The organism is Streptomyces sp. NPDC001941, assembly GCF_040296945.1.
Taxonomy (GTDB): Bacteria; Actinomycetota; Actinomycetes; order Streptomycetales; family Streptomycetaceae; genus Streptomyces.
The window spans coordinates 55,457-105,828 of the sequence record NZ_JBEOYE010000026.1 but is presented as its reverse complement, the minus strand read 5'-3'; the positions used below and the strand labels follow the sequence as shown (position 1 = coordinate 105,828).

Genomic DNA, 50,372 nt, shown 5'->3' with positions numbered 1-50,372 from the left:
CGTGTTTCCAGCTTAGCAGATCCGATTTCCGTTTCTGCCACCCGCTGGAGCGGGCTGCCGGGCCGTTCTTCGCTTTCGCGTTTCCCTTTCCGGCGGTTCCGACTCTATCAGATCCTTTCGGGCCTGATTCCCAGTCAGAGGGGGTTGTCTTCGCGGCTGTTGGGCCGTTCCGACGTTTCAAACTCTAGCCGATTTCCCGGGCGACTCATAATCGGGTCTTTCGAATGAATTTCGGCATGCCGAAATTCTCTCCGGTGGGAGATCGTGCTGAGTTTGGTTGCCGCTGTCGCGGCGGGATGGCTGTCCGCAGAACCGTTCCGGCTCCGTGACAACTCGAAGAACTCTACGCATCGGGGTGGGGCGTGTCAACCCCACCCCGGTGACCTGCTCAGTCCAGGTCGGAGAGCCTGCCGCCCGCGTCCGGCTGGGCCTGCTCCACCCGGCGCAGCACCCGGATCAGCAGCTCGCCCAGGACGCCCCGCTCCTCGCTGGAGAGGTCCTGGAGGAGGTCCTCCTCGAAGTCGGAGGCCATGCGCATCGCCTCCAGCCACTTCGTACGGCCCTCGTCCGTGAGCTCGACGATGACGCGCACCCGGTTGTTCTCGTCCCGGTCCCTGGTGACCAGGCCCTCGCCGGCCATGCGGTCGATGCGGTGGGTCATGGCGGCGGGGGTGAGGCCGAGGCGCTTGGCCAGCTCGCCGGGGCCGAGCCGGTAGGGCTCGCCCGCGAGCAGGAGGGTCTTGAGGACCTCCCACTCGGCGTTGCTGATGCCGAGCTCGGCGACCTGGCGGCCGTACGCGACGTTCATGCGGCGGTTCAGCCGGCCCAGGGCCGAGACCACCTTCTCCACCTGGGGGTCCAGGTCGCGGTACTCCCGCTGGTAGGCGGCGATCTGCTCGTCGAGGCTCGGCTCCTGCGGGCCCTGGGGGTCCGCGCTGCCTGGCTTCGCTGGGGTGTCGTCGGACATGCGGGGAGTATCCCACGGTCCCCGTTGGCTTTGAAGTCCTTCGATGTGTATTGTTAAGGCTCTAACTTTAGTGCTAAAGTCTTCAGGCTTCAGTACTTCGCGATCTAGACCTCGAGGCAGGTGAGTGTGACCAGGGAGATGGGCGCGGCGATGCGCCGGATCCAGGCAGGGAACGCGCTGAGCGCGTTCGGACTCGGATTCACCGTTCCGTATCTGTACATCTACGTGGCGTCGGTGCGCGGGCTCGGCTCCTTCTGGGCCGGCATCGTGCTCGGCGTCTTCGCGCTCGCCGCCCTCGTCGCCCTGCTCTTCACCGGCCGGATCATCGACCGGCGCGGGCCGCTGCCCGTGCTGGTCGGTGCCGCGGTCGTGGCCGCCGTCGGCGCGCTGTCCCTGGGACTCGCCACGAGCCTGGTCGCCGTCGTGGCGTCCGCCGCGCTGCTCGGTGCCGGTACGGCCGTGATGCAGCCCGCGCTCGCCACGATGATCGTCTGGTGCTCGGGCGCCACCTCCCGTACCCGTGCCTTCGCCATGCAGTTCTTCCTGCAGAACCTGGGCCTGGGCATCGGCGGCCTGCTCGGCGGGCAGATCGTGGACGAGAGCCGTCCGGGCTCCTTCACCCTGCTGTTCGCCATCGAGGCCGTGATGTTCCTCGTCCTCGTCGGCATCGGTCTTTCGGTGAAGCTGCCGCGCGACGCCTCGCTGGCCGAGTCCCGGCCCGGCGACGAGTCGTCCAAGGGCTTCCGCGCGGTGCTCGGGCACCGGGCCATGGTGCAGCTGTGCGTGCTGGGCTTCGTGCTGTTCTTCGCCTGCTACGGCCAGTTCGAGTCGGGCCTGGCGGCGTACGGCACGGAGGCCGCCGGGATCGAGCCCGCCACGCTCGGCATCGCCCTGGCCGCGAACACCGCGGTCATCGTGGTCGCCCAGTTCCTGGTGCTGCGCTTCGTGGAGCGCCGCCGGCGCACCCGCGTGATCGCCTCCGTCGGCCTGATCTGGACCGTGGCGTGGCTCTTCGCCGGGTACGCGGGCCTGGGGCACGGCAGCCAGGCGATGGCGACCGCCGCGTTCATCTCCACGTACGCCCTGTTCGGGCTCGGCGAGGCGATGCTGTCGCCGACCGTGGCCCCGCTGGTGGCCGACCTGGCGCCCGAGTCGATGATCGGGCAGTACAACTCGGCCTTCGCGCTGGTCAAGCAGATGGCCCTGGCGCTCGGCCCGTTCGTCGGCGGTCCGATGGGTGCCACGCTGCACGGCCCGTACATCGTGACGTTCGTCCTCTTCTCCCTCGGCATCTCCGTCCTGGCGCTGCGGCTCGGCAAGAAGCTGACCGTGACGCAGGACCACCCGGCGCTCGCGGCGCAGTCCCGCGTCGTCGCCGTGCACAAGCCGCAGGAGCAGGTCTCGGCCTGATCCGGACGGCTGTCCCTAGTCGGGCAGCGCGAACTCGCACCAGACCGCCTTGCCGCCCCCGGGCGTGCGGCGGCTGCCCCAGGACGAGGCGATCGTGGCGATGATCGAGATGCCGCGACCCGCCTCGTCCTCCGTTTCCGCCCGGCGTCTGCGCGGCAGGTGGTCGTCCCCGTCGGTCACCTCGATGATCAGGCGGCGGTCCGTGCGGCGCAGCCGCAGCCGCATCGGGGGCGTCCCGTGCTTCAGGGAGTTCGCCACCAGCTCGCTGGTGGCCAGCACCCCCAGGTCGCGCAGCTCCACCGGGAAACGCCAGCTGGCGAGCACCCCGGAGGCGAAGGCACGCGCGCGTGGCGCCGCCTCCACTCCGCCGAGCAGTTCCAGCGCCGCGTTGTGGAAGAGCTCCGCGTCCGGTCCCGTACGGCTGGGGTGCTGGACCACCAGGACGGCCACGTCGTCGTCGTGCTCGGCGGTCACGCCCTGGGAGCGGATCAGCCGGTCGCACACGATCTGCGGAGTGCCCGTCGCCCCGGACAGGGCGCGCTCCAGGGAGGCCACGCCCTCGTCGATGTCCTCTCCCCTCCGCTCGACCAGGCCGTCGGTGTAGAGGACGGCCGTGGAGCCGGGGGGCAGCGCGATCGTGCCGGAGGTGTGCAGCCAGCCGCCGGTGCCCAGTGGCGGTCCGGTCGGGTCGGCGGCCCGCTCGACCGAGCCGTCCTCGTCGCGCACCAGGATCGGCAGGTGCCCGGCCGACGCGTACACCAGACGGCCCTCGTTGGGGTCGTGGACGGCGTAGACGCAGGTGGCGATCTGACTCGGGTCGATCTCCGCGGCCAGTCCGTCCAGCAGTTGCAGTACTTCGTGCGGCGGCAGGTCCAGGCGCGCGTACGCGCGCACGGCGGTGCGCAGCTGCCCCATCACGGCCGCCGCGCGCACGCCCCGGCCCATCACGTCCCCGATGACGAGCGCGGTGCGCCCCGCGCCGAGCGTGATCACGTCGTACCAGTCGCCGCCGACCGCCGCGTCGGTGCCGCCCGGGCGGTAGTCGGCGGCGATGCGCAGGTCGTCGGGCTGCTCCAGCTCCTGCGGGAGCAGCGAGCGCTGGAGGGTGACGGCGGTCTCGCGGTGGCGGCGCTCGCTGGCGCGCAGCCGCTCGGCCGCCTCGGCGTGCGCGGTGACGTCCGCCGCGTGCACCAGGACCCCGCCGTGCTCGCGTCCCGGGGTGTCCACGGGCAGGCAGGTGACGGTGTACGAGCCTCCGGTGCGGGTGCGCCGGGACTTCACCGTGCGGGGCTTGCCGCTGCGCAGCACCTGGTCCATCAGCGGGAGCAGGCCGAGTTCGGACAGTTCGGGGCAGCAGTCGGCGACGGCCGTGCCGGGGCGGCGGGGGCCGAAGGCGGCGGCGTACGCGTCGTTCACGTAGGCCACGCGGTGCTCCGGTCCGTACGCCAGGGCGACCAGGCCGGGCAGGCTGCCGAGGATCTCCCGTACGGAGAAGTCCTCCAGGGCCGGCAGGTCGGCGACGCCGTCGGGCAGGGGCTCCTCCTGCTGGTCGTACTCGCCGCGGGCCGCGGGCACGGAGCCGCGGTCGGTCCGCGCTGCGGCGCGACGCTGCGTACCGGGGAGCCGGGCGCTCCAACGCGTGAAGTTCACGGTTCTGCAAGCCTCGTTGTGTCGTTGCCGTGCGGAGTCACTCTGTGCAGGTGTGAGCCCACCTATGGTCACACGTCCAGTGTGACCGAGCGCACTGACAGTGGTGTCAGGCCCGGGGTGCCTGGCCGTCCTCGGGGGGCTTCGGGGGCGCGGCGGCCAGTTCGAACTCCGCGCGCGGGTTCTCCAGCGAACCGAGCGAGACGATCTCCCGCTTGAACAGGCCGGAGAGCGTCCACTCGGTCATCACGCGCGCCTTCCGGTTGAAGGTGGGCACGCGGCTGAGGTGGTACACGCGGTGCATGAACCAGGCAGGGTAGCCCTTGAGCTTGCGTCCGTAGACGTGGGCGACGCCCTTGTGCAGTCCGAGGGAGGCCACGGACCCGACGTACTTGTGGGCGTACCGCTTCACCGGCTGTCCGCGCAGGGACGCGGCGATGTTCTCGGCGAGCACCTTGGCCTGGCGCACGGCGTGCTGGGCGTTGGGGGCGCACTCCTTGCCGGGTTCGCCGGCGGTGACGTCGGGGACGGCGGCGGCGTCGCCGGCCGCCCACGCGTGCGCGACGCCGTCGACGGCGAGTTCGGCGGTGCACTTGAGGCGTCCGCGCTCGTTGAGCGGCAGGTCGGTGGCGGCGAGCACCGGCGCGGGCTTGACGCCCGCGGTCCACACGACGGTGCGGGTGGGCAGGCGCGTGCCGTCGCTGAGGACGGCGACGCGGTCCTCGCAGGACTCCAGACGGGTCTCCAGGCGTACGTCGATGTTGCGCGAACGCAGCTCGCGGATGGCGTACTTGCCCATCTCCTCGCCGACCTCGGGCAGGATCCGGCCGCTGGCCTCGACGAGGACCCACTTCAGGTCCTCGGCGCGGATGTTGTGGTAGTAGCCCGCGGTGTAGCGGGCCATGTCCTCCAGCTCGCCGAGCGCCTCCACGCCCGCGTAGCCGCCGCCGACGAAGACGAAGGTCAGGGCCGCGTCGCGGATGGCGGGGTCGCGGGTGGAGGAGGCGATGTCGAGCTGTTCGATGACGTGGTTGCGCAGCCCGATGGCCTCCTCGACGGTCTTGAAGCCGATGCCGTAGTCGGCGAGGCCGGGGACGGGCAGGGTGCGGGAGACGGATCCGGGCGCGACGACCAGTTCCCCGTACGTCATCTCGACGGCGCCCGTCCCCTCCTCCTCCGTGGCCAGAGTGGTCAGGGTGGCGGTGCGCTTGGCGTGGTCGACGGACCTGACCTCGCCCACGACGACCCGGCACCGGTCCAGGACGCGGCGCAGCGGGACCACGACGTGGCGTGGCGAGATCGAGCCGGCGGCCGCCTCGGGCAGGAAGGGCTGGTACGTCATGTACGGGTCGGGCGTCACCACGACGATCTCGACCGCACCGCTTCTGAGCTCGGGCTTGAGCAGTTTCTGCAGCCGCAGCGCGGTGTACATCCCGACGTAGCCACCACCGACAACGAGAATGCGCACAGGTTCCGTCACCTTCCCATGAGGCAACGGGCTCCGGGGTTTGTCCACAGCCCCGACGAATCGTGTGACCGGAAGTCGCCTGTGACGGACGGGGTCACGGGTGCTCGTGGGGACCTGAGGTGCGCAGGTCAGACAAGGAAAGAGGGGGGTCGGGAGTGGGCAGAATCGGGAGTGTTCCGGTCCTTGCGCCGATCGGGGGGCGCACCGTACGGAACTGCCCCTTCTGAATTGACCCCGACTCAACTATGTTCGTACCTCGTCGGGGTGTCGGACCCAGCGCTACGGACCGCAGCGCACGGGGGCCGGGAGTCCCCGGCTGTCAGGGCGGGGAGTCTCCGGGGGGAGACATCATTACCGGGGGAACGCTTATGCACATTCAGGATTCGCATTGGCAGGCCGTCGTGACCGCGGACGGCAACGGCCGCGTGGGCGGAATGGGCCGCTCGGCCCCGCTGCGCGTGGACGCGCAGCGCAATCTGGAGCACGTGCTGCGGGCCGCTCGCGAGGTCTTCGGCGAGCTGGGGTACGGGGCTCCGATGGAGGACGTGGCGCGCCGCGCCCGGGTCGGCGTCGGCACGGTCTACCGGCGCTTCCCGAGCAAGGACGTGCTGGTGCGCCGGATAGCCGAGGAGGAGACCTCCCGGCTGACCGAGCAGGCGCGTACGGCGCTGGGGCAGGAGGACGAGCCGTGGTCGGCGCTCTCCCGCTTCCTGCGCACGTCGGTGGCGTCGGGCGCCGGGCGGCTGCTGCCGCCGCAGGTGCTGCGGGTCGGCGTCGACGTGGACGAGTCGACGGTCGTCGCGCCGGAGCCGGACGGGGCGCGGGTGCCGCAGCAGCGGCAGGCCGCCCCCTCCCAGCCCGACCTGCGCGTGGTGGGTCCGCGGGCGGTCCCGGCCGAGGAGCAGGACGACGCGGGCGCGTCGGAGCTGCTGGAGGTCGTGGGCCAGCTGGTGGACCGGGCCCGGGAGGCGGGCGAGCTGCGGCGTGACGTGACGGTGGCCGACGTCCTGCTGGTCATCGCGACGGCGGCGCCCTCGCTGCCGGACGCGGCGCAGCAGGCGGCGGCCTCGGCCCGGCTGCTCGACATCCTCCTTGAGGGCCTGCGCTCGCGGCCCGCGTGAAGCTCCGTCCCGGACGGTGACCGTTCGGGGTGATCCTCGTCGGCGGGGGCCCGCGCGGTCCCCGTCCGGCGGGGGTCCGCTCCCGGCGGCGCCAACTCGGTTGCGGGACAGGCGCGTTGATCCTTCCCCGAACGGGTGAGGACTAGTGCTCGGATTCGGGAAGTCTCCCCGGATGAGTGGTTGGCGTGCATGAGGGTTCGACGCGCACGCGCTCTGTGGCACGCTTTCCCGGTGTTCGGTGCCGAGGGTGCTTACGGAAGCTTCCGCGATGAGCGGTGACGGTCGGGACGAGCCGCTCGACGGCGGCATGGAGACCGGTGGGTTGCCGTCGCGGCAGGTCCCGAACCAGGGCGGCCCGCTGGGCTCCCCGGGCTCTCCCGGGGGTCCCGCGCACGCCGCTCCCCCGCCCGCCGCGGGGGGTTCGTCCGGCGGCCCCGTCGTGCCCGGGGCGCGCGCGCCCGGGAGCGCCGACGGAGGGCGCGGCGAGGCCAGCGTGCCGCCGCAGCGCGAGCGCGTGGAGCGCGCCGCCGAGGCCGATTCCGTACTGCCCCCGCCGCTGGAAGCGCCGCCGTCCGACGGCGACTTGGTGCAGCGGATGCGGGGCGGCGACGACAGCGCGTACGAGGAGCTGTTCCGCCGGCACTCGGAGGCCGTGCGCCGGTACGCGCGCACCTGCTGCCGGGACGCGCACACCGCGGACGACCTCACCGCCGAGGTGTTCGCGCGCACGCTGCAGGCGGTGCGCGGGGGCGCCGGGCCCGAACAGGCCGTGCGCGCCTACCTGCTGACCACGGTGCGGCGGGTGGCGGCCGCGTGGACCAGGACGACGCGGCGCGAGCAGCTGGTCGACGACTTCGCGGTGTTCGCCGCGCAGGCCGCGCGCGCGTCGGAGGTGTCCGACGCGGACACCCTCGACCTGGGCGCGGACGTGATGGCCATGCACGAGGCCGAGCGCTCCATGGTGATGCAGGCGTTCCGCAGCCTGCCCGAGCACTACCAGGCCGTCCTGTGGCACACGGCCGTCGAGGAAGAGTCGCTGAGCGAGATCGCCCCGCTCTTCGGCAAGAAGGACACCAACTCCACCGCGCAGCTGGCCTACCGGGCGCGCGAGGGCCTCAAGCAGGCCTACCTCCAGGCGCACGTCAGCAGCGCGCTGGTCAACGACGAGGAGTGCGCGCAGTACGCCGACCTGCTCGGCGCGCACGTGCGCAAGCGGCTGCTCACCCGCAAGCAGCGCAAGCTCCAGGAGCACCTGGCGCAGTGCCCCAAGTGCTCGCTGGCGGCCATGCAGCTGGAGGAGATCGGGGCGGGCATCCCCGGTCTGGTGCCGATCGCGGTCATCGGCTGGTTCGGGGCCGCCGGGTACTCGGCGAAGGTGCTCGCGCTGATCGGCGGCGGTGCCGCGGCGGCCGGCGGGGCCGGTGCGGCCGCTGCCGCCGCCGGGTCGGGGGCCGCTGCCGGTACGGGAGCGGCCGCGGGCTCGGGCGCGGCCGCGGGATCCGGGGCTGCCGCCGGGTCCGGTGCGGCGGCGGGCTCGGGCGCGGCGGCGGGTTCCGGGGCCGGTGGCGCGGGTTCGTCGGCGGGCGGCGCGGCCGCCTCCGAGGGCCTGGGCGCCCCGGCCAAGGTCGCCATCGCGGCGGCCGCCGCGGTGGCGGCGACGGCGGGCCTGGTGTGGGCGTTCGCGGGCGATCCGCAGCCCGCGCCCGAGCCCGAGGCCAAGCCGGCCGCCAGCGTGCCCGTCGTACCGCAGAAGCCGAAGCCCACGCCGAAGCCCAGCCCGACGCCGAAGCCCGCGCCGCCCGCTCCGGCGGAGCCCACGCCGACGCCCGAGCCGACCCCGACGCCGACACCGACCAAGCCCCGGCCGACACCGACACCCAGCCCGAAGCCGACGCCGACGCCCACCCCCACGCCCGTACCGCCGAGGCCGACGCCCCGGCCCACGCCGACGCCCACCCCGACGCCCGCGCCCGCACCGGAGGTCTTCCAGGTCAACCGCCTGGAGTACGGGGCGTTCGGCGACGGCACCAAGCCGGAGATCCGGCTCGGCGAGTCCAGCTGGCTGTGGCAGCGCTGGGGCCTGTCCATCGCCGACGTGCGGTACGCGCACGGGGTGACCGTCCACGCGCGCTCCTCGGTCACCATCGACCTCAACCGCCAGTGCTCCTCCTACGACGCGCTGGTCGGCGTGGACGACCTGACGATGGGCCTGGGCGCCGTGCGGTTCTCGGTGTACGGGGACGGCGGGCGGCTGTGGCGCTCCCCGGTGGTGCGGGGCGGCGACCCGGCGGTCCCGGTGCACGTGGACCTGTCCGGGCAGAAGACCCTCCGGCTCGTGGTGGAACCGCACACGCCGTTCGGCTCGGTGGCGCTGGCGGACTGGGCCGAGTCGCGGATCAGCTGCCGCTGACGCTCAGCCCTCCGGCTCCTCGCGCTCCACCCCCGCCCCGTCCCCGGCCAGCGCGTCCACCAGGGCCAGCGCCCCGGCCGGGTCCAGGAGCGCGCCCGCCGCGCGCTCCGCCCCGTACCGCCGCGCGCCGAGCGCCGTACGGGACCGGTCCTCGATCCGGTCCGCCTCCGCCCGCTCGGGCACCGACCGGGGCAGGTCCGCGCGCCAGCTCCCGGCCGCCGCCAGCAGCCGCGCGGCCGGGGCGAACTCGCCGGCCAGGCACAGCACCCACGCCGTGCCCTCCGCCACACCCGCCATGACCGCCTCCGCGCAGTGCGCCTCCACGGCGGTGCGCAGCGCCCGCGCCATCCCGCGCACCGCCGCGCGCGCGGTGGCCGTGCCCCGCACCTCCTCGGGCCGCAGCCCGGCCAGCGCCTCGCACGCGTCGACCTGCGCGTCCAGGCAGGCGACCGCCGCGGCGAAGTGCGGCGGCGGAGTGCCCGCCGCCATCAGCCCGCGGTTCCGCTCGGCCAGCCGGCGCGCGGTCGCCAGGTCGCCCCGGTCCAGGGCGATCGCGGCCCGCAGGAAGCGCACGTACGCCTGGGTCTCGTCGACCCGGTAGCGGTCCGACTCGGCCTCGGCCTCCGCCAGGCCCTTCTCGGCGCCCTCCGGGTCGCCCGCGCGGTAGCGCAGCTCGGCGATGCGCGCGATGAGGAACGGCGCCTCCGCGTGCGCGCCGACCTCACGGGCCAGGGACAGCGCCTCCGTGAACGCCTCGCGCGCCTCCTCGTACCGTCCGCGCGCCATGCCCGCCTCGCCCCGCGCGCTGGCGACCTGGGCGCGCATCCAGCGGTCGCCCACGCGCGGCGCGAGCACCCGCAGCTCGGCCAGGTCGGCGTCGACGCCGGAGAGGATGCCGGGGTAGTCGATGGCCATGTGGGCGCGGAACATCAGCATCACCCCCAGCTCCCACTCCTCCGCGTGGCGGCGGCAGTTGGCGAGGGCGGACTCCAGGAGGGGCTGTACGTCGACGGGGTCCTCGCCCATGAAGGCGGTGAACGGCCACAGCAGCCCGGGGAAGCGCGCGGCCTGCGGCCCCCCGGCGGAGAACGCGGCACGCACCCGCCGGGCGTTCTCGCGGGCCTCCTCGTCCTCCTGGAGCACCGTCTCGCCCTGGTTCTCCACCATCAGGAACACCTGCGCCATGCGCAGGTGCAGGGCGGGCCAGTAGCGCGGGTCGGCCTCGTCGTCGGGGACCGGTGCGAGGCGGACCGCGCGGGTGGCCCAGGCGAGGCCCTCGGAGCGGTAGTTGCGCAGCCACCAGAACCAGCTCATGGCGAGCACCAGACGGACCGCCCCCGTCTCGTCCGGCGCGTCGCCCAGGACCCGCTGCAGGGCCGCCCGGATGTTGTCCAGCTCGGTCTCCAGGCGTTGGATCCACGGCAATTGGGCGCCCGAGCGCAGCAGCGGGTCGGCCTGCTCGGCGAAGGCGGTGAAGTGCGCGGTGTGGGCGCGCTCGGCCGCGGCGCGCAGGGCGGGCGTCTCGGCGGCGCGCTCCTCCGCGTACTCCTGGATGGTCTCCAGGAGGCGGTAGCGCATCCCGCCCGCCGCGTCCGGGGCGGCCACCACCAGCGACTTGTCCACCAGCGCGCCCAGCGGGGGCGCCGCGTCGGGGTTGAGCGCCTCGGCGGCGGCCAGGTCCCAGCCGCCGGCGCAGACCGAGAGCTGGCGCAGCAGGGTGCGCTCCGGCTCGTCGAGCAGGTCCCAGGACCAGTCGACGACCGCGCGCAGCGTCTGCTGGCGCGGCAGTACGGTGCGGCTGCCGCTGGTCAGCAGCCGGAAGCGGTCGTCGAGCCGGTCCGCGATCTGGCGCGGGCTCAGCAGCCGCAGCCGGGCGGCGGCCAGCTCGATCGCCAGCGGCAGGCCGTCCAGACGGCGGCAGATCTCGGCGACGGCGGACCGGTCCTCGTCCGGGTCGTACCCGGGGCGGGCGGCGCGGGCGCGGTCGGCGAACAGCCGGTGCGCGGGGTCCGGCGGCAGCGGCTCGACCGGGCGCACGGCCTCGCCGGGGACGCCCAGCGGCTCCCGGCTGGTGGCCAGGATCCGCAGCTCGGGCAGGTGGGTGAGCAGGGTCTCGGCGAGCGCGGCGGCGGCCTCCACCACGTGCTCGCAGTTGTCCAGGACGAGCAGCAGCTCGCGGTGGGCGAGCAGTTCGACCAGGTGGGCGGTGGGGTCGTCGGGGAGCAGGACGCCCTCGCGGGTGATCAGGCTGGTCTCGCGCAGGCCCAGCGCGGACAGCACGGCGCCCGGTACGGCGGCGGGGTCGTCCAGCGGGGCGAGCTCGACCAGCCAGGCCGCCTCCCCCGCGGCCTGCTCGGCGAGCCGCGTCTTGCCGGAGCCGCCGGGCCCGGTGAGGGTGACGAGCCGGGCGCGCGTGAGGTCCGTACGGATCGCGCGCAGCTCCGGCTCACGGCCGACGAACGAGGTCAGACGGGGCCGGATGTTGCCCTGCACCGGTGCGGCCGGACGCTCCCGCTGGTGCAGCAACTCCTCGTACAGCCGTGCCAGTTCCGGCCCCGGATCGGCGCCCAGGGAGTCGGCCAGGGTGCGGCGGGCGTCCTCGTAGGCGGCCAGCGCGTCGGCCTGGCGGCCCTCGGCGCGCAGGGCGCGGACGAGCTGGGCGCGGAAGGGTTCGTCGTACGGGTGGGCGGCGACCAGCTCCGTCAGCTCGGGCACGAGGCCCTCGACGGCGCCGCGCAGCAGGTCCGCCTCGACGCGGCGGCGCAGGGCGGCGAGCCGGAGCGCCTCGGGCCGGGCGGCGGCAGCGGCGGCGTCGGGCAGATCGGCGAGGGCGGGTCCGCGCCACAGGGCGAGGGCGGTGCGCAGGGTGGCGGCGGCGGACTCCGGATCGCCCGCACGGGCGTGGGCGTCGGCCTCGGCGGTGAGGCGGGTGAAGCGGTGGAGGTCGGTGAGGTCGGGGGTGGGGTTGGAGTTGGGGCCGGAACTGGGGCCGGTGCGGGGGCCGGGGTCGGGGTCGGGGTCGGCGCTGAGTCGGTAGCCGCCGCCGTCGGAGGCGATCGCGCCGTGGCCCAGCACCCGGCGCAGCCGCCCGACCAGGGCCTGGAGGGCGGCGGGGGCGTCGTGCGGCGGCTCGTCGCCGTACACGTCGTCGACGAGCTCGTCGACGGACGCGCTCCGGGGGGCGCGCAGGGCGAGCGCCGCGAGGAGGGCGCGAAGGCGGGGGCCACCGAGGGGGAGGGGGTGGCCCTGGGGATCGTGGGCCTCGGTCGGGCCGAGGATGAGGTACCGCACGGGGACATTGTCGTACGGGGGTGCGGTGGGGGGTGGGGGCTGTGGATAACCGGTGCGGGGGCGGGCCCGCAGGGGCGGCGCCCCTTGGGCCTGGTGCACGGGGTGCGGGGTGCGGGTCTTGGGGAGGTCGCCTCCCGCACCCCTTGGTCCCGGCGGGACGGGGTGCGGGTCTTGGGGGTCCCCTCCCCGCCCCTTCCCGAAAGCCTCCGGCGGCGGGAGGGGGAGGGTGTTCCGGGGGCTTCGCCCCCGGGCCCCGCGCGGGGCTGCGCCCCTGCACCCCCTTGGGGCGCTTGGCCCCGGGCGGGGTGCGGCGCGACGTGGGCCCTCGCGTGTCCTGGGACTGCGATGGCGCACACAGGTACGAGGACCGCGCCCAGGACACCGCACACCAGGCCTCGGGGCGCAGGGGCGGAGCCCCGCAGGGGGTGCAGGGCGCAGCCCCGCACGGGCGCCCGGGGGCAAAGCCCCACACGGTGCAGGCGCGGAGCCCCGCACAGGCCCAAGGTCGAGCACCACACGCGCCCGGGGGCGCAGCCCCGCACGGGGTGCAGGGGCGCAGCCCCGCAGGGGGTGCAGGGGCGCAGCCCCGCAGGGGTTCGGGGGCGGAGCCCCCGTGAGTCTGCCCCCTCTCGCCGCCGGAGGCTTTCGGGAAGGGGTGGGGAGGGGAATCCCGGGCCCGCCACCCCGCTACGGCCGCACGCCGCAGGGGCGTGACCCGGGCCCCGGGGCTCCCAAGGACCGCCGCTCCGGTACCGCCGCACGGCGCAAGGGCGTGGCCCGGGCCCCGGGGCTCCCGAGGACCGCCGCTCCGGTACCGCCGCACCGCGCGAGGGACCCGGAAGCCCCCAGGACCCCCTACGACCGCAGCGTCGGCCTCGGGGGCACCCCCGCTGCCACCGCGCGCTGGCGCGGCGCCGCCGTTCCCGTCCAGCAGGTGCCCCTGCGCGACAGCAGGCGGCGCAGCCAGAGTTCCGTGGAGACCAGGTCCGCCACCCCGTCCAGCGGCACCGGCTCGCCCTCCGCCGCCGCGCGCAGGGCCCTGCGGACGACCCTCGCCTCGATCAGGCCCGCGTCCGCGAGGAGCGGGGCCTCGAAGAGGGCCAGGAGCGAGGGGAGCGCGGCGCGCAGGCCCGTGCGGGTGGCCGAGGGGGTGTGCGACGCGGCGCCCCAGCCGGGCGGCAGGTCGTGGATCCCGGCCCCGGCGAGCACCGTGCGCAGGATCGCCGCGCGGGCGCCCGGCTGGACCCGCAGGGACTCGGGCAGGTCGCGGCACGCGCGTACCACCTGGTTGTCCAGGAAGGGGGCGTGCAGCCGCTGGCTGCGGATCTCGGCCGCCTGCTCCAGCACCCGGTGGTCGGCCGCGTGCCGGGCGAGGGCGGCACGCGCGCGTGCCTCGCCGGGGCGCTGCACCGAGGACGGCCGTACGGCGGCCTCCCCCAGGCGAACCGATACTTCCGCGAGCGCCTCCCCCGTCATCCAGCGCGCCGCCGGGCCGGGCCGCGACCAGGTGAGGGCGGCCAGGGAGGCGTCCAGCGGGCCGATCGGGGAGGAGCCGTCGCGGTGGGCGTCCAGCAGGCCCAGCGCGGCGGCCTCCAGGCCCGCGCGGTAGGGCGTGCGGGCGAGCCGGCGGGCCGCGCGGTAGACGGTGAGCGGGACGAGCAGCGAGCCCGCCGGGGTCCCGGTGGCCTTCGCCAGGGCGGTGACGGGCTTCAGGAGGGATCTGCGGCGGCGGTCGAGCAACAGGTCGGCCAGGCGCGCCGGATGGGCGTCCAGGACCTGCCGGGCGCCCAGGCCGGTGAAGTGGTCGGCGCTGCCCGCGGCGAGGCGGCGGCGGTGCCGCTCGGCGGTCACCAGGGACGGTCCCGGCTCGTCGGTCAGCGGGCCCGACTCCAGGTCCGCGTACGGCAGGGCCTCCTCGCCCGCGGCGACCACCACGTGGTGCAGCCGGGGGTTCTCCGCGATCGCCCGGGCGCGCTCCAGCTCGGAGGTGCCCGAACGCCCGCCCGCGGCGAGGTCGTTGAAGGTCACCGCGAGGAGGCGTTCGCCCGCGCCCGTGCCGTGTCCCAGGACGGTGCCCGGCACGCCCGGCAGGCCCGCGGCGAGCAGCGCCAGGGTCCCGGAGGCGCTGCCGCCGGACAGGTCCGCGCCGATGCCGGGGGCGGGCGCCCCGCGCGCCGCGCGCCGCTCGGCGGGGCCCATGCCGGGCACCGGGCCGGGGTCGGGCGGCAGGGTCTGCGGCGCGTGCCGGGGGGCGGTGAGGCGGGCCCGTACGGCGCCGACGAGCGCCTCGCGCACGCCCTCCACCGCCCGCTCCGGCTCCAGTTCGGGCGTGGCCACGGCGAGGGAGGCCACCGGCTCGTACCCGGTGATCTCGCGCGAGCCCTCGCGCAGGATCAGCGCGTGCCCGGGCGGGACGCGTCTGACCCCGACGTACGGGGTGGAGTCGCGCAGCGCCTCCGGGGTCTCGGGGCAGGCGAGCAGCGCGGCCAGGTGACCGATGTCGAGCTGGGCCTCGATGAGGTCGGCGAGCGGCAGGGCGGCGGTGGCGTACGCGGTGCCGTTGGCCCAGGGGGTGTGGAAGACGGGGCGCGCGCCGGCGAGGTCCCCGGCGACGGTGATGCGCCGGCCGACCTGGACGACGGCCGTGTAGCTGCCGGGCCAGGCGGTCAGGTGGCGCATGGCGCCACCGCGCGCGGTGACCAGGCCGAGCTTGAGCTCCTCGTCACTGGCGGCGCAGCAGCCCAGGACGGCGAGGCGGGTGAAGGGGTCGAGGCTGACGACGCGGACCTCGTCGGGGCGCCAGTCGCCGACCGCCCAGAGCGGGTCGGGGTCGCCCCAAAGGAGCTGGGAGCCCACCGGATGCACTGTGCGCCCCTCGGACGCGGCGCCGACGGCGCCCGCCGTGCCGAAGCTCGCGGCGATACTGCTCCACCCCACCAGCCACCGCATCGCCGCCTCCACAGGTTGTGGACAACCCTCAGCACCTCAGTGAACTCCAGTGAGGACCATGCTGCCACGAAGGAGGCGCGCGGGAGGGGCCCCGGGTAGCGCGCGCAAAAAGTGAACGCGCCCCCGGCTGTGGCCATTTGACGACGGTCCGGGACGCATGGGACGCCCGGGCGATGGGCATCATTCAGCCATTCTCCGTGCCCGGGAGAAGCGAACGACCGTACGCGAGCACAGCCCGGGAGGCGCACGTCGCCTCCCGGACCGGTCCGCCGCCCGCGGGGATTGAGGCGGCGGTGTCCCCCAGCCCACTGGATCCAGTTGCAGTGGGCCGACCCACGCAGCACTCATGGAAGCGCTCCCCCCGTGACCCGCACAGAGCGCACGGACAGGCGCACGGCCACACGGCGGGAGCACGAAGGGGGCGGGCAGAGCGTTCGTACAGACAACAATCTCGCCATACGGAACACCGCCTCTTAACGGTCGGGATGCGGCGAACTACGCTGGGTTTACGAATGCCGCGCGCCTATGCCTGGCGGCCTGCGGCCGTCTGCGTGTCGAGGGGTGGCTCATGTCCAGGGAGCAACGCGGGCCGAACGAGAAGCTCGGCACCGTTCTCGCCCTCGCGGGAATCAGCAACGCCGGGCTCGCCCGGCGGGTGAACGACCTCGGGGCGCAGCGCGGTCTGACCCTCCGCTACGACAAGACGTCGGTGGCGCGATGGGTGTCGAAGGGCATGGTCCCGCAGGGGGCCGCGCCGCACCTCATCGCGGCCGCCATCGGGCAGAAGCTCGGCCGTCCCGTGCCGCTGCACGAGATCGGCCTGGCCGACGCCGACCCGGCGCCCGAGGTGGGCCTCGCCTTCCCGCGCGACGTGGGCGAGGCGGTGCGCTCGGCCACCGAGCTGTACCGGCTGGACCTGGCGGGGCGGCGGGCCGGCGGCGGGGGCATCTGGCAGTCGCTGGCCGGTTCCTTCGCAGTGAGCGCTTACGCGACCCCGGCCTCCCGCTGGCTGATAACGCCCGCCGACTCCTCGGTCGAGCGGCCCCTGGAGGTCGTGACGGGCGCGGCGGGCGTGACGCCCGTGCCGGACGGGCCGGAGGAGGCCCACGCGCGCGTGGGCCACAGCGACGTCGCCAAGCTCCGCGAGGCCGCCGAGGACGCGCGCCGCTGGGACTCCAAGTACGGCGGCGGGGACTGGCGTTCGTCGATGGTGCCGGAGTGCCTGCGGGTGGACGCGGCGCCGCTGCTGCTCGGCTCGTACTCCGACGAGGTGGGCCGGGCGCTCTTCGGGGCCACCGCCGAACTGACCAGACTGGCCGGCTGGATGGCCTTCGACACCGGCCAGCAGGAGGCCGCCCAGCGGTACTACATCCAGGCGCTGCGGCTGGCCCGCGCGGCCGCCGACGTGCCGCTCGGCGGGTACGTGCTGGCGTCGATGTCCCTGCAGGCCACCTACCGCGGCTTCGCCGACGAGGGCGTGGACCTCGCGCAGGCCGCCATCGAGCGCAACCGGGGCCTGGCCACCGCCCGCACCATGTCGTTCTTCCGGCTCGTGGAGGCACGCGCGCACGCGAAGGCGAGCGACGCCCCGGCGGCCGGAGCGGCCCTGCGGGCGGCCGAGGGCTGGCTGGAGCGCTCGCGCGAGGGCGACCCGGACCCGTCGTGGCTGGCTTTCTACGGCCAGGACCGGTTCGCCGCCGACGCCGCCGAGTGCTACCGCGACCTCAAGGTGCCGCGCCAGGTGCGCCGCTTCACGGAGCAGGCCCTGTCGCGGCCGACGGAGGAGTTCGTACGGTCGCACGGGCTGCGCCTGGTGGTGAGCGCGGTCGCCGAGCTGGAGTCGGGGAACCTGGACGCGGCGTGCGCGGCGGGCACGCGTGCGGTGGAAGTGGCGGGGCGCATCTCCTCCGCGCGTACCACGGAGTACGTACGGGACCTGCTGCACCGGCTGGAGCCGTACGGGGACGAGCCCCGGGTGGTCGAGCTGAGGGAGCGCGCGCGCCCGCTGCTCATGGCTCCGGCGTGAGACCCGCGTCCCACCTGGCGCCCGCGCGTTTAGAGCCGTTGTCAGTGGGCCAGTGCACTATCGGGGTGGGAGGTGGCACTGGTGTCCGCGGGTAAGAGCCGTTTCGACGGTGACGTACTGGTGGTCGGCGGCGGGATCGTCGGCCTTTCGACGGCGTACGCGATCTCGCGCGCCGCGCCGGGCACGCGCGTCGTCGTGCTGGAGAAGGAGGACGCCCCGGCGCGCCACCAGACCGGGCGCAACAGCGGGGTGATCCACAGCGGGATCTACTACCGCCCCGGCTCCCTCAAGGCGCGCTACGCGGTCTCCGGCGCGGCCGAGATGGTCAAGTTCTGCGCGGAGCACGGCATCGCGCACGAGGTCACCGGCAAGCTGATCGTCGCCACCGAGCGCGACGAGCTGCCCCGGCTGCACGCGCTGGTCCAGCGCGGCAGGGAGAACGGGATCCCGGTGCGCGAGCTGGGCCCGGCGCAGATCGCGGAGTACGAGCCGCGGGTGCGCGGCCTCGCCGCGATCCACGTCGGCTCCACCGGCATCTGCGACTACCCGGCGGTCGCCCGCGAGCTGGCGAGGGCGTCGGGGGCCGAAGTGCGCTACGGCGCGCGGGTGGAGCAGGTCGACCGCCGCCCCTGGGGCGTGGCGGTGCGCACCCGCGCGGGCGAGGTGGTGCGGGCCCGGGCCCTGGTGAACTGCGCGGGGCTGCACTGCGACGAGGTGGCCCGGCTGGCGGGCGACGACCCGGACGTGCGGATCGTGCCGTTCCGGGGCGAGTACTACGGGCTGGCCCGGCCCGCGCTGGTGCGGGGCCTGGTCTACCCGGTGCCGGACCCGGCGTTCCCGTTCCTCGGCGTCCACCTGACCCGGGGCATCGACGGCTCGGTCCACGTCGGGCCGAACGCGGTCCCGGCGCTGGCCCGCGAGGGGTACGGCTGGCCGGTCGTCCGGCCCCGCGAGCTGGCCGGGACGCTCACCTGGCCCGGCACCTGGCAGATCGCCCGCCAGCACTGGCGGTACGGGGCGGGCGAGGTGCACCGCTCGCTGTCGAAGGCCGCGTTCGCGCGGGCGGTGCGGCGGCTGCTGCCCGCGGTCACCGAGTCCGACCTGCGGCCCTCGCCGGCCGGGGTGCGGGCCCAGGCGGTGCTGCGGGACGGCACGCTGGTGGACGACTTCCTGATCCAGGAGGCGCCGCGCACGGTCCACGTGCTGAACGCGCCCTCGCCCGCCGCGACCGCCTCGCTCCCCATCGGCCGCGAGGTGGCCCGCCGGGTCCTGGAGCACCTGAAGTCCGACTGAGCGCGCGTGGCCGGGGGGCCTCCGGCCGGACGGGGCCCGGGCGCGGGGCCGGGGCGGCCACCGGCGGGCGGGGCCCGGCCGTGGGGCCGGGCTCGGGCAGAGCCGCCCGGCCCGGCCCCGTAAAATCGGGGCATGTCCCACCCCACCCGCAACAACGAGCCGCGCTTCCCCGACGGGCCCGCCCCCGACCCGGCCGGCTCGCACTTCGAGCGGCGCATCCGCAGCTTCCAGCCCCGCCGCAGCCGGGTCACCACCAGCCAGGGCGAGGCCCTGGAGCGGCTGTGGGGCACCTGGGGCCTGGACATCGACGGGCGGCGGGTGCTCGACCTCGGCGCGATGTTCGACGGGCGTCCCGTGGTCCTGGAGATCGGCTTCGGCATGGGCGAGGCCACCGCGCAGATGGCCGCCGACGACCGGGACACCGGCATCCTCGCCGTCGACGTGCACACCCCCGGCCAGGGCAACCTGCTGGGCCTCGCCGAGCGCGCGGGCCTGGACAACGTACGGGTGGCCAACGGCGACGCGATCATCCTGCTGCGCGAGATGCTGGCCCCCGACTCGCTGGACGGGATGCGCGTCTACTTCCCGGACCCCTGGCCCAAGAAGCGGCACCACAAGCGGCGCCTGATCCAGGCCGAGTTCCTGACGCTGGCGGCCACCCGGCTCAAGCCCGGCGCCGTGCTGCACTGCGCCACGGACTGGGAGGAGTACGCGGAGCAGATGCTGGAGGTGCTCGACGCGCACCCCGACTTCGAGAACACCGTGCCCGGCGGCGGCTACGCGCCCCGCCCCGCCTTCCGCCCGCTGACCCGCTTCGAGGGCCAGGGCCTGGACAAGGGCCACGTGGTCCACGACCTGCTCTTCGCCCGCCGCCCGCACGCCTGAGGCCGGGCACCCGCGCGCCTGGGGCCGGGCACCCGCGCCCCGCCTCCCAGCACGCTCCGGGCGTCACGGGTCCGCGCCCCGCCTCCCAGCACGCGCACCGCGCCGCCCCGGCTCCTAGCACGCGGCGCGATCGCGTGCCCGGAAACCGAACTCCGTCGCGCGGTGTCAGTGGTCCTCGTTAGGGTCGTCAGGTGTCCGAGACGTACCCGCAGCACCAGCCACCGCACCCGGCGGTCCCGCCGCGCGAGGACGAGCCGTCCTTCGCCGCGGTCCCGGCGCGCGCGCACTGGCGCTACAAGCCGCGCCGCGCCTTCTGGCGCAGCAGGGCCGTGCGGGCCGTCGCGGTGGCCGTGCTGCTCGCGCTGTGCGGCCTGGTGATCCTGGCCATCGTCCGCGACCAGACCGGCACCCGGGGCTTCCTGGTGGGCCTGGGGCTGGCCGTGCTGCCGGTGCCGCTGCTGATGACCGCCTTCCGCTGGCTGGACCGGGTCGAGCCGGGCCCCTGGCGGAACCTGCTGTTCGCGTTCGCCTGGGGCGCCTTCGCGGCTGCCCTGGTGGCGATCATCGCGAACTCCTTCGCGACCCGCTGGATAGCCACCGCGACCGCCGACCCGTCCTCCGCCGACACCCTCGGCGCGACGGTGATCGCGCCGGTCGTGGAGGAGAGCGCCAAGGCGGCCGCGATCCTGCTGATCTTCCTGTTCCGCAGACGCGACTTCACCGGCGTGGTCGACGGGGTGGTGTTCGCGGGCTTCACCGCGACCGGCTTCGCCTTCACCGAGAACATCCTCTACCTGGGCAGCGCCTTCGGCGAGGACCAGGAGATCGGCACCAGCGGCATCAACTCGGTGACGGCCGCGACCTTCTTCGTACGGGTCGTGATGTCGCCGTTCGCCCACCCGCTGTTCACCGTGCTCACCGGCATCGGCTTCGGCCTCGCGGCGCTGGGCGCCCGGCACCGCCGGGTGCGCCGGGTGCTGCTGCCGCTGCTCGGGCTGACCCTGGCGATGGCGATGCACGCGGTGTGGAACGCGTCGGGGTCGCTCCTGGGCCCCTGGGGCTTCTACGCGGTGTACGGCGCGTTCATGGTCCCGGTGTTCGGGCTGCTGACCTGGCTGGCGATCTGGAGCAGGCAGCGGGAGCTGCGCACGATATCCGGCGAGCTCCCGGCGTACGCGGCGGCGGGCTGGCTCTCCCCCGCCGAGCCGCTGGCCCTGTCCTCGATGCGCTCCCGCTCGATGGCCCGGGACTACGCGGGCCGCACGCTGGGCCCGGCGGCGGCGCGGGCGGTCGGCGAGTACGAGGCGTTCGCGACGTCGCTGGCGTTCCTGCGCCACCGGGCCCGGCGCGGGGCGATGGACCCGGACTTCACCGCGCGCGAGCAGGAGCTGCTGCACCACCTGTGGCAGCGCAAGGAAGCCGCGGGCCCGGCGCTGACGTACGCGGCGCAGGCGACGGGCCAGGTGTGGACACCGCCGCCGCACCGCAACTACGGCGCGGGCTACAACCCGTACCGCGGCTGACCCGCCGCCGCTCCCCGGCCCGCCGCCTCCTGGATCACGTCGGCCGGCTGGCGTCCCTCAGTCCGAAGCGGCCGTCAGCAGCGCGAGCTCCGCGTCGGTCAGGCCCAGCTCCACCCCGGCGATCAGCGCCGGGAGCTGCTCGACCGTGCGGGCCGAGGCGATCGGCGCGACGACCGTGGGCCGCGCGGCCAGCCAGGCCAGCGCCACCGAGGCCACCTCGGCGCCGCGCGCGGCCGCCACCTCGTCCAGCGCGGCCAGCACCTTGCGGCCGCGCTCGCTCTCCAGGTGCTGGGCGGCGCCCTGGGCGCGGGCGCTGTCGACGGCGGTGCCCGGGCGGTACTTGCCGGTCAGGAAGCCGGAGGCCAGGCCGTAGTACGGGACGGCGGCGAGCCCGTGGTCGCGGGCCACGTCCAGCAGCGGGCCCTCGTAGGTGTCGCGGGAGACCAGGTTGTAGTGCGGCTGGAGCGCGACGTAGCGGGCCAGGCCCTCGCGGTCGGAGACCTCCAGGGCCTCGCGCAGCCGCTCGGGCGAGATGTTGGACGCGGCGATCGCCCGCACCTTGCCGGCCCGCACCAGCTCGTCGAGCGCGCCGAGGAACTCCTCGACCGGCACGGACGGGTCGTCGTAGTGCGTGTAGTAGAGGTCGATGTGGTCGGTGCCCAGGCGGCGCAGCGACTCCTCGGCGGCGCCCTTGATGGTGGCGGCGCCGAGGCCCTTGAAGCCGGGCTGGGCGCCCGCCTTGGTGGCGATCACGACGTCGTCGCGGTTGCCGCGCGCGGCCAGCCACTGGCCGATCACGGTCTCGGACTCTCCGCCTTGGTTGCCCTGCACCCAGTGGGAGTAGGCGTCGGCGGTGTCGATGAAGTTGCCGCCCGCCGCGGTGTAGGCGTCGAGGACGGCGAAGGACTGGTCGCGGTCGGCGGTCCAGCCGAAGACGTTGCCCCCGAGGGCGAGCGGGTGGACGGACAGGTCGGAAGCGCCCAGAGCGCGGCGAAGGGTCATACGGGGTGAACAGCGCGCCCGGGGGCGCGTGTTCCGGATTCCCCGTACGACCCTGCGGCGTCGGACCCCGTACGACCCTGCGGCCGGACCCGGTGTCGGGCCCGGCCCCGGGCGTCAGGCCTTCAGACCTTCAGGCCCTTCGAGCCGAGCCAGCCCATCGGGTCGATGCCGGTCCCGCCGGGCGTGTGCACCTCCAGGTGCAGGTGCGGCCCGGTCACGTTGCCGGTGGCGCCGACGCGGCCGATGGTCTCGCCGGTGCCGACCTGCTCGCCCGCGCCGACGGTCATCGACGACAGGTGGCAGTACCAGAGTTCGGTGCCGTCCTCGAGCTCCAGGACGATGCGGTAGCCGTACGCGCCGGACCAGCCGGCCGACTTCACGGTGGCGCCGTGCACGGCCTTGACCGGGGTACCGGTCGGGGCGGCGAAGTCCAGGCCGGTGTGGTGCCCGGAGGACCACATGGAGCCGGACTGGCCGTAGGTGGAGGTGATCGTGTACGAGGACGTGGGCAGCGAGTAGCTGGCGGCGAGCTTGGCCAGGCGCTCGGCCTCGGCCTTCGCGGCGGCCTCGGCGGCGGCCTTCTTCTTCGCCTCGTCGGCCTTCTTCGCGGCGGCCTTCTGCTGCTGCGCGGCCTGCTCGGCGGCGGCCTTGGCGGCGGCCTGCTCGGCGGCGGCCCGGGTCTCGGCCTCGGCGGAGGCCTGCTGCTGCTCGGCCTGCTGGAGGATGCGGGCGCGCAGGGCCTCGCCCGCGGTGCCGCCCTCGGAGGCGTCGTCGGCCCCGGTGGTCGCGGCGGCGGTCAGGGGCCGGGTGTTCCGGTCGGTCGCGTCGTCGTGGGCGACCAGGGCGCCGATGCCGGGCAGCGAGGCGGCGTCGGGGAGTTCGGGCAGGTCGGGCAGGTCCGGCAGCGATATGGAGACCGGGGGCTTGTCCTGGGCGGTGGCCATCCCCGCGCCGCCGACCGCGGCGATGACGCCGACGCCGAGGACGGTGGAGCTGCGGGCGAGTCCGCCGCGCTGGCGGGCCACGCGGTGCCGGCCGCGGACGGGCCGTACGGATTCCTCGGTGGGGTTCCACTCCTGCCACTCGGGGGGCGCGGAGGGACTGTTCCAGTCCTGCTGGGCAGGGCCGGACGGGACGGGCGGGGTCGCCACGGAGGCGTGCTCCTTCCTTCCTTCTCGCCTACCGGGTTAGCTGACGGGTTCGGAGCAGGAAGGTCTCCTACGGGCATGCGTGATGCCCGATTCACCCCAAGTTGGTGGTTCCCCGGTTCCCTCGCGGGATTCGGCGCGTGCGCACGGTGCCGCCTCTGGCGGCGGCGGGGACGACCGCGCTGCGTTATCGAACGTTAATAGACACGGGGGTCCGATTCCAAGCTGTTCCGGCTTGATCGTTAAGCCCTCCGGCCGGGACTTAAGCAGGCAGATCCGGGCGGAACGGCGCAGTTGACGGAGCGTCGGCCGATCATCATTTTCTGACGGTGTGTCAAATGTTATGCGCAGCGGCGCCTTCCGCTCACACCGCGTGAGCGGGCGCGGGCGCCCCGCCCTGGCGGCCCCTCAGCCCCCGCGCGGCCCCCGCACCACCGGCATCGTCCGCCGCCGCTCCGGCTGCCCGGCCGCCGGGCGCGCCACCGCCAGCAGCGCCATGTCGTCGCTGGCGCCCCCGCCCGTGTAGCGGCGCACGTCGTCCACCAGCGCGTCGAGCAGTTCGTCGGGCCCCGGGAAGATCCGCCCGGCCAGCCGCTCCGCCGGGTCGTAGAAGACGCCCCGCGCGTCCCGCGCCTCGCTCAGCCCGTCCGTGTACAGCAGCAGCGTGGTGCCCGGCGGGAACGCCGCCTCGTCCGCCCGGTCCGGCCAGGTCCCCAGGTCGCCCATGCCCAGCGGCAGCGCGGGCTCGCTCGGTTCGAGGAGGTCCAGGTCCCCGTCCGCGTACAGCAGCAGCGGCTCGGGGTGGCCCCGGTTGACCACCCGCAGCACGCCCTCGCCGCGCGGGATCTCGGCGAGCAGCGCGGTCGTGAAGCCCTCGAAGGCGTCCAGGCCGTCGCGCCGGGTGCCCTCCCGCGCCAGCGCCCGCTCCAGGCGCTGGGCCACGCCCTCCAGGGTGCGCTCCTGCTCGGCCGCCTCCCGGAAGGCGCCGATCACCACCGCCACCGCCTCCACCGCCTGCAGCCCCTTGCCCCGCACGTCGCCCACCACCAGGCGCACCCCGAAGGGCGTGTCCTGCACCGCGAACAGGTCGCCCCCGATGAACGCGTCCGCCTGCGCCGCCTCGTAGCGCGCCGCGATGTGCAGCCCGCCGATCCGGTCGGCGGGCGTGGGCAGCACCGCCCGCTGGGCCGTCTCGGCGATCTCGCGCGCCGAGGCGAGCCGCCGCCCGCTGCGCCGCACCACCCGGTTGATCAGCAGCGCCAGGCCGGACACGGTCAGCACGGTCGCGCCCTCGGTGAGCGAAGTGGGGTCGTCGATCGTGTGGTTGTACAGGTGCAGCCCGAGCCCGGCCAGCACGGCCGCGAGGCCGGTCAGCAGGGTGGCCCGCAGCGAGAAGAACGGCGCGGCGATCAACGGGGCCGCCGCGAGCAGCGGGGAGGCGGTGAACTGGGGCGGCGTGGCCAGGTCGAAGACCACCCCGCCGGCGATGAGCACCGCGGGCAGCGCGCGCAGGAACCGGTGGACGCCCTCGCCGTCCGTACCGTCGTACCCGTCCGCCGCTCTGTTCCCCACCAGTGCTCTCCTGCCCGGTCCGCCCACGGCTGCGGACGGTACCGCGCCCTCCCCAGGCTTGCCGGAGCCGCGCCGCACGGCGACTCTCCGTCGGCCAACCGGGGGACGGCGGCCCGCGCCGCCGCCCCCGGCCCCGGCTACCCGGCCGCCGCGGGCACCAGCCGCCCGCCCCGCAGCAGCGCCCCGACCGCCCCCGCGCACGCCAGGCCGACCGCGCACAGCACCAGCCACGGCACCGGCGACCAGCCGGTCACGTCCAGGAGCGCGCCGGTGCCCAGGTTCCCCAGGGTGATCCCGATCCCGCACACCGTGTTGTAGAGCCCGTAGTGCGTGGCCACCCAGCGGTCGCCGGACAGCGCGACGACCGTGTCCATCTCGTACGGGTAGAGCACCGCGTTGGCCACCGCGAGCACCGCCGCGCACAGCAGCAGCCCCGCCACCCCGCCCGGCGCCACCGGCAGCAGGAACGCCCCGCCCATCAGCGCCAGACCGGCCACCAGGCACCGCTCGCGCGGCCAGTACCGCTTGCACCACTCGGTGATCCGCAGCTGCCCGGCCAGCGCGACGAGCGCGGAGACCACGAACAGCGCGGTGGTCACCAGGGTGCTCCCGGCCGCCAGCGGCAGCGCCAGGTAGACCTGGAAGGACAGCACGTACGAACCGGTCATGGCCAGCGCGAACAGCCAGAACGGCCGGTTGGCCAGCACCGTGCGGAACTGCCCGCGCTCGCGCCCCGCACCCGCCGCCCCGCCCGCCCGGTCCGGCAGGTGGCGCAGCTGTACGAGCGTGAGCACGGCGAAGAGCAGCGCGGCGACCACGCACGTCAGCCGGAAGGACACCCCGGTCAGCGCGATCCCCACCAGCGGGCCCAGCAGGATGCCCGCCTGGTAGTACGCGTTGAAGACCGCGAACGCCTCCACGCGCCGCTCCCCCGCCCCGGCCGCCAGGTAGGCCCGTACCGCCGGGTTGAACAGGGCGCCCGCCAGGCCGGTCGCCGCCGACGCCGCGATCAGCACCGGCAGCGACTGCGCCACGGCCAGCGCCCCGAAGCCGGCCGTGCGCAGCGCGCAGCCCGCGACGATCAGCGGCTTGTAGCCGAGCCGGTCGGCGAGCGCGCCGCCGGCCAGGAACATGCCCTGCTGGGACAGGTTGCGCACGCCGAGGACCAGGCCCACCGACCAGGCCGCCATGCCCAGCCCGTCGGACAGGTGGGCCGCCAGGTACGGCATCAGCATGTAGAAGCCGAGGTTGATGGTCAGCTGGTTGACGAACAGCAGCCGTACGGCCGGGTCGAAGGTGCGGGTCTGCCGCAGTACGGCGATCAACGGACCCGCCCCAGCACCCGCCGGGTCCAGCCCTCGACCTCGGTGCCCGCCGCGTACGGCGCGGGCTCGGCGCGCACCGGCCCGTCCAGCAGCCCGTGGGCCGCGCAGTACGCGTCGTTGAAGACGGTGTCGAAGTAGCGCTGCGGCCCGTCCGGGAAGACGGCCGCGATCCGGGTGCCCGGCGGCCGGGTGCGGGCCAGCCACCCGGCGACCAGCGCCACCGCGCCCACGCTCCAGCCACCGGTGGCGAACTGGCGCGACGCCAGGCGGCGGGCCGAGCGCACCGCCTCGGCGGGCGCCACCCAGTGCACCTCGTCGAACGCCGCGTGGTCGACGTTGCCCGGGTGGATGGAGGAGCCGAGCCCCCGCATCAGCCGCTCGCCCGGCTCCAGTCCGAACACGGAGGAGCGGATCGAGTCCACGCCCACCAGCTCCAGGGCGGGCGTCGAGGTGCGGCGCAGCTCCCGGGCGATGCCGGCCGAGTGGCCCCCGGTGCCGACCGCGCACACCAGCACGTCGATCCGGCCGAGCTGCCCGGCCAGTTCGGCGGCGAGCCCGGCGTAGGCCGCCGGGTTGTCGGGGTTCTGGTACTGGTTGGGCCACCAGGCGCCGTCCAGGGTGGCCAGCAGCTCGGCGACCCGGTCCATCCGGGCCTGCTGCCAGCCGCCGCGCGGGCTGGGCTCGGCGACGACGTGGACGCGGGCGCCGTGCGCGACGAGCATCCGCTCGACGATCGGCTCCAGGCCGGGGTCGGTGACCACGTGCACCGGGTGGCCGTGCACCACCCCGGCGAGCGCGAGGCCGAGCCCGAGGGTGCCCGAGGTGGACTCGACCACCGGGGCGCCGGGGCGCAGCTCGTCGCGCGCGCGGGCGCGCTCGACCATGTAGAGGGCGGTGCGGTCCTTGATGCCGCCGAAGTTGAAGCCTTCGAGCTTGGCCCAGTAGCCGTCGTCGGTCCACAGCACGGGGGTGGCGGACAGCGAAAGGGGCTCGCGGGAACGGGAAAGGGTCTGCGAGGTCTGCATGGGGGGTCCTCGGTGTGCTGAGCGGATGCGGAACGCGGGGGACGGGCGCGTCGGTCCCGTCCGGTTCCGGTCTCAGTTGCGGTCCACTCCGAGGGCGATGAGCCGCGCGCGGGCGGCGGGGGCGGCCGGGCCGTCCCGGTCGTAGGGCCCGGTCCGCCGGGCCTCGCCGAACAGGGCGCCGGGCCGTTCGCACGGCGCGGTCCCGGGGGCGTCGGGCAGCGGGGGCTGCGGGGCGGTCTGGGACGGCAGGTGGGCGTCGAAGCCCGCGCGCTCCCCGGGCTGTTCGCAGCCGTGCGGCGAGGCGGGCGCGGCCACCGAGGGCGTCCCGGTGCCGGGCAGCAGATGGCCGTGGGAGCCGTGGCAGACGCTGAGGACCAGGGCGCAGAGGGCGAGCAGCAGCACCACGGCGGGCGCCCGCCGTCGTACCGCAACCGCCGCACCGAAGCTCTCGTCACCCATGGCGCACGAGACACTACGGTGAGCAGCCGTTCCCCGCCAACGCGGCGGGCGTACCACCCCTGCGATTTCGGACGGTCTTTACATGTGGCGTTCGGCGTAGATCCGCAGGGCGTCGCGGACCAGGACGGCCGTGCCCTCGCCGTGCCGGTCGTAGTTCGCGGTGAAGCGCGGGTCGTCCACGTACATCTGCCCGAGCCCGATCACGTACTCCTTGCCCGGCTCCACCGTCCGCCCCAGCCAGGCGACGTGGCGCCGGGCGACGTCCTGCACGGTGTCGCTGCCGGCGTCGAGCCCCTCGGCCCGCGCCCGGCCGAAGTCGGCCGCGATGCCCTTCTGTTCGTCCATGAACGCCTTCCTCTCGGCGTCCGACAGCGAGCGCCACCAGCGGTCGCCCTTCTCGTAGGCGTCCCGCCCCCAGCGCTCGGTCACCTCCTCCTCGTACCGCGTGTGGTCGAAACCGTCGAACACTTCCTCGGCCATGAGTTCCTCTCCTCGCTCGGTCTTGCGCAGGGTGGTCCGCACGGACTCGATCTGCCGCCCCAGCCGCTCACGCTCGCGCTCCAGCAGCTCCAGGTGCCCGCGCAGCGCGGCGGCGGTGTCCCGCTCCCCGTCGAGGACCTCCCCGATCCCGGTCAGCGAGAGCCCCAGCTCCCGCAGCAGCAGGATCCGCTGGAGCCGGACGAGCGCGGCCTGGTCGTAGTAGCGGTAGCCGTTGCCACCGACCCGGCTGGGCTCGAGGAGCCCCACGTCGCCGTAGTGGCGCAGGGTGCGACTGGTGGTGCCGGCCTTGCGGGCGACTTCCTGGATGGACCACTCCATGACGGAAACGCTAGATCTTGACGCAACGTAAAGGTCAAGCGAGGACGGCCGCCGCTGCCACTGTCACCGGAAATGCCGAAGGCCCGGTGCGCTGTGCGCACCGGGCCTTCGATCTAGTAGCGGGGACAGGATTTGAACCTGCGACCTCTGGGTTATGAGCCCAGCGAGCTACCGAGCTGCTCCACCCCGCGTCGGTGAAACCAACCTTACGCCATGTGCGCCGGAGGGCCTAATCCATTGCGGACGGGGGCCTGCGGGGAGGTGCGCGGGGCCCGGGCTCCGGGGTGCAGGCGGGTGCCCCGGACGCCCCAAGCCACAGCCCCGGGCCGCCGGGCACGCACCGGGCACGCATCGCTCCCGCCGCCTGGTGAAGAACACTGCGGCCCGACCGGCAGTAGCCGATCGGACCGAGGGTCCCGCAGGTCAGGGGGTTGCACATGCCGTGCAGCCCGGTAGGCCATGTCGGACTCGAACCGACAACCAACGGATTAAAAGTCCGCTGCTCTGCCAATTGAGCTAATGGCCCTTGGCGAGACACCCCTGAGCATAGCCGGACGGGGCCGGTGAGCCGATCGGGTATCGGGTCACCGGCCCCGTCGCGGTCGAGCGGGTGTCCTCGCCGGTCGTTACGACAGGGACTTCATGCCGGACCAGCCGGTACCGATCGCCTCGGGCGTGCCGAAAGCGCCACCCGCGAGGCCGCTCAGCCGGTACAGCGCGCCCGTCTTGTCGCGGGCCACCAGGTCGGCCTTGCCGTCGCCGTCCAGGTCACCGGGCGAGGCGATCAGGTCGTAGTCCGCGCCCCAGCCGTCGGCGACCTTCACCGCGGACTTCAGGCGGCCCGCGCCGTTGCCGTCGTAGCGGAACAGCGTGCCGTCGTTGCGGCGGGCGACCAGGTCACCGGAGCCGTCGCCGTCGAGGTCGCCGACACCGACGATGTGCGTGAACGACTTCCAGCCGGAGCCGATCTTCACGCCGCCGGCCAGCTTGCCGTCGGCGCGGCCCGCGTACACGTAGAGGTCGCCGCCGCTGGTGCGGCCGACCAGGTCGGCCAGGCCGTCGCCGTTCAGGTCGCCCGGCGAGGTCAGCACGTCGAAGCCGCCGAAGCCGGTGCCCGCCGTGGTGTGCGCGGACGCGGGCACCAGCGGGGCGCCGCAACCGCCGCGGTAGTTGCGCAGCTCGCCGTCGGCCATGCGGACCAGGACGTCGCCGCAGCCGTTCTTGTCGGAGTCGCCGAAGGACACGGCGCGCGCGGAGGTCCCGAACCCGGCGCCGGCCACCTTTCCGGTGACCCGGCCGGTGCCGGTGCCCTTCCACACGTCGAGCGAGCCGGAGCCGCTGATCGCGAGGAGGTCGCCGATGCCGTCGGCGGTGCGGTCGTGCCACGCGGTGGCGCCGTCCACGGCCAGCGCGCCGGTACGGGTGAGCTCGGCGCCCTCGCCGTCGGCGGGCTTCGCCGTCAGCGTCCAGGTGTACGCACCGGGGGCGGCCTGGCGGCCGTTGCCGTCCTTGCCGTCCCAGCGGACGTTCACCAGGCCGCGGGCCTCGCCACCGGTCAGGGTGCGCACGGTGGCGCCCGCCTTGTCCTTCAGCGCCAGGCTCCAGGACGCGGCGGGCTTGGACAGCCAGAAGCGCGGGGCCCAGCGCGCCGACTTGTCGGCCTTCGCCCGGACGTCGGCGTCGATCACGGCGAGCGCCGAGCGCGGGGCGCGCGAGGGCACCGCGTGGGTGTCGCCCTCGGCGTCCTGGTAGACCGCGGCACCGCCGAAGCGGTCGACGTCCCAGGCCGAGCCGGCGTTCGCGGCGGCCGCGGTGCCCAGTTCCCGGGAGACCGGCTTGGCACCGGTGACGTCGGTCAGCGTCAGCTTCCCGGCGATCGAGGCGGAGACCACGTAGCCGTCGCCCAGGCGCGCCTGGGTAGCGAACGGCACGGTGGTGTTGACGCCGGTACGCGTGTCGTACACGCCCGCGCGCCACTGATCGGCGCAGGACCAGTAGACGCGCGCGGCCACCGCCTGGAGGTCGGACAGTCGGCACCCGGCGACCGAGAACGGCTTGCCGGGCTTGCCGCCGACCTGCTCGACGGCGATCCGGCCGGGCTCGCCGGGCTGGACGGTGTAGAGCGTGTTGCCCCACAGGGCGTAGCCCCCGTCCGTGAGCGGGCGGTTGACGACCTGGGCGCCGGTCTCGAGGTCGACGACCGACAGCTTCGCGGCGCCGGTGTACGCGGCGTAGCGGCCCGAGACCGACCTCAGGTCGTCCAGCCCGGCCGGGGCGAGGGTACGGCCCGGTGCCCCTTCGCCGTCGGCCACGAAGTGCAGCGGTCCGCGGCCGTTCACCTGGTACACGACCTGGCCGGAGCCGGTGGAGAAGAGACGGGTGCACCTGCCGGAACCGCCGTTGCACTGCGCGGCGAACGTCTCCTCGCCGCGGTCGGTCCGACGGCCCGGAGTGAGCCGCCCGCTGACCGACAGGTCGACCGAGCGCATCTGCGGGTTCATGACCCCGGGGCGGCGGTCGAAGCTGGTGATGCGTCCCTGGCCCGCCGTGAGGAACTCGGCCTTCGTCGGCGCCTTGGGCACGTCGGCGAACTTCACGCCTGCCGCCCGGCCGTCCGCGCCCGGCGCGACCAGGGTCAGCGCGCGCTCGCCCTCCGGGCCCGCCTTGACCACCACGACACGGCCCCTGGAGTCCGTGCGGGCCACATCGGCCACGTAGTCGACGACCGTCCTCGGCTCCCCGCCGGCCAGCGGGTAGGCGACCAGCCGGTCCCAGTAGCCGGCCGGAGGTGTCCACCCCGTACGGAACTTGACGTCCTCGATCGCCAGCAGCTCGTCGCCCTGGACGCCGACGACCTTGTCCGTCTCGGGGTCGATGGAGCGCTCGGCCTCGGGCTCCGTCGCGCCGTTCAGGCCCCAGACGCTGACGCGGCCGCCCTCGGTGCGGACGACCTTGTCGCCGAACACGGCGAGGGTGGCCCCGTCCGTGAGGGGCGTCACGCCGAGGGTCAGCGCGTGACCGCTGCGGTCGATCCGGACGTGGTGACGCCGGCCGTCGAGGTCGTACGAGACGATCGCGCCGTTGCCGTTGTGCGCGAGGACCTGGGTCCGGATCTGCGCGCCGTCGGGGATCCCGGTCACCGGGCGCACCACGGTCCGGCCGTCCTCGACGGTGGCCACGCCCAGGCCGTCGGCGGCAGTGGGCCCGGAGAGCAGCACGGACGAGCCGAACACCGCGAGGCGGCCGCGGCCCTCGGGGACCTCCACGGGCGTGGCCTTGCCGGTGCGCGGGTCGCGCAGCTCGATGGCGCCGTTCAGCCCGGCGGAGCCGTACAGCACCACCTGGTCGGAGCCGGTGTCCAGCGCGCCGTCCAGCGCGGCCGGGCGCTCGACGGTGGTGGCGGATCCGTCGGCGTACGAGATCCAGTGGTAGGCGCTCGTGTACCTGCCGAGTACGGGCAGCCCGCCGGTCAGCACACCGGTCTCACCGGCGCTGATCACGGACGCGGCGTCCCGGGCCACGTTGGGCTCCGCCAGGATGGTGGCCTCGCCGGGGTCCACCACGGACGCGGCCTGGGCGAGGGCGGGCGGCAGCGCGCCCGTGATGATGCCGGCGACCGCGACGGCGCTGGTCAGGACGGTGCTCTTGAGCGCACGACGTCTCATGGTCGGTATTTCCTCCCCGTACGAACGCGCGGGCGACTCACCTCGCGCACACGGGCGGGGGGTGCGGCGGTGGTACGGCCGCGCTCGCTGGAAGACCCCCCGGTTCCCCTGGTCCCCACCCGGACCTCGACCTTACCCCGCGCTTATCCGCCGCCCCACGGACCCCACCCGCACGCGGAAAAGCCCGAGGGCCCGTACGCGATCGCGGCGCGTACGGACCCTCGGGCCCAAGTGGTTCCGCTGCTCGGAGGCTCAGCGGCTCAGTGCTCAGCCGTTGCGCTTCCAGCGCGGCTTGTCGTCGCGGCGGCCGCCCCCGAAGGAGGACGAGGAGCCGCGGTGGTCGTCACGACGGCCGTACGGGCGGTCGTGGCCGCCCGAGCGGAAGCCGCCGCCGGAGGGGCGGTCGTCACGGCGGTCGCGGTTGAACGGACGGTCGCTGCCACGGCGCTCGTAGCCGCCACCGGCCGGACGGTCGTCACGGCGCTGGAAGCCGCCGCCGGCCGGACGGTCGTCGCGACGCTGGAAGCCGCCACGGTCGTTGTCACGACGCTCGAAGCCACGGTCACCACGGTCGTCACGACGCTGGAAACCGCCGCCGGCCGGACGGTCGTCACGACGCTGGAAGCCGCCACGGTCGTTGTCACGACGCTCGAAGCCACGGTCACCGCGGTCGTCACGACGCTGGAAGCCACCGCGGTCGTTGTCCCGGCGCTGGAAACCGCCACGGTCGTTGTCACGACGCTCGAAGCCACGGTCGTTGTCGCGACGGTCGCGGTTGAACGGACGGTCGTTGTCCCGGCGCTGGAAGCCGCGGTCACCGCGGTCGTCCCGGCGCTGGAAGCCGCCACGGTCGTTGTCGCGACGCTCGAAGCCACGGTCACCGCGGTTGTCGCGGCGCTCGAAGTTGCCCCGCTCGTCGCGGCGCGGGCGCTCGTCGCGCACCGGGCGCTCCTCGCGGACCGGCTCGGGCTCCGGCAGGGCGGCCAGCTCGGCCTCGGCGGCCTCGGTCATCTCGGCGACCGCGGCCTCCGGGTCCTCACCGCGCTCGCGGGCGGCGCGGGCCACCAGGCGGTCGGCCTCCTCGCGCAGCTCGGTGGCGCGGCGCTGGAGGCGCTCCAGCTCCTTGGTCAGCTGGACGACCTCGCGCTCGGCCTGCTTGGCGGAGTTGTTCGCGGAGTCGGCCTGGACCTCGGTCAGCGAACGGGCGCCGGTGATCTCGGCGACCTCCGGGTCGAAGGCGCCGGCGCCGCCGACGATGTGGCGCGAGGCGTCGACGCCCGCGTCCTCCATCAGGCGGAAGATCTGGCGGCGCTGGTGCGGCAGGGCCAGCGAGACCACGACGCCGGAGCGGCCGGCGCGGGCGGTGCGGCCCGAGCGGTGCAGGTAGTCCTTGTGGTCGCCGGCCGGGTCCACGTTGAGGACCAGGTCGATGCCGTCGACGTGGATGCCGCGGGCGGCGACGTCGGTGGCGACCAGGACGTTGACGTAACCGTCCTTGAAGTCGGCGAGGGTGCGGGTGCGCGCGCCCTGGGTCATGCCGCCGTGCAGCGCGTCCGCCTTCACGCCGGAGTCGCGCAGCTGCTCGGCGACGCGGTCGGCGCCGAGCTGGGTGCGCACGAAGATGATGGTGCGGCCCTTGCGGGCGGCGATGGCGGCGGTGACCGGGGCCTTGTCCTTGGGCTTCACGACCAGGACGTGGTGGGTCATGGTGGTGACGGCGCCGGCGGACGGGTCGACCTCGTGCGTGACCGGGTCCACCAGGTAGCGCTTGACCAGGCTGTCGATCTCGTTCTCCAGGGTGGCGGAGAACAGCAGGCGCTGGCCGCCGGCCGGGACCTGGTCGAGCAGCTCGGTGACCTCGGGCAGGAAGCCCAGGTCGGCCATCTGGTCGGCCTCGTCGAGGACGGCGATCTTGACCTGCTCCAGGGAGCAGGCGCCGCGGTTGATGATGTCGCGCAGGCGGCCCGGGGTGGCGACGAGGATGTCGACGCCGCGCTCCAGGGCGTAGATCTGGTTGCCCATGGAGGTACCGCCGCAGACGACCTTCATCTTGAGGCCGAGCACGTCGCCGTAGGGCTGGAGGGCGTCCGCGACCTGCATCGCGAGCTCGCGGGTCGGGGTCAGGATGACGCCGCGGGGCTTCTTCTTCTCCGTGCTGCCGCCGGCCAGCGTGGCCAGCAGCGGGAGGCCGAAGGAGAGGGTCTTGCCGGAGCCGGTGCGGCCGCGGCCCAGGATGTCCTTGCCCGCCAGCGCGTCCGGGATGGTCGCGGCCTGGATCGGGAACGGCGTGGTGACGCCGTTCTGGGCGAGCTTGCGGACGACGCCCTCGGGCAGGCCGAGGTCGCCGAAGGTGATGGTGGGCTCGGTGTCCTCGTCCGCCGCCTCGGGGGCGTCGGCCGCCTCGAGGGTCTCGACGGTCTCCGTCACGGCCTCGGCCGCCTCGGTGTTCTCGTCGTTCTCGGGCAGGACAGACTGATCAGCACTGAAAATGGACATGCGAAATGCGAAACCTTCCGGAGTCGTCTCGGCACGCGCCCGTCAACTCCGTGATTCGCGATTCGACCGCCTCGATGCGGTCAGCCACGGCTGCGGAGAGTACGCGCCACACGCGGCGCTCTGGGTGATGGCGCCGGGCAAATGGGAAATGGGATCAAACGATCTACCACCATACGCACCCACCCCCACTCGACGCAAATCACCCCCCGTCACCTCGGGTCCGCCGGGACACTCCTCGCAGGTCAGGGCACGGGCGGGGCGGGTGAGCCATCGGGCGTGTCGGTCGGCTTCGGCGGCTCGGGGGTGGGTGTCGGGGTGGGCGGCTCGGGCGTCGGGGTGGGCGTCGGCTCGGGCGCCGGCGGCTCCTCGCTGGGCGTGGGCGAGACGCCCCCGCTGGGCACCGGCTCCTGGACCGGACCACCGCCGGGACGGCCGCCGACCGCCGGGGGCCGCGCGGAGGGCGCCCGGGACGGGGTCGCGCCGGGCGAGGGCGAGGCGTCCTCGCCCTCGTGGCCGCCCTTGCCGTCGCCCCCTTTCCCGGCGTGCCCGTACGGCCCGCCGTTGCGGGCGGTGCCGCCGTCCGGCTCGGCGGCGGCACCGGGGTGCGCCGACGAGCGGCTCGGCCGGGGCTTGCCCCCGTCGTCGCTCACGCTCATGCAGCCGGCGCAGGACGCCACGGTCAGCGCGGCGACGGCGGCCCATCGGACAGGGACGGAGACAGGGCGCACGGGCGGCACCTCCGGGGGCGGGAGAGGGCGTTCGGACGGCGACCGCGCCTCGCTGTCGAAGCGGGTCACCGTGCCCAACTCCCTTTGCCCCGCCGGGGACACGCCCCGGGACAGAGCCGGGACGGTGCGGTGACGGACCCGCGAAGCGCGCCCGCGAGCGGCCCTACCCCGTGAAGGCGCGCGCCAGTTCGGACCCCAGGACCACCGCGCCCAGTCCGACCAGCACCGACACCCCGGCGTTGGCCGCGGCGAGCGTCCGCCGCCCGGTCTCGGCCAGCCGCAGCGTCTCGTACGAGAAGGTCGAGTAGGTCGTCAGGGCGCCGCAGAAGCCGGTACCGAGCAGGGCGTACGCGGAGGAGGACACCGAGGCCCCGGCGAGCGCGCCGAGCACCAGGCTCCCGGCCGCGTTCACGGTGAGGGTGCCCCAGGGGAAGCCGGTGTCGTGCCGGGCGTTGACCGCACGGTCCGTCAGGAACCGCAGGGGCGCGCCGACCACCGCGCCCGCGATCACCATCAGCCAGGTCACCGGGCCACCGCCCGGCGCGTCACGGCGGCCGCGCACCAGACCGCGCACAGGGCCGCGCACAGCGTCCCCGCGGCGTACGCCAGCGCCCGCACGGCCTCCTGACGCTCCAGCAGCTCCGAGAGGTCCAGGGCGTACGTCGAGAAGGTGGTGAACCCGCCGAGCACCCCGGTGCCCAGCAGCGGGCGCACCCAGAACGGCGCCCCGTCCCGCTCGGCCACCAGCACCATCAGCACCCCCATCAGGGCGCAGCCCACCACGTTGACGGTGAACGTCCCCCACACCGAGGGCCACAGCTGCCCGGCGCCGTACCGCGCCGAGGCGCCCAGCGCGCCGCCCGCGGCGACGGCGCCGAGCGTGATCCGCGTCCGCGCCGAACCGCTCATCCGTACCCCAGGGCGTGCAGGCGCTCGTCGTCGATGCCGAAGTGGTGGGCGATCTCGTGCACCACGGTGATCTCGGTCTCCTCGACGACCTCCTCGCGGGAGGCGCACATCCGCAGCGTGGGCCCCCGGTAGACGGTGATCCGGTCGGGGAGCACGCCCGCGTACCACTCGCCCCGTTCGGTCAGCGGCGTCCCCTCGTAGAGGCCCAGCAGCTCCGGGTCGTCGGCGGGCGGCTCGTCCTCCACGAACACGGCGACGTTGTCCATCAGCCGCGTCAGCTCCGGCGGGATCCGGTCGAGCGCCTGGGCGACCAGTTCCTCGAACTCCTCGCGCGTCATCTCCAGCACCGGGCCATTGTCCGTCACGCCCGGGCATGGCCGCCCGCGCACCCGGGCATACGGGCACCCATGGCCAGCGCCCCCCTCCGTGCCGTCCACCGCCTCGCCCACCGGTTCGCCCGCTCCCTGCGCGCCCGCCGCCCGGCGCCGGTGAGCGCCCTCGCCCACGCCCCGCACCCCTGGGCCCGCGCGCTGGGGATGCTGTGCGTGGTGCTGCTGGGCGCCTGGCTGGGGCTCCTCGCGGTCGGCGACGTGCGCACCAAGGTCGGGCCGATGGACACGACGATGACGCTGCGGCCCTCGCTGTCCGGCGGCACCAAGATCAACGTCTCGCCGCTCGGCGCCCTGGAGCTGGACTCGCACACCGCCCCGGTCCGCCTGGACGTGGACGTGGACCGGCTCGACCCGGTGCGCTCGCAGGCCCTGGTCGAGCACCCGGAGCGGCTGGCCGGGCTGCAGCAGGAGATCACCCACGACGTGGAGAGCGGCACCCTGGACCTGGCGGTGCGCTCCTCGGTCGCGGTGCTGGCCGGGGCGACCGCGCTGGGCCTGGCCGTCTACCGCAGGCCCCGGCGCGCCCTGGCCGCGGGCGGTCTGGCCCTGGCGCTGCTGGTGTCCTCGGGCGCCTGCGCGTACGCCACCTGGAACCCGCGCTCCGTGCTCGAACCGCGCTTCTCGGGCCTGCTGTCCAGCGCGCCCTCGGTGGTCGGCAGCGCGCGCTCGATCGTCAGCGACTTCGACGTCTACCAGAAGGAGCTGGCCCGCCTGGTCACCAACGTGACCAAGCTGTACGACGCCACCTCGACGCTGCCCGCGTACCAGCCGGACCCGGGCACCCTGCGCGTGCTGCACGTCTCCGACGTGCACCTCAACCCGGCGTCCTGGCACATCATCGGCTCCCTGGTGGAGCAGTACAAGATCGACCTGATCGTGGACTCCGGCGACACCATGGACCACGGCAGCGCCGCCGAGAACGGCTTCCTGGACCCGGTCAGGGACCTGGGCGCGCCCTACGTGTGGGTGCGCGGCAACCACGACTCGGCCGCCACCCAGGCCTATCTGCGCACCCGGGTGAAGAACGCCGTGGTCCTGGACGAGGGCCGCACGGTGACCGTGGCCGGGGTGCGGATCAGCGGGATGGGCGACCCGCAGTTCACCCCGGACCGCACCGCCGCCAACGGGGGCGACGCCGTCGAGCGCGCCGCCGGGATCCGGCTGGCCGCCGCGCTGCGCGGGCAGCAGCGGGCGGGCACCCCGGCGGACATCGCGGTGACGCACGAGCCGGTGGCGGCCCGCGAGACCGACGGCGAGGTGCCGCTGGTGCTCGCCGGGCACGTGCACCACCGGGAGACGGAGGTGCTGCCGCGCGGCACCCGGCTGAAGGTCGAGGGCTCCACGGGCGGCGGCGGGCTGCGCGCGGTGCAGAACGACGAGCCGGAGAAGATCCGCGCCTCGGTGCTCTACCTGGACCGCGACACCCGCCGTCTGCAGGCCTGGGACGAGATCACGCTGGGCGGGCTCGGGCTGACGACGGCCGAGGTCAGCCGCCATCTGGCGACCCCGGTGCCGACCCGGCGCGCGCCCTCCCAGGGGCCGCCGAGCCCGTCCCCGTAAACCGTTTTGGCGATACGCCCGCCCATCCCATATGCTTCTCACGTCCCCGAGGCGCTGACGAAGTGCTCAGGTGGGCCCTTAGCCCTCATCGTCTAGTGGCCCAGGACGCCGCCCTTTCAAGGCGGTAGCACGGGTTCGAATCCCGTTGGGGGCACGCACAACCATGTGCGAGACTTGGTCTCGCACGAACAGCTTGGTCCTGTGGAGCAGTTTGGAGTGCTCGCCACCCTGTCAAGGTGGAGGCCGCGGGTTCAAATCCCGTCAGGACCGCTGCGATTCCTCGTGGATCGCGTGGCTGGGTAGCTCAGTTGGTACGAGCGATCGCCTGAAAAGCGATAGGTCGCCGGTTCGACCCCGGCCCCAGCCACGGTGAAAGGCCCCGATCTCCGGATCGGGGCCTTCTTCGTGTCGTGCCTTCTTCGTGCGTGCGCACCGGTGGGGTCGGCGGGGTCCCCCGGCCCGGAGGCCGGAGGACCCGGTGACGGCGGGTCAGGCCCGTTCGCGGCGGCGCCACCCGCGCACGGCCAGGACGATCGCGACCACCGCCACCACGACCACCAGCAGCGCCCAGTCGGGGACCGCGCGGGCCAGCGAGCCGGTCCACTGCTCGGCGGCGAAGGAGTCGTCCACCGAGAGCAGGCCCGGCAGCGCGGTCGTCCCGTCGAAGGCCAGGAACAGCGCGCCCAGGACGATGAAGAACAGCCCCGAGGCCAGCGAGGTGGTGTGCAGCCGCAGCCGGCCCAGGGTGAGGGTGCGGCCCCGCAGCCAGCGGCGGCGGCCCAGGTCGTAGCGCTCCCACAGCAGGGCGAGCAGGAAGAGCGGGACGGCCATGCCCAGGGCGTAGACCGCGAGCAGCAGTCCGCCGTAGACCGGGTTGCCGCTCAGCGCGGCGACGGTCAGGACGCTGCCGAGGATCGGGCCCGCGCAGAAGCCGGCCAGGCCGTAGACCGCGCCGAGCGCGTAGACGGAGAGGGCGGTGGTGGGGCGGATACGGCCGGAGGCCTCGGAGAGCCGGCGGGAGGCGAAGCCCATGCCCAGGATCTGCAGCACGCCGAGACCGATGATCGTCCAGCCGCCGGCCAGGACGAGCAGGTCGCGGTTGCCGTAGAAGAAGCGCCCCGCGTAGGAGCCCGCGGCGCCCAGCGGGACGAGGGTGGTGGCCAGGCCCGCGTAGAAGACGCCGGTGCGGGCCACCAGCTTGGAGCGGGAGTCGATGGAGTACGCGAAGAACGCCGGGAGCAGCAGGGCGCTGCACGGGCTGAGCAGCGCCAGCAGCCCGCCCAGGAACGCGGCGAGGTAGCCGACGTCGGTCACTTGCCCGCCCCCTTCGCCTCCCGGGCCGCCTGCTCGACGGCCTGCGTGAAGACCTCCCGGGGCTGGGCGCCCGCGATCGGGCGGCCGTTGACCAGGAAGGACGGCGTGGAGGTGGCGCCCAGCTTGTAGGCCTCCTCCTGGTCCTTCTTGACCGCGGCCTTCGCGGCGGCGCCCTCCGCGTCCCGTACGAACCTCGCGGTGTCCGGGACCCCGGCCTCGGCGGCGAGGGCCTTGAGGCGGTCGGCGCCGAAGCCCTTCTCCTTGGCGCCCTCGGCGTAGGCGGCCCGGTGGAACTGCCAGAAGCGGCCCTGCTGACCGGCCGCCCAGGAGGCGCGGGCCGCGGCCTCGGACTCGGCGCCGAAGATCGGGTAGTTGCGCCACTCGATGCGCAGGGTGCCGTCCTCGACGTACTTCTTCACCAGCTCGGGCTCGGTGTCGCGGGCGAACTTGCCGCAGAAGGAGCACTTGAAGTCGGCGTACTCGATGAGCACGACGGGGGCGTCGGCGCGGCCCTGGGCGAGCTTGTCGGCGGCGTCGCGGCGGGCCAGCTTCCGCAGCTCGGGGTAGACGCCCTGCTCGTTCTCGACCTTGGCGGCGGACCCGGCGTCCGGCTCGGCGCCGTCGGGCTTGGTGCCCGCGTACGAGGCGACGCCGAGCAGCAGCGCGGCGACCGCGACCCCGGCGCCGATGAGCAGCGGCTTGGAGCGCGGGGAACGGGAGGAACGGGGAGAACGGGACGGGGTACGGGACTTCTCGGGCATGGCTGTGCTTCCTGTGCGCGGGCGGAGGGGACGGCGTGGCGGAACGCCGCGGCTACACGCGCAGGATCGACAGGTCCATCGGAGAGGGCGGTACGAGGACGGGCGGGGCGCGCTCCGGGCCGAGCGCCAGGACCACATCGGAGGCACCGAAGGCGCCGTCGGCGGCCCGGGCGTCGTGCAGCGCGGGCAGCAGCTCCACGGCGGAGGAGGACCTCGGCGGGGTGGCCGGACGCACGCCGCCCTCGTCGTGCGGGACGCCCTTGCCGCAGCCCGGAGCGCCGTTCGGAGCGCCGTCCGGGGCGGCGGCGGGGGCGACCCCGGCCTGCTCCGCGAGGGCGGCGGGCGCGGCGGGCACCGACAGCGGGGCCGCCGACGACGTCCCCGAGCACAGCAGCACGCCCAGCAGGGCGGCCAGCACCACGGCAGCCGTCGCCGCGAGGCGGGACGGCGGTGCGGCGGTGCGGGTCATGTCCGGAATAGTACGGGCCGCCCGGTGCGGCACCCCCGGAGCGCACGAGGGCGCGGGCGAAATCGGTTCGCCGTTCCGGCGTGCCGGGTGAGATCCTGGAGTCCGTATGTCTACTTCCTTCGCCGACCTCCAGACCCTGCTCTCCGAGGTCTCGCTGCGCGACGCCCACCGCCTCGGCCGGCGGCTCGAAGGCGCCCGCCGGATCCGCAAGCCCGAGGCCCGGCAGGCGGTGCTCGACGAGATCGCCGCCGAGGGGGAGAAGGCCGCCGCCCGCACCGCCGAGCGCGCGTCCCGGCGGCCGGAGGTGACCTATCCGCCGCAGCTCCCGGTCAGCCAGAAGAAGGACGAGATCCTGGAGGCGATACGGGACCACCAGGTCGTGATCGTGGCCGGTGAGACCGGCTCCGGAAAGACCACCCAGATCCCCAAGATCTGCCTGGAGCTCGGCCGGGGCGTGCGCGGCATGATCGGGCACACCCAGCCCCGCCGGATCGCGGCCCGCACGGTCGCCGAGCGGGTGGCGCAGGAGCTGGACACCCCGCTGGGCGAGGCGGTCGGCTGGAAGGTCCGCTTCACCGACCAGGTCGGCTCCGACACCTTCGTGAAGCTGATGACGGACGGCATCCTGCTCGCGGAGATCCAGACCGACCGCGAGCTGCGCGCCTACGACACGATCATCATCGACGAGGCCCACGAGCGGTCCCTCAACATCGACTTCCTGCTCGGCTACCTGGCGCAGCTGCTGCCCAAGCGGCCCGACCTCAAGGTCGTCATCACCTCCGCGACCATCGACCCCGAGCGCTTCTCCCGCCACTTCGGCGACGCGCCGATCGTCGAGGTCAGCGGCCGTACGTTCCCCGTCGAGGTGCGCTACCGCCCGCTCCTGGAGGAGGACTCCGAGGACGCGGACCGCGACCAGATCACCGCGATCTGCGACGCCGTCGACGAACTCCAGGGCGAGGGCCCCGGCGACGTCCTGGTCTTCCTCTCCGGCGAGCGGGAGATCCGCGACACCGCCGACGCGCTGACCAAGCGCAGGCTGCGCAGCACGGAGATCCTGCCGCTGTACGCGCGCCTGAGCCACGCCGAGCAGCACCGGGTCTTCCAGGCACACTCCGGGCGCCGGGTCGTGCTCGCGACGAACGTCGCCGAGACCTCGCTGACCGTGCCCGGCATCAAGTACGTCATCGACCCGGGCACCGCCCGCATCTCCCGCTACAGCCACCGCACCAAGGTGCAGCGGCTGCCCATCGAGGCGGTCAGCCAGGCCAGCGCCAACCAGCGCAAGGGCCGCTGCGGCCGCACCTCGGACGGCATCTGCATCCGGCTGTACTCCGAGGACGACTTCCTGTCCCGGCCGGAGTTCACCGACGCGGAGATCCTGCGCACCAACCTGGCCTCCGTCATCCTGCAGATGACCGCCGCCGGGCTCGGCGACATCGAGAAGTTCCCCTTCATCGACCCGCCGGACCACCGCAACATCCGCGACGGCGTGCAGCTGCTCCAGGAGCTCGGCGCGCTGGACCCGGCGCAGAAGGACCCCGCGAAGAGGCTGACCCCGCAGGGCCGCAAGCTCTCCCAGCTGCCCGTGGACCCCCGGCTGGCCCGGATGGTCCTGGAGGCCGAGAAGAACGGCTGCGCGCGCGAGGTGATGGTGATCGCCGCCGCGCTCTCCATCCAGGACCCGCGCGAGCGCCCGGCCGAGAAGCAGGCCCAGGCCGACCAGCAGCACGCCCGCTTCAAGGACGAGACCAGCGACTTCCTGGCCTACCTCAACCTGTGGCGGTACGTGCGCGAGCAGCAGAAGGAGCGCGGCTCCTCCAGCTTCCGCCGCATGTGCAAGCAGGAGTACCTGAACTTCCTGCGCATCCGGGAGTGGCAGGACATCTACGCGCAGCTGCGCACGGTCGCCAAGCAGATGGGCATCGAGCTCAACGAGCAGGACGCGCCCGAGCAGTCGGTGCACGTGTCGCTGCTGGCGGGTCTGCTGAGCCACATCGGGCTCAAGGACGTGAGGGACGGCGCGAAGAACGAGTACCTGGGGGCGCGCAGCGCGAAGTTCGCGATCTTCCCGGGCTCGGCGCTGTTCCGCAAGCCGCCCCGGTTCGTGATGTCGGCGGAGCTGGTGGAGACCTCGCGGCTGTGGGCGCGGGTCAACGCGCGCGTCGAGCCGGAGTGGATCGAGCCGCTGGCCGGGCACCTGGTCAAGCGCACCTACAGCGAGCCGCACTGGGAGAAGGACCAGGCGGCCGTGATGGCGTACGAGAAGGTCACGCTGTACGGCGTGCCGATCGTCGCCGACCGCAAGGTCAACTACGGCCGGATCGACCCCGAGGCCTCCCGCGAGCTCTTCATCCGCAACGCGCTGGTGGAGGGCGACTGGCGCACCCACCACAAGTTCTTCGCCGACAACCGCAAGCTGCTCACCGAGGTCGAGGAGCTGGAGCACCGCGCCCGGCGCCGCGACATCCTGGTGGACGACGAGACGCTGTTCGACTTCTACGACCAGCGGGTGCCCGAACACGTGGTGTCCGGCGCCCACTTCGACTCCTGGTGGAAGCACAAGCACCGCGACGAGCCCGAACTGCTCGACTTCGAGCGGGAGATGCTCATCAACGAGCGGGCGGGCGCGGTCACCAAGGACGACTACCCCGACTCCTGGCGCCAGGGCCCGCTGAAGTTCCGGGTGACCTACCAGTTCGAGCCGGGCGCGGACGCGGACGGCGTCACCGTGCACGTACCGCTGCAGGTCCTCAACCAGGTCACCGACGAGGGCTTCGACTGGCAGATCCCGGGCCTGCGCGAGGAGGTCGTGGTCGAGCTGATCCGCTCGCTGCCCAAGCCGGTCCGCCGGCACTACGTCCCGGCGCCGAACTTCGCGGCGAAGTTCCTGGAGCGGGCCGTGCCGCTGCAGGAGCCGCTGACCGTCACCCTGGCGCGCGAGCTCCAGCGGATGGTGGGCGTGCCGGTGGACGCGGACGACTTCGACTGGTCACGGGTCCCCGACCACCTCAAGATCAGCTTCCGGATCGTCGACGAGCGGCGCCGCAAGCTGGCCGAGGACAAGGACCTGGAGGCGCTGCGCCTCCAGCTCAGGCCCAAGGCCCGCCAGGCGCTCTCCAAGGCCGCCGCGGCGGCCACCTCGGGCCCCTCGGGCACCGGCCAGTCCCTGGAGCGCACGGGCCTGAAGGACTGGACGATCGGGACGCTCACCAAGGTCTTCGAGACCAAGCGGGCGGGCCAGCCGGTCAAGGCCTACCCGGCGCTGGTGGACGCGGGCGAGAGCGTCTCCGTACGCCTCTTCGACACCGAGGCCGAGCAGGCCCAGGCGATGTGGCGGGGCACCCGGAAGCTGATCCTGCTGAACATCCCGGTGAACCCCGCCAAGTACGCCTCCGAGCGCCTGGACAACCGCCAGAAGCTGGCCCTGTCCAGCAATCCGCACGGCTCCATCCAGGCCCTGTTCGACGACTGCGCGACGGCCGCGGCGGACAAGCTGATCGCGGACCACGGCGGCCCGGCCTGGGACGAGGAGTCCTTCCGCAAGCTGTTCGACAAGGTGCGCGCCGACCTGGTGGAGACCACGATCCGCACGGTGGGCCAGGTGCAGCAGGTGCTGGCCGCCTGGCAGGCCTGCGAGCGCCGGCTGAAGTCCACCAACAGCCTGGCCCTGGTGGCCAACGTGGCGGACGTGCGGGCGCAGCTGGCGTGGCTGGTGCCGGCGGGCTTCGTCACCCGCGCCGGGCTGCGCAGGCTGCCGGACCTGATGCGCTACCTGGTCGCGGTGGACCGCAGGCTCCAGCAGATGCCGACCTCCGTGCAGCGCGACACCACGCGCATGGAGAAGGTCCACGAGATGCAGGACGAGTACGCCTGGCTGCTGGAGCAGCTCCCCAAGGGCCGCCCGGTGCCGCAGGAGGTCCTGGACATCCGCTGGATGGTCGAGGAGCTGCGGGTCAGCTACTTCGCGCACGCCCTGGGCACCGCGTACCCGGTCTCCGACAAGCGGATCGTGAAGGCGATCGACGCGGCCGCGCCGTAGGCCGGGCGGTCCGTCACGGCCCACGGCGGGCCGTGACGGACCGGTCGCCCGCGGTGAGTTCGACCTGACCAGCAGACCTGCTGTACAGTCTGTCTCGCAGCCGAGGGGAAGCCCGAAGGCCGCGAAACCTGGTCCTGTGGAGCAGTTTGGAGTGCTCGCCACCCTGTCAAGGTGGAGGCCGCGGGTTCAAATCCCGTCAGGACCGCAGAAGAAGGCCCGCACCGGTTGGTGCGGGCCTTCCGCGTTGTCCGGGCCCTTGACGACCCCGGGCGGCCCCGGGTACCCCAGTGTCCTGGGGGCAGGGGCAGGGCAGGCCCGGTGCGGAGGTGGCGCGGATGACGTCGTCCACGACGAGGCACGAGACGAGGGCGCTGCTGCGCGCCCATCTGGCGGCCGTTTCCGGCTCCCGGCACCTCACCCGCCACTGCCCGGTCTGCCACCGCCTCCTGCGGCTCGCCATGGAGTCCGCGGGCGAGCCTCCCCGGACCGGGGACGAAAGTCCCGGCGGCCGGTGACCAATGACGGGTCCGCGGCGTCCTTCCGGGTGGCAGGCTCATCTTTGGCAAGAGTTGTGCGGTGTGACGGGTGTCACCGAACGAGTTTTGGAAACCGCTTAACTTACGCCCTCCCTACAACACCCCCATTTAATATGTGCAATTGCACCACCCCGTAGCGGACCCCGGACCTCCCGGGGAGCCCTCGGGCCGGCCCCCGCACCAGGGCCCCCAGGGGCATGAAAAAGACCGCACCGGACCCGGCGGAGTCCAGTGCGGTCGGTGACGAAGGCCCGTTGGGGCGGGCAGCCGTCGGTAGAGCTAGGGGTGGGCGGAGCCGGGTTGGGGGACCCGACGAAGCCCGTTACGGGGTGTTTCAGGCCTCGCTGCGCTGCTGCGGAATGCCCGCGAGCAGTGCGCGGACCTCTGCCTCGCGGTAGCGGCGGTGTCCACCAAGGGTGCGGATGGACGTGAGCTTGCCCGCCTTGGCCCAGCGGGTCACCGTCTTCGGGTCCACGCGGAACATCGTGGCGACCTCAGCCGGGGTCAGCAGCGGCTCGGCATCAGGGGTGCGAGCGGTCATGAGCGGCCTCCTCGGGAGAACCGAACCTTCTCGGTTCTTTCCTCTAAATTCTGCACCTTGACCCGCGTTGCCCGAAATGGCGGACGCGAGCCGAGTCGGTTATAGGACGAACGGCTTGTCCTCGGCACTACAACTACACCATCTGTCCAGCGACGTCGGCCAAACCGATGGAATTGCCCTCTCAGGTGTCCATCAGCGGCGGAAGCCGATGGACCATGCCATAGCGGACAGTCACGCCACAGTGACGATCAGTCACAGAGCGATCAGGAGTCATCAGACCCCCCATAGAGTGCAATGCAAGGCATTCCGACCTTAGTTGGACGGATGGAGCCCTCCCCGGACTCCTTGTCCTATTTTGGCACGAGGGTGGGCGATGGGCGCAAGGGCGAGGTAAGTGCGATCCGTCACGCTTGAACCAAAGGCCCGGATCAGGACGTAGGTCCCGGGCGGCCGGGACGAGTGGCCCGCGCCCCTCGCGCGCGCGAGGCGCCCGGAGGGAGCCGAAGGGCCCTCAGTTGGCGAACTGGCGGTCCCGCACCGCGCGCCAGCGCCGCGTCAGCCGCTCGTACGCCACGCCCGCGCCGTCCCCGTCGCCGTCCCGCAGCGCCGCCATCCCCGCCGCCACGTCCGCCGCCGACCGGTCGTCGGCCAGCTGCTCGTCCGTCAGCGCGTGCACCAGGCCGCCGTAGTCCAGCTCCACCAGCGAGCGCGGGTGGAACTCCTCCAGCCAGCGGCCCACGTCCACCAGGCCGTCGGTGAGCGGCCCGTCGTCCACCGAGTCCCGCAGCGTGCGCAGCGAGCGCGCCACCCGCCGCCGGGCCTGCACCATCGGCGTGCGGTAGCGCAGCAGGGGCGCCCGGCCCGGCACGTACTCCCGCTCCTCGTCGGCGAAGAGCGCGAACCAGCGCACCGGCACCTGCCACACCGAGGTCCTGATCCACGGCCGGGCGTCCGGGTTGCCCTGCCGCCAGCGCTCGTAGTCCGCCGCAGCCTGCCCCCGCACCACCGGCGGCAGCGCCGCGTCGAGCAGCGCGGTCGGCAGCAGCCCGGGCAGCTCCTCCAGGGCCAGCCAGCCGCGCAGCCGGGTGCGCCACGGGCAGACGCACACCACCCCGTCCAGCACGGCCACGAAGGCGTCCCCGCTCTCGTGCACCGGCACCGGTACCGGCGGGGTCGGCAGCAGGTCCGCCAGCGAGCGGCGCAGCTCGTCCTGGGCGGTGGGGGTGCGCGGCAGGCGGGCGTAGCGCGTCCAGTGGCCGCGCTCCGGCTCGGGGAACGCCGCCAGCGGCTCGTACACGCGCAGATAGGAGGCGTACGGGACGAGTACCGAGGACACCGCTGGCATGTCGCAAATCCTTCCACGCCCGTACTCCGCGAGGGGGTGATCCCGGGCACTCGGCGGATCCTCGCCCCCCGAGGACTTACCCTCGTCCCGAACCGGTCCCTCCCCACCCGCAGGAGGGTCCTCAACCGCCGCTTCTTACAGGGGAGTCACCACCGTGACCGACGTAACCGGCGTTCCTGTCACCTCCGCAGACGTGCTGCACACGCTCTTCCGCTCGGACCAGGGCGGCCACGAGCAGGTGGTGCTGTGCCAGGACCGTGCCTCCGGCCTCAAGGCCGTGATCGCCATCCACTCCACCGCGCTGGGCCCCGCCCTGGGTGGTACCCGCTTCTACCCGTACGCCACCGAGGAGGCGGCCGTCGCCGACGCGCTGAACCTCGCCCGGGGCATGTCGTACAAGAACGCCATGGCCGGCCTGGAGCACGGCGGCGGCAAGGCCGTGATCATCGGCGACCCCGAACTGGTGAAGAGCGAGGAGCTGTTGCTCGCCTACGGGCGCTGCGTGGCCTCGCTGGGCGGCCGCTACGTGACGGCCTGCGACGTCGGCACCTACGTGGCCGACATGGACGTCGTCGCCCGGGAGAACCCCTGGACCACCGGCCGCTCCCCCGAGAGCGGCGGCGCGGGCGACTCCTCGGTCCTCACCTCCTTCGGCGTCTTCCAGGGCATGCGGGCCGCCGCCGAGCACCTGTGGGGCGACCCGTCGCTGCGGGGCCGCACGGTCGGCGTCGCCGGCGTCGGCAAGGTGGGCCACCACCTGGTGGAGCACCTGCTCGGCGACGGCGCCGAGGTCGTCGTCACCGACGTGCGCGAGGAGTCGGTGCGCCGGGTCACCGACCGCTTCCCCCGGGTGCGCGTGGTGGCCGACACCGGGGCGCTGATCCGCGTCGAGGGCCTGGACGTGTACGCGCCGTGCGCGCTGGGCGGCGCGCTGGACGACGCGACCGTCCCGGTGCTCACCGCGAAGGTCGTCTGCGGCGCGGCCAACAACCAGCTGGCCCACCCGGGCGTCGAGAAGGACCTCGCCGACCGCGGCATCCTCTACGCGCCGGACTACGTGGTGAACGCGGGCGGGGTGATCCAGGTCGCCGACGAGCTGCACGGCTTCGACTTCGACCGGTGCAAGGCGAAGGCCGCGGGGATCTTCGACACCACGCTGCAAATCTTCGCGCGTGCGAAGGAGGACGGGATTCCGCCGGCCGCGGCGGCCGACCGGATCGCCGAGCAGCGGATGGCGGAGGCGCGCCGCCGCTAGTTCTTGACAGTGCCCGCGCCCGGCGCGGTCCCGGGCCGGTTCGCCGAGAGCGAGATTACTCACGCCCGTCGGCGGGTCGGCCCTCAAGAAGGAGTTAAAATCGCAGCTGACCAGCGAGGACGGAGCGCCTCGCGGGTTCTGCGCGGAGGCGCGTCATGCGGGCGGCGTACCGTATGGCCCCGGAAGCAGGTACCGTTGAAGCTCCACGGACCGGTCTCTCCACGGAGAGTCCGTTCCGACTCATGAACGCGTGTCAAGACTCTGGGGCCGCCAAGCCCCATCACCGAGGGGGTCGAGCCATGGGGCGCGGCCGGGCCAAGGCCAAGCAGACGAAGGTCGCCCGCCAGCTGAAGTACAACGGCGGCGGGACTGACCTGTCGCGTCTGGCCAGCGAGCTGGGCGCATCGACGACTTCGAGCCAGCCTCCGAACGGAGAGCCGTTCGAGGACGACGAGGACGACGAAGACGACCCGTACGCCCGCTACGCGGAGTTGTACGACGAGGACGAGGACGAGGACGACGAGTCCGGTCCCGCGTCCCAGCGCCGCGGCGCTTGACGTCACTGAACACTGATCGTCCGACCGCGATCACACCGACCCGGTCCGGGGAGCCCCCGGACCGGGTTCTGTGCTGTCCGGGTGCCGCGTCGCCCGCGCTGATCCACTGATCAGGGCCGCCGCGGCAGAACGGCGGGTGCCCCGGCCGTCGCCGTGACGGCCGGGGCACCCGTGCGTGCTAGTTCGCGTAGTCGTTCACCAGGGACGCGCCCGTGGTGTGCTCCCCGCGCTCGGTGACCTCGCCGGCGACCCAGGCCTCGACGCCCCGGTCGGCCAGGGTGGCCAGCGCGACGTCCACCGACGCGGCGGGCACCACGGCCATCATGCCGACGCCCATGTTGAGCGTCTTCTCCAGCTCCAGGCGCTCCACCCGGCCCGCCGTGCCGACCAGGTCGAAGATCGCGCCCGGCGCCCAGGTCGAGCGGTCCACCACGGCGTGCAGCCCGTCCGGGACGACCCGGGCCAGGTTGGCCGCGAGGCCGCCGCCGGTGATGTGGCTGAAGGCGTGGATCTCGGCCGTGCGGGTCATCGCCAGGCAGTCCAGCGAGTAGATCTTGGTGGGCTCCAGGAGCTCCTCGCCCAGGGTCCGGCCCAGCTCCTCGACGTGGGTGTCCAGCGCCATGCCGGCCCGGTCGAAGACGACGTGGCGGACGAGCGAGTACCCGTTCGAGTGAAGGCCGGAGGACGCCATGGCGATCACCGCGTCCCCCGTACGGATGCGGTCGGGGCCCAGCAGCCGGTCGGCCTCGACCACGCCCGTGCCGGCGCCGGCGACGTCGAAGTCGTCCGGGCCGAGCAGGCCGGGGTGCTCCGCGGTCTCGCCGCCGACCAGCGCGCAGCCGGCCAGCACGCAGCCCTCGGCGATGCCCTTGACGATCGCGGCGACCCGCTCGGGGTGGACCTTGCCGACGCAGATGTAGTCGGTCATGAACAGCGGCTCGGCGCCGCAGACGACGATGTCGTCCATGACCATGGCCACCAGGTCGTGGCCGATCGTGTCGTACACGCCCAGCTGGCGGGCGATGTCCACCTTGGTCCCGACGCCGTCGGTGGCCGAGGCCAGCAGCGGGCGTTCGTACCGCTTGAGGGCGGAGGCGTCGAAGAGGCCGGCGAATCCGCCGAGGCCGCCGAGGACCTCGGGGCGCCGCGTCTTCTTCACCCACTCCTTCATCAGCTCGACGGCGCGGTCGCCCGCCTCGATGTCGACGCCCGCGCTCGCGTAGCTGGCACCAGTGGTCTCAGACTCGGACATGGGTTGAGAACTTTCGTGTCGTACTGCGGGGTCTGTACTGCGGGGTCTTACGGACGGCGGAGCGCGTCGGACGCCGCGGTGGCGGCGGGGCCGGCGGCCAGCTCGGTCTCCAGGAGCTGCTTGCCGAGCAGTTCGGGGTCGGGCAGCTCCATCGGGTACTCACCGTCGAAGCAGGCGCGGCAGAGCTGCGGCTTGTCGATGGTGGTGGCC

General features: G+C 74.0%; 37 protein-coding genes, 6 tRNA genes and 1 riboswitch (1 of these 44 cut by a window edge). Of the genes, 16 read left to right on the top strand and 27 right to left on the bottom strand.

The genetic code is table 11. The annotated features are described in order from the left end of the window. Positions 1 to 388: 388 nt before the first annotated feature. On the bottom strand, positions 389 to 967 hold the full coding sequence (locus ABT160_RS19485) for a MarR family winged helix-turn-helix transcriptional regulator (RefSeq protein WP_351648894.1): 579 nt from the start codon (positions 965 to 967) through the stop codon (positions 389 to 391). 150 nt (positions 968 to 1,117) lie between these two features. Here ABT160_RS19485 and ABT160_RS19480 point away from each other — a divergent pair, with 150 nt between their 5' ends. Next, positions 1,118 to 2,377, top strand: a complete 1,260-nt coding sequence (locus ABT160_RS19480; RefSeq protein WP_351648903.1) for an MFS transporter — start codon at positions 1,118 to 1,120, stop codon at positions 2,375 to 2,377. A 15-nt stretch (positions 2,378 to 2,392) separates the two neighbouring features. On the opposite strand, the gene ABT160_RS19475 is transcribed toward ABT160_RS19480, so the two are convergent. Both ABT160_RS19475 and ABT160_RS19470 read right to left on the bottom strand, forming a co-directional pair. After that, a complete protein-coding gene (locus ABT160_RS19475) occupies positions 2,393 to 4,027 on the bottom strand; it encodes an ATP-binding SpoIIE family protein phosphatase (protein WP_351648893.1) in 1,635 nt (544 codons plus the stop codon). 106 nt (positions 4,028 to 4,133) lie between these two features. Next, on the bottom strand, positions 4,134 to 5,504 hold the full coding sequence (locus tag ABT160_RS19470; RefSeq protein ID WP_351648892.1) for an NAD(P)/FAD-dependent oxidoreductase: 1,371 nt from the start codon (positions 5,502 to 5,504) through the stop codon (positions 4,134 to 4,136). A gap of 356 nt (positions 5,505 to 5,860) precedes the next feature. Between ABT160_RS19470 and ABT160_RS19465 the strand changes: the two genes are divergently transcribed. Then, positions 5,861 to 6,613 (top strand): TetR/AcrR family transcriptional regulator, encoded by a 753-nt coding sequence (locus ABT160_RS19465; RefSeq protein ID WP_351648891.1) that lies wholly within the window; start codon positions 5,861 to 5,863, stop codon positions 6,611 to 6,613. Positions 6,614 to 6,881: 268 nt separating this feature from the next. Next, a complete protein-coding gene (locus ABT160_RS19460; protein WP_351648890.1) occupies positions 6,882 to 9,023 on the top strand; it encodes a sigma-70 family RNA polymerase sigma factor in 2,142 nt (713 codons plus the stop codon). Between the two features lie 3 nt (positions 9,024 to 9,026). On the opposite strand, the gene ABT160_RS19455 is transcribed toward ABT160_RS19460, so the two are convergent. Both ABT160_RS19455 and ABT160_RS19450 read right to left on the bottom strand, forming a co-directional pair. Further along, entirely contained in the window at positions 9,027 to 12,314 is a 3,288-nt protein-coding gene (locus tag ABT160_RS19455) for an ATP-binding protein (RefSeq protein WP_351648889.1), read from the bottom strand. Between the two features lie 855 nt (positions 12,315 to 13,169). Beyond that, positions 13,170 to 15,263, bottom strand: a complete 2,094-nt coding sequence (locus ABT160_RS19450; RefSeq protein ID WP_351648888.1) for an asparagine synthase-related protein — start codon at positions 15,261 to 15,263, stop codon at positions 13,170 to 13,172. A 568-nt stretch (positions 15,264 to 15,831) separates the two neighbouring features. On the opposite strand from ABT160_RS19450, the gene ABT160_RS19445 reads away from it, so the two are divergent. From ABT160_RS19445 to ABT160_RS19430, 4 genes are all read left to right on the top strand, one after another. After that, positions 15,832 to 17,289: an NsdA family TPR-like regulatory protein gene (locus ABT160_RS19445; protein WP_351648887.1), complete on the top strand. Its 1,458-nt coding sequence runs from the start codon at positions 15,832 to 15,834 to the stop codon at positions 17,287 to 17,289. A gap of 81 nt (positions 17,290 to 17,370) precedes the next feature. Further along, complete coding sequence (lhgD, locus tag ABT160_RS19440; protein WP_502984261.1) at positions 17,371 to 18,582, top strand: L-2-hydroxyglutarate dehydrogenase; 1,212 nt, start codon at positions 17,371 to 17,373, stop codon at positions 18,580 to 18,582. 132 nt (positions 18,583 to 18,714) lie between these two features. Further along, entirely contained in the window at positions 18,715 to 19,467 is a 753-nt protein-coding gene (gene trmB, locus ABT160_RS19435; protein WP_351648885.1) for a tRNA (guanosine(46)-N7)-methyltransferase TrmB, read from the top strand. 191 nt (positions 19,468 to 19,658) lie between these two features. Next, complete coding sequence (locus ABT160_RS19430) at positions 19,659 to 20,990, top strand: PrsW family intramembrane metalloprotease (RefSeq protein WP_351648884.1); 1,332 nt, start codon at positions 19,659 to 19,661, stop codon at positions 20,988 to 20,990. A 57-nt stretch (positions 20,991 to 21,047) separates the two neighbouring features. On the opposite strand, the gene ABT160_RS19425 is transcribed toward ABT160_RS19430, so the two are convergent. The 15 genes from ABT160_RS19425 to ABT160_RS19355 form a co-directional block, all read right to left on the bottom strand. After that, on the bottom strand, positions 21,048 to 21,992 hold the full coding sequence (locus ABT160_RS19425; RefSeq protein WP_351648883.1) for an aldo/keto reductase: 945 nt from the start codon (positions 21,990 to 21,992) through the stop codon (positions 21,048 to 21,050). Positions 21,993 to 22,114: 122 nt separating this feature from the next. Continuing rightward, entirely contained in the window at positions 22,115 to 23,143 is a 1,029-nt protein-coding gene (locus ABT160_RS19420; protein WP_351648882.1) for a M23 family metallopeptidase, read from the bottom strand. 10 nt (positions 23,144 to 23,153) lie between these two features. After that, positions 23,154 to 23,289: riboswitch (cyclic di-AMP (ydaO/yuaA leader) on the bottom strand. Positions 23,290 to 23,548: 259 nt separating this feature from the next. Beyond that, positions 23,549 to 24,712 (bottom strand): PP2C family protein-serine/threonine phosphatase, encoded by a 1,164-nt coding sequence (locus ABT160_RS19415; protein WP_351648881.1) that lies wholly within the window; start codon positions 24,710 to 24,712, stop codon positions 23,549 to 23,551. Between the two features lie 137 nt (positions 24,713 to 24,849). Continuing rightward, positions 24,850 to 26,037 carry an MFS transporter gene (locus tag ABT160_RS19410; protein ID WP_351648880.1) on the bottom strand — a complete coding sequence of 396 codons (1,188 nt, stop codon included), beginning with the start codon at positions 26,035 to 26,037 and terminating at the stop codon, positions 24,850 to 24,852. Beyond that, entirely contained in the window at positions 26,034 to 27,062 is a 1,029-nt protein-coding gene (locus tag ABT160_RS19405) for a PLP-dependent cysteine synthase family protein (RefSeq protein ID WP_351648879.1), read from the bottom strand. The genes ABT160_RS19410 and ABT160_RS19405 overlap by 4 nt, the downstream gene beginning before the upstream one ends. Positions 27,063 to 27,134: 72 nt before the next feature. Continuing rightward, positions 27,135 to 27,521: a hypothetical protein gene (locus tag ABT160_RS19400; protein ID WP_351648878.1), complete on the bottom strand. Its 387-nt coding sequence runs from the start codon at positions 27,519 to 27,521 to the stop codon at positions 27,135 to 27,137. A gap of 78 nt (positions 27,522 to 27,599) precedes the next feature. Continuing rightward, a complete protein-coding gene (locus tag ABT160_RS19395; protein ID WP_351648877.1) occupies positions 27,600 to 28,340 on the bottom strand; it encodes a MerR family transcriptional regulator in 741 nt (246 codons plus the stop codon). Between the two features lie 117 nt (positions 28,341 to 28,457). After that, positions 28,458 to 28,531, bottom strand: a tRNA-Met gene (locus ABT160_RS19390). 262 nt (positions 28,532 to 28,793) lie between these two features. After that, a tRNA-Lys gene (locus ABT160_RS19385) sits at positions 28,794 to 28,866 on the bottom strand. A 100-nt stretch (positions 28,867 to 28,966) separates the two neighbouring features. Beyond that, on the bottom strand, positions 28,967 to 32,005 hold the full coding sequence (locus ABT160_RS19380; protein ID WP_351648876.1) for an FG-GAP-like repeat-containing protein: 3,039 nt from the start codon (positions 32,003 to 32,005) through the stop codon (positions 28,967 to 28,969). A gap of 267 nt (positions 32,006 to 32,272) precedes the next feature. Then, positions 32,273 to 34,501 carry a DEAD/DEAH box helicase gene (locus ABT160_RS19375; protein WP_351648875.1) on the bottom strand — a complete coding sequence of 743 codons (2,229 nt, stop codon included), beginning with the start codon at positions 34,499 to 34,501 and terminating at the stop codon, positions 32,273 to 32,275. Positions 34,502 to 34,743: 242 nt separating this feature from the next. Then, positions 34,744 to 35,229, bottom strand: a complete 486-nt coding sequence (locus tag ABT160_RS19370; RefSeq protein ID WP_351648874.1) for a hypothetical protein — start codon at positions 35,227 to 35,229, stop codon at positions 34,744 to 34,746. 163 nt (positions 35,230 to 35,392) lie between these two features. After that, complete coding sequence (locus ABT160_RS19365) at positions 35,393 to 35,755, bottom strand: fluoride efflux transporter FluC (protein ID WP_351648873.1); 363 nt, start codon at positions 35,753 to 35,755, stop codon at positions 35,393 to 35,395. After that, entirely contained in the window at positions 35,752 to 36,138 is a 387-nt protein-coding gene (gene crcB / locus ABT160_RS19360) for a fluoride efflux transporter CrcB (RefSeq protein WP_351648872.1), read from the bottom strand. Before crcB ends, ABT160_RS19365 begins: the two co-directional genes overlap by 4 nt. Further along, entirely contained in the window at positions 36,135 to 36,485 is a 351-nt protein-coding gene (locus ABT160_RS19355) for a metallopeptidase family protein (RefSeq protein WP_351648870.1), read from the bottom strand. Before ABT160_RS19355 ends, crcB begins: the two co-directional genes overlap by 4 nt. Positions 36,486 to 36,545: 60 nt before the next feature. Between ABT160_RS19355 and ABT160_RS19350 the strand changes: the two genes are divergently transcribed. The 4 genes from ABT160_RS19350 (at position 36,546) to ABT160_RS19335 (ending at position 38,457) form a co-directional block, all read left to right on the top strand. After that, the gene (locus ABT160_RS19350) at positions 36,546 to 38,090 is read left to right on the top strand and encodes a metallophosphoesterase family protein (RefSeq protein WP_351648869.1); all 1,545 of its coding nucleotides are present in this window, start codon (positions 36,546 to 36,548) and stop codon (positions 38,088 to 38,090) included. An 81-nt stretch (positions 38,091 to 38,171) separates the two neighbouring features. Next, positions 38,172 to 38,244: transfer RNA gene (locus ABT160_RS19345), tRNA-Glu, on the top strand. Between the two features lie 41 nt (positions 38,245 to 38,285). After that, positions 38,286 to 38,360 (top strand) — tRNA-Asp (locus ABT160_RS19340). A 23-nt stretch (positions 38,361 to 38,383) separates the two neighbouring features. Beyond that, positions 38,384 to 38,457 (top strand) — tRNA-Phe (locus ABT160_RS19335). A gap of 122 nt (positions 38,458 to 38,579) precedes the next feature. Here ABT160_RS19335 and ABT160_RS19330 read toward each other — a convergent pair. Genes ABT160_RS19330 through ABT160_RS19320 form a run of 3 tightly spaced genes read right to left on the bottom strand, consistent with a single transcriptional unit; the run spans position 38,580 to position 40,634 of the window. Further along, the gene (locus ABT160_RS19330; protein ID WP_351648868.1) at positions 38,580 to 39,404 is read right to left on the bottom strand and encodes a cytochrome c biogenesis CcdA family protein; all 825 of its coding nucleotides are present in this window, start codon (positions 39,402 to 39,404) and stop codon (positions 38,580 to 38,582) included. Continuing rightward, positions 39,401 to 40,165 carry a DsbA family protein gene (locus ABT160_RS19325; protein ID WP_351648867.1) on the bottom strand — a complete coding sequence of 255 codons (765 nt, stop codon included), beginning with the start codon at positions 40,163 to 40,165 and terminating at the stop codon, positions 39,401 to 39,403. The genes ABT160_RS19330 and ABT160_RS19325 overlap by 4 nt, the downstream gene beginning before the upstream one ends. A 52-nt stretch (positions 40,166 to 40,217) precedes the next feature. Next, entirely contained in the window at positions 40,218 to 40,634 is a 417-nt protein-coding gene (locus ABT160_RS19320) for a hypothetical protein (RefSeq protein ID WP_351648866.1), read from the bottom strand. Positions 40,635 to 40,740: 106 nt separating this feature from the next. On the opposite strand from ABT160_RS19320, the gene hrpA reads away from it, so the two are divergent. From hrpA to ABT160_RS19305, 3 genes are all read left to right on the top strand, one after another. Next, positions 40,741 to 44,676 (top strand): ATP-dependent RNA helicase HrpA, encoded by a 3,936-nt coding sequence (gene hrpA, locus ABT160_RS19315; RefSeq protein ID WP_351648865.1) that lies wholly within the window; start codon positions 40,741 to 40,743, stop codon positions 44,674 to 44,676. 130 nt (positions 44,677 to 44,806) lie between these two features. Next, a tRNA-Asp gene (locus ABT160_RS19310) sits at positions 44,807 to 44,881 on the top strand. A gap of 130 nt (positions 44,882 to 45,011) precedes the next feature. After that, on the top strand, positions 45,012 to 45,191 hold the full coding sequence (locus ABT160_RS19305; protein ID WP_351648864.1) for a DUF6274 family protein: 180 nt from the start codon (positions 45,012 to 45,014) through the stop codon (positions 45,189 to 45,191). Positions 45,192 to 45,546: 355 nt separating this feature from the next. Here the strand turns inward: ABT160_RS19305 and bldC are convergent, their stop codons facing one another. Both bldC and ABT160_RS19295 read right to left on the bottom strand, forming a co-directional pair. Beyond that, positions 45,547 to 45,753, bottom strand: coding sequence for a developmental transcriptional regulator BldC (gene bldC / locus ABT160_RS19300; RefSeq protein ID WP_003949541.1), 207 nt, complete (start codon positions 45,751 to 45,753; stop codon positions 45,547 to 45,549). Between the two features lie 511 nt (positions 45,754 to 46,264). Next, on the bottom strand, positions 46,265 to 47,098 hold the full coding sequence (locus ABT160_RS19295) for a DUF8083 family protein (RefSeq protein ID WP_351648863.1): 834 nt from the start codon (positions 47,096 to 47,098) through the stop codon (positions 46,265 to 46,267). Positions 47,099 to 47,252: 154 nt separating this feature from the next. Between ABT160_RS19295 and ABT160_RS19290 the strand changes: the two genes are divergently transcribed. Beyond that, complete coding sequence (locus tag ABT160_RS19290) at positions 47,253 to 48,353, top strand: Leu/Phe/Val dehydrogenase (RefSeq protein WP_351648862.1); 1,101 nt, start codon at positions 47,253 to 47,255, stop codon at positions 48,351 to 48,353. Positions 48,354 to 48,652: 299 nt separating this feature from the next. Continuing rightward, the gene (locus tag ABT160_RS19285) at positions 48,653 to 48,910 is read left to right on the top strand and encodes a DUF3073 domain-containing protein (RefSeq protein WP_351648861.1); all 258 of its coding nucleotides are present in this window, start codon (positions 48,653 to 48,655) and stop codon (positions 48,908 to 48,910) included. Between the two features lie 178 nt (positions 48,911 to 49,088). Here ABT160_RS19285 and purM read toward each other — a convergent pair whose 3' ends face one another. After that, positions 49,089 to 50,162, bottom strand: coding sequence for a phosphoribosylformylglycinamidine cyclo-ligase (purM, locus tag ABT160_RS19280; RefSeq protein ID WP_351648860.1), 1,074 nt, complete (start codon positions 50,160 to 50,162; stop codon positions 49,089 to 49,091). A gap of 47 nt (positions 50,163 to 50,209) precedes the next feature. Then, a protein-coding gene (gene purF, locus ABT160_RS19275; protein ID WP_351648859.1) for an amidophosphoribosyltransferase crosses the window boundary here: on the bottom strand, positions 50,210 to 50,372 show its final stretch. The gene runs 1,364 nt beyond the window's last position; only the last 163 of its 1,527 coding nucleotides appear in the window; the start codon falls outside the window, past its right edge — the gene reads right to left on this strand; its stop codon occupies positions 50,210 to 50,212.

Excerpts from the sequence above, each read along its gene's own strand:
- ABT160_RS19485 (WP_351648894.1), bottom strand. The coding sequence starts at position 967 with ATGTCCGACGACACCCCAGCGAAGCCAGGCAGCGCGGACCCCCAGGGC.
- ABT160_RS19480 (WP_351648903.1), top strand. The coding sequence starts at position 1,118 with ATGCGCCGGATCCAGGCAGGGAACGCGCTGAGCGCGTTCGGACTCGGA.
- ABT160_RS19465 (WP_351648891.1), top strand. The coding sequence starts at position 5,861 with ATGCACATTCAGGATTCGCATTGGCAGGCCGTCGTGACCGCGGACGGC.
- ABT160_RS19460 (WP_351648890.1), top strand. The coding sequence starts at position 6,882 with ATGAGCGGTGACGGTCGGGACGAGCCGCTCGACGGCGGCATGGAGACC.
- ABT160_RS19450 (WP_351648888.1), bottom strand. The coding sequence starts at position 15,263 with ATGCGGTGGCTGGTGGGGTGGAGCAGTATCGCCGCGAGCTTCGGCACG.
- ABT160_RS19445 (WP_351648887.1), top strand. The coding sequence starts at position 15,832 with ATGTCCAGGGAGCAACGCGGGCCGAACGAGAAGCTCGGCACCGTTCTC.
- trmB (WP_351648885.1), top strand. The coding sequence starts at position 18,715 with ATGTCCCACCCCACCCGCAACAACGAGCCGCGCTTCCCCGACGGGCCC.
- ABT160_RS19425 (WP_351648883.1), bottom strand. The coding sequence starts at position 21,992 with ATGACCCTTCGCCGCGCTCTGGGCGCTTCCGACCTGTCCGTCCACCCG.
- ABT160_RS19405 (WP_351648879.1), bottom strand. The coding sequence starts at position 27,062 with ATGCAGACCTCGCAGACCCTTTCCCGTTCCCGCGAGCCCCTTTCGCTG.
- ABT160_RS19400 (WP_351648878.1), bottom strand. The coding sequence starts at position 27,521 with ATGGGTGACGAGAGCTTCGGTGCGGCGGTTGCGGTACGACGGCGGGCG.
- ABT160_RS19395 (WP_351648877.1), bottom strand. The coding sequence starts at position 28,340 with ATGGAGTGGTCCATCCAGGAAGTCGCCCGCAAGGCCGGCACCACCAGT.
- ABT160_RS19380 (WP_351648876.1), bottom strand. The coding sequence starts at position 32,005 with ATGAGACGTCGTGCGCTCAAGAGCACCGTCCTGACCAGCGCCGTCGCG.
- ABT160_RS19375 (WP_351648875.1), bottom strand. The coding sequence starts at position 34,501 with ATGTCCATTTTCAGTGCTGATCAGTCTGTCCTGCCCGAGAACGACGAG.
- crcB (WP_351648872.1), bottom strand. The coding sequence starts at position 36,138 with ATGAGCGGTTCGGCGCGGACGCGGATCACGCTCGGCGCCGTCGCCGCG.
- ABT160_RS19350 (WP_351648869.1), top strand. The coding sequence starts at position 36,546 with ATGGCCAGCGCCCCCCTCCGTGCCGTCCACCGCCTCGCCCACCGGTTC.
- ABT160_RS19325 (WP_351648867.1), bottom strand. The coding sequence starts at position 40,165 with ATGCCCGAGAAGTCCCGTACCCCGTCCCGTTCTCCCCGTTCCTCCCGT.
- ABT160_RS19320 (WP_351648866.1), bottom strand. The coding sequence starts at position 40,634 with ATGACCCGCACCGCCGCACCGCCGTCCCGCCTCGCGGCGACGGCTGCC.
- hrpA (WP_351648865.1), top strand. The coding sequence starts at position 40,741 with ATGTCTACTTCCTTCGCCGACCTCCAGACCCTGCTCTCCGAGGTCTCG.
- ABT160_RS19305 (WP_351648864.1), top strand. The coding sequence starts at position 45,012 with ATGACGTCGTCCACGACGAGGCACGAGACGAGGGCGCTGCTGCGCGCC.
- bldC (WP_003949541.1), bottom strand. The coding sequence starts at position 45,753 with ATGACCGCTCGCACCCCTGATGCCGAGCCGCTGCTGACCCCGGCTGAG.
- ABT160_RS19295 (WP_351648863.1), bottom strand. The coding sequence starts at position 47,098 with ATGCCAGCGGTGTCCTCGGTACTCGTCCCGTACGCCTCCTATCTGCGC.
- ABT160_RS19285 (WP_351648861.1), top strand. The coding sequence starts at position 48,653 with ATGGGGCGCGGCCGGGCCAAGGCCAAGCAGACGAAGGTCGCCCGCCAG.
- purM (WP_351648860.1), bottom strand. The coding sequence starts at position 50,162 with ATGTCCGAGTCTGAGACCACTGGTGCCAGCTACGCGAGCGCGGGCGTC.